The organism is Luteimonas sp. A611 (assembly GCF_054072715.1).
Genome location: NZ_JBSVRP010000003.1, coordinates 57672 through 114382 on the forward strand (window position 1 = coordinate 57672; position 56711 = coordinate 114382).

49 protein-coding genes and 1 pseudogene (2 of these 50 cut by a window edge) are annotated in these 56711 nt (G+C 70.9%); 24 read left to right on the forward strand and 26 right to left on the reverse strand.

Annotated elements, in window-relative coordinates:
- Positions 1 to 2299, reverse strand: partial view of a TonB-dependent receptor gene (locus ACW5EG_RS13510; RefSeq protein WP_457018911.1) — the 5' portion only. Its footprint begins 767 nt before the window's first position; the window shows 2299 of its 3066 coding nt (coding positions 1-2299); the start codon lies at positions 2297 to 2299; its stop codon lies beyond the left edge, outside the window.
- 341 nt (positions 2300 to 2640) lie between these two features.
- Complete coding sequence (locus tag ACW5EG_RS13515) at positions 2641 to 3651, reverse strand: LacI family DNA-binding transcriptional regulator (protein ID WP_457022126.1); 1011 nt, start codon at positions 3649 to 3651, stop codon at positions 2641 to 2643.
- A 277-nt stretch (positions 3652 to 3928) separates the two neighbouring features.
- On the opposite strand from ACW5EG_RS13515, the gene ACW5EG_RS13520 reads away from it, so the two are divergent.
- The 3 genes from ACW5EG_RS13520 to ACW5EG_RS13530 all read left to right on the forward strand — a co-directional run bounded on the left by ACW5EG_RS13520 (position 3929) and on the right by ACW5EG_RS13530 (position 9782).
- Positions 3929 to 6526 (forward strand): glycoside hydrolase family 3 N-terminal domain-containing protein, encoded by a 2598-nt coding sequence (locus tag ACW5EG_RS13520; RefSeq protein WP_457018913.1) that lies wholly within the window; start codon positions 3929 to 3931, stop codon positions 6524 to 6526.
- A 184-nt stretch (positions 6527 to 6710) separates the two neighbouring features.
- Positions 6711 to 7421, forward strand: a complete 711-nt coding sequence (locus ACW5EG_RS13525) for a glutathione binding-like protein (RefSeq protein ID WP_457018914.1) — start codon at positions 6711 to 6713, stop codon at positions 7419 to 7421.
- A 63-nt stretch (positions 7422 to 7484) separates the two neighbouring features.
- Positions 7485 to 9782, forward strand: coding sequence for a S9 family peptidase (locus ACW5EG_RS13530; protein ID WP_457021873.1), 2298 nt, complete (start codon positions 7485 to 7487; stop codon positions 9780 to 9782).
- Between the two features lie 259 nt (positions 9783 to 10041).
- On the opposite strand, the gene ACW5EG_RS13535 is transcribed toward ACW5EG_RS13530, so the two are convergent.
- On the reverse strand, positions 10042 to 10731 hold the full coding sequence (locus ACW5EG_RS13535) for a YdcF family protein (RefSeq protein ID WP_457018916.1): 690 nt from the start codon (positions 10729 to 10731) through the stop codon (positions 10042 to 10044).
- A gap of 111 nt (positions 10732 to 10842) precedes the next feature.
- Here ACW5EG_RS13535 and ACW5EG_RS13540 point away from each other — a divergent pair, with 111 nt between their 5' ends.
- From ACW5EG_RS13540 to ACW5EG_RS13555, 4 genes are all read left to right on the forward strand, one after another.
- The gene (locus ACW5EG_RS13540; RefSeq protein ID WP_457018917.1) at positions 10843 to 12045 is read left to right on the forward strand and encodes a beta-ketoacyl-[acyl-carrier-protein] synthase family protein; all 1203 of its coding nucleotides are present in this window, start codon (positions 10843 to 10845) and stop codon (positions 12043 to 12045) included.
- Complete coding sequence (locus tag ACW5EG_RS13545) at positions 12042 to 12821, forward strand: beta-ketoacyl synthase chain length factor (protein ID WP_457018918.1); 780 nt, start codon at positions 12042 to 12044, stop codon at positions 12819 to 12821. Before ACW5EG_RS13540 ends, ACW5EG_RS13545 begins: the two co-directional genes overlap by 4 nt.
- A complete protein-coding gene (locus ACW5EG_RS13550) occupies positions 12814 to 13617 on the forward strand; it encodes a glycosyltransferase family 2 protein (protein ID WP_457018919.1) in 804 nt (267 codons plus the stop codon). Before ACW5EG_RS13545 ends, ACW5EG_RS13550 begins: the two co-directional genes overlap by 8 nt.
- Before the next feature lie 67 nt (positions 13618 to 13684).
- Positions 13685 to 15361, forward strand: coding sequence for an NAD(P)/FAD-dependent oxidoreductase (locus tag ACW5EG_RS13555; RefSeq protein WP_457021875.1), 1677 nt, complete (start codon positions 13685 to 13687; stop codon positions 15359 to 15361).
- Positions 15362 to 15374: 13 nt separating this feature from the next.
- Here ACW5EG_RS13555 and ACW5EG_RS13560 read toward each other — a convergent pair whose 3' ends face one another.
- The 10 genes and pseudogenes from ACW5EG_RS13560 to ACW5EG_RS13605 form a co-directional block, all read right to left on the reverse strand.
- On the reverse strand, positions 15375 to 15833 hold the full coding sequence (locus ACW5EG_RS13560) for a hypothetical protein (protein ID WP_457021877.1): 459 nt from the start codon (positions 15831 to 15833) through the stop codon (positions 15375 to 15377).
- A 149-nt stretch (positions 15834 to 15982) separates the two neighbouring features.
- Positions 15983 to 16702, reverse strand: a complete 720-nt coding sequence (gene fabG / locus ACW5EG_RS13565) for a 3-oxoacyl-ACP reductase FabG (RefSeq protein ID WP_457018922.1) — start codon at positions 16700 to 16702, stop codon at positions 15983 to 15985.
- Positions 16703 to 16808: 106 nt separating this feature from the next.
- Positions 16809 to 17261 carry a phosphotransferase gene (locus tag ACW5EG_RS13570; protein WP_457021879.1) on the reverse strand — a complete coding sequence of 151 codons (453 nt, stop codon included), beginning with the start codon at positions 17259 to 17261 and terminating at the stop codon, positions 16809 to 16811.
- A gap of 113 nt (positions 17262 to 17374) precedes the next feature.
- Positions 17375 to 19684, reverse strand: a pseudogene (locus ACW5EG_RS13575) (MMPL family transporter); the annotation flags it as partial.
- Positions 19681 to 20343 carry a LolA-related protein gene (locus tag ACW5EG_RS13580; RefSeq protein ID WP_457018924.1) on the reverse strand — a complete coding sequence of 221 codons (663 nt, stop codon included), beginning with the start codon at positions 20341 to 20343 and terminating at the stop codon, positions 19681 to 19683. The pseudogene ACW5EG_RS13575 and the gene ACW5EG_RS13580, both read right to left, overlap by 4 nt.
- Positions 20246 to 21265 carry an LpxL/LpxP family acyltransferase gene (locus ACW5EG_RS13585; RefSeq protein ID WP_457018925.1) on the reverse strand — a complete coding sequence of 340 codons (1020 nt, stop codon included), beginning with the start codon at positions 21263 to 21265 and terminating at the stop codon, positions 20246 to 20248. Before ACW5EG_RS13585 ends, ACW5EG_RS13580 begins: the two co-directional genes overlap by 98 nt.
- A complete protein-coding gene (locus tag ACW5EG_RS13590; RefSeq protein WP_457019260.1) occupies positions 21262 to 21570 on the reverse strand; it encodes a hypothetical protein in 309 nt (102 codons plus the stop codon). The genes ACW5EG_RS13585 and ACW5EG_RS13590 overlap by 4 nt, the downstream gene beginning before the upstream one ends.
- A 6-nt stretch (positions 21571 to 21576) precedes the next feature.
- Entirely contained in the window at positions 21577 to 22413 is an 837-nt protein-coding gene (locus ACW5EG_RS13595) for a lysophospholipid acyltransferase family protein (protein WP_457018926.1), read from the reverse strand.
- A gap of 8 nt (positions 22414 to 22421) precedes the next feature.
- A complete protein-coding gene (locus tag ACW5EG_RS13600; RefSeq protein ID WP_457018927.1) occupies positions 22422 to 23105 on the reverse strand; it encodes a ketosynthase in 684 nt (227 codons plus the stop codon).
- Positions 23102 to 23371, reverse strand: coding sequence for a phosphopantetheine-binding protein (locus tag ACW5EG_RS13605; protein ID WP_457018928.1), 270 nt, complete (start codon positions 23369 to 23371; stop codon positions 23102 to 23104). Before ACW5EG_RS13605 ends, ACW5EG_RS13600 begins: the two co-directional genes overlap by 4 nt.
- 181 nt (positions 23372 to 23552) lie before the next feature.
- Here ACW5EG_RS13605 and ACW5EG_RS13610 point away from each other — a divergent pair, with 181 nt between their 5' ends.
- The 5 genes from ACW5EG_RS13610 (at position 23553) to aroE (ending at position 28822) form a co-directional block, all read left to right on the forward strand.
- Complete coding sequence (locus tag ACW5EG_RS13610) at positions 23553 to 24920, forward strand: NAD(P)/FAD-dependent oxidoreductase (protein ID WP_457021881.1); 1368 nt, start codon at positions 23553 to 23555, stop codon at positions 24918 to 24920.
- Positions 24917 to 25948: a chorismate transformation enzyme, FkbO/Hyg5 family gene (locus ACW5EG_RS13615; RefSeq protein ID WP_457018930.1), complete on the forward strand. Its 1032-nt coding sequence runs from the start codon at positions 24917 to 24919 to the stop codon at positions 25946 to 25948. Before ACW5EG_RS13610 ends, ACW5EG_RS13615 begins: the two co-directional genes overlap by 4 nt.
- 524 nt (positions 25949 to 26472) lie before the next feature.
- Positions 26473 to 26715 (forward strand): hypothetical protein, encoded by a 243-nt coding sequence (locus ACW5EG_RS13620; protein ID WP_457019262.1) that lies wholly within the window; start codon positions 26473 to 26475, stop codon positions 26713 to 26715.
- A 61-nt stretch (positions 26716 to 26776) separates the two neighbouring features.
- Positions 26777 to 27766: a porphobilinogen synthase gene (gene hemB, locus ACW5EG_RS13625; protein ID WP_457018931.1), complete on the forward strand. Its 990-nt coding sequence runs from the start codon at positions 26777 to 26779 to the stop codon at positions 27764 to 27766.
- 216 nt (positions 27767 to 27982) lie between these two features.
- A complete protein-coding gene (gene aroE / locus ACW5EG_RS13630) occupies positions 27983 to 28822 on the forward strand; it encodes a shikimate dehydrogenase (protein ID WP_457018932.1) in 840 nt (279 codons plus the stop codon).
- 308 nt (positions 28823 to 29130) lie between these two features.
- Here aroE and ACW5EG_RS13635 read toward each other — a convergent pair whose 3' ends face one another.
- The 8 genes from ACW5EG_RS13635 to ACW5EG_RS13670 all read right to left on the reverse strand — a co-directional run bounded on the left by ACW5EG_RS13635 (position 29131) and on the right by ACW5EG_RS13670 (position 37100).
- Positions 29131 to 29616, reverse strand: coding sequence for a GIY-YIG nuclease family protein (locus ACW5EG_RS13635; RefSeq protein WP_457021883.1), 486 nt, complete (start codon positions 29614 to 29616; stop codon positions 29131 to 29133).
- 22 nt (positions 29617 to 29638) lie between these two features.
- On the reverse strand, positions 29639 to 31009 hold the full coding sequence (locus ACW5EG_RS13640) for a DUF58 domain-containing protein (RefSeq protein ID WP_457018934.1): 1371 nt from the start codon (positions 31007 to 31009) through the stop codon (positions 29639 to 29641).
- Positions 31006 to 31995 (reverse strand): AAA family ATPase, encoded by a 990-nt coding sequence (locus ACW5EG_RS13645; RefSeq protein ID WP_457018935.1) that lies wholly within the window; start codon positions 31993 to 31995, stop codon positions 31006 to 31008. The genes ACW5EG_RS13640 and ACW5EG_RS13645 overlap by 4 nt, the downstream gene beginning before the upstream one ends.
- Complete coding sequence (locus tag ACW5EG_RS13650; RefSeq protein ID WP_457021885.1) at positions 31992 to 33110, reverse strand: DUF4350 domain-containing protein; 1119 nt, start codon at positions 33108 to 33110, stop codon at positions 31992 to 31994. Before ACW5EG_RS13650 ends, ACW5EG_RS13645 begins: the two co-directional genes overlap by 4 nt.
- Complete coding sequence (locus tag ACW5EG_RS13655) at positions 33107 to 34684, reverse strand: DUF4129 domain-containing protein (protein WP_457021887.1); 1578 nt, start codon at positions 34682 to 34684, stop codon at positions 33107 to 33109. The genes ACW5EG_RS13650 and ACW5EG_RS13655 overlap by 4 nt, the downstream gene beginning before the upstream one ends.
- Positions 34674 to 35750 carry a stage II sporulation protein M gene (locus tag ACW5EG_RS13660; protein ID WP_457021889.1) on the reverse strand — a complete coding sequence of 359 codons (1077 nt, stop codon included), beginning with the start codon at positions 35748 to 35750 and terminating at the stop codon, positions 34674 to 34676. Before ACW5EG_RS13660 ends, ACW5EG_RS13655 begins: the two co-directional genes overlap by 11 nt.
- Positions 35747 to 36430 (reverse strand): RDD family protein, encoded by a 684-nt coding sequence (locus tag ACW5EG_RS13665; RefSeq protein ID WP_457022128.1) that lies wholly within the window; start codon positions 36428 to 36430, stop codon positions 35747 to 35749. The genes ACW5EG_RS13660 and ACW5EG_RS13665 overlap by 4 nt, the downstream gene beginning before the upstream one ends.
- Positions 36431 to 36548: 118 nt before the next feature.
- Positions 36549 to 37100, reverse strand: a complete 552-nt coding sequence (locus tag ACW5EG_RS13670) for a gamma carbonic anhydrase family protein (RefSeq protein ID WP_457018940.1) — start codon at positions 37098 to 37100, stop codon at positions 36549 to 36551.
- Positions 37101 to 37151: 51 nt separating this feature from the next.
- Between ACW5EG_RS13670 and ACW5EG_RS13675 the strand changes: the two genes are divergently transcribed.
- The 4 genes from ACW5EG_RS13675 (at position 37152) to xth (ending at position 42764) form a co-directional block, all read left to right on the forward strand.
- On the forward strand, positions 37152 to 38567 hold the full coding sequence (locus ACW5EG_RS13675; protein WP_457018941.1) for an aldehyde dehydrogenase family protein: 1416 nt from the start codon (positions 37152 to 37154) through the stop codon (positions 38565 to 38567).
- Between the two features lie 3 nt (positions 38568 to 38570).
- Positions 38571 to 39485, forward strand: a complete 915-nt coding sequence (locus ACW5EG_RS13680; protein WP_457021891.1) for a hypothetical protein — start codon at positions 38571 to 38573, stop codon at positions 39483 to 39485.
- 280 nt (positions 39486 to 39765) lie between these two features.
- Entirely contained in the window at positions 39766 to 41940 is a 2175-nt protein-coding gene (locus ACW5EG_RS13685) for a putative bifunctional diguanylate cyclase/phosphodiesterase (RefSeq protein WP_457021893.1), read from the forward strand.
- Positions 41941 to 41990: 50 nt separating this feature from the next.
- Positions 41991 to 42764, forward strand: coding sequence for an exodeoxyribonuclease III (xth, locus tag ACW5EG_RS13690; protein ID WP_457018944.1), 774 nt, complete (start codon positions 41991 to 41993; stop codon positions 42762 to 42764).
- Positions 42765 to 42781: 17 nt separating this feature from the next.
- On the opposite strand, the gene ACW5EG_RS13695 is transcribed toward xth, so the two are convergent.
- The 5 genes from ACW5EG_RS13695 to ACW5EG_RS13715 all read right to left on the reverse strand — a co-directional run bounded on the left by ACW5EG_RS13695 (position 42782) and on the right by ACW5EG_RS13715 (position 46708).
- Positions 42782 to 43228, reverse strand: a complete 447-nt coding sequence (locus ACW5EG_RS13695; RefSeq protein ID WP_457018945.1) for a hypothetical protein — start codon at positions 43226 to 43228, stop codon at positions 42782 to 42784.
- Positions 43225 to 43869 carry a DUF5671 domain-containing protein gene (locus ACW5EG_RS13700; RefSeq protein WP_457018946.1) on the reverse strand — a complete coding sequence of 215 codons (645 nt, stop codon included), beginning with the start codon at positions 43867 to 43869 and terminating at the stop codon, positions 43225 to 43227. The genes ACW5EG_RS13695 and ACW5EG_RS13700 overlap by 4 nt, the downstream gene beginning before the upstream one ends.
- A 191-nt stretch (positions 43870 to 44060) precedes the next feature.
- A complete protein-coding gene (locus ACW5EG_RS13705; protein WP_457018947.1) occupies positions 44061 to 44501 on the reverse strand; it encodes a PepSY domain-containing protein in 441 nt (146 codons plus the stop codon).
- Between the two features lie 228 nt (positions 44502 to 44729).
- The gene (locus ACW5EG_RS13710; RefSeq protein ID WP_457018948.1) at positions 44730 to 44996 is read right to left on the reverse strand and encodes a GlsB/YeaQ/YmgE family stress response membrane protein; all 267 of its coding nucleotides are present in this window, start codon (positions 44994 to 44996) and stop codon (positions 44730 to 44732) included.
- A gap of 332 nt (positions 44997 to 45328) precedes the next feature.
- Positions 45329 to 46708 carry an AMP-binding protein gene (locus tag ACW5EG_RS13715; RefSeq protein ID WP_457021895.1) on the reverse strand — a complete coding sequence of 460 codons (1380 nt, stop codon included), beginning with the start codon at positions 46706 to 46708 and terminating at the stop codon, positions 45329 to 45331.
- 88 nt (positions 46709 to 46796) lie between these two features.
- Here ACW5EG_RS13715 and ACW5EG_RS13720 point away from each other — a divergent pair, with 88 nt between their 5' ends.
- The 8 genes from ACW5EG_RS13720 to ACW5EG_RS13755 form a co-directional block, all read left to right on the forward strand.
- Complete coding sequence (locus ACW5EG_RS13720) at positions 46797 to 47387, forward strand: 4'-phosphopantetheinyl transferase family protein (RefSeq protein WP_457018950.1); 591 nt, start codon at positions 46797 to 46799, stop codon at positions 47385 to 47387.
- A 102-nt stretch (positions 47388 to 47489) separates the two neighbouring features.
- Positions 47490 to 48131, forward strand: coding sequence for a 16S rRNA (guanine(527)-N(7))-methyltransferase RsmG (gene rsmG, locus ACW5EG_RS13725; protein ID WP_457018951.1), 642 nt, complete (start codon positions 47490 to 47492; stop codon positions 48129 to 48131).
- A 179-nt stretch (positions 48132 to 48310) separates the two neighbouring features.
- On the forward strand, positions 48311 to 49135 hold the full coding sequence (locus ACW5EG_RS13730; protein ID WP_457018952.1) for a ParA family protein: 825 nt from the start codon (positions 48311 to 48313) through the stop codon (positions 49133 to 49135).
- Positions 49132 to 50040, forward strand: a complete 909-nt coding sequence (locus ACW5EG_RS13735) for a ParB/RepB/Spo0J family partition protein (RefSeq protein WP_457021897.1) — start codon at positions 49132 to 49134, stop codon at positions 50038 to 50040. Before ACW5EG_RS13730 ends, ACW5EG_RS13735 begins: the two co-directional genes overlap by 4 nt.
- 265 nt (positions 50041 to 50305) lie before the next feature.
- The gene (locus tag ACW5EG_RS13740; protein ID WP_457021899.1) at positions 50306 to 53014 is read left to right on the forward strand and encodes a bifunctional acetate--CoA ligase family protein/GNAT family N-acetyltransferase; all 2709 of its coding nucleotides are present in this window, start codon (positions 50306 to 50308) and stop codon (positions 53012 to 53014) included.
- Between the two features lie 258 nt (positions 53015 to 53272).
- The gene (gene rpmB / locus ACW5EG_RS13745) at positions 53273 to 53509 is read left to right on the forward strand and encodes a 50S ribosomal protein L28 (RefSeq protein WP_149103333.1); all 237 of its coding nucleotides are present in this window, start codon (positions 53273 to 53275) and stop codon (positions 53507 to 53509) included.
- 10 nt (positions 53510 to 53519) lie between these two features.
- Positions 53520 to 53684: a 50S ribosomal protein L33 gene (gene rpmG, locus ACW5EG_RS13750; protein WP_332704704.1), complete on the forward strand. Its 165-nt coding sequence runs from the start codon at positions 53520 to 53522 to the stop codon at positions 53682 to 53684.
- Between the two features lie 358 nt (positions 53685 to 54042).
- Positions 54043 to 56711, forward strand: the 5' portion of a protein-coding gene (locus tag ACW5EG_RS13755; protein ID WP_457021901.1) for a NahK/ErcS family hybrid sensor histidine kinase/response regulator. The gene runs 796 nt beyond the window's last position; only the first 2669 of its 3465 coding nucleotides appear in the window; its start codon is at positions 54043 to 54045; the stop codon falls past the right edge of the window.

Genomic DNA, 56711 nt, shown 5'->3' on the forward strand with positions numbered 1-56711 from the left:
AGCTGCCCTCGCCGTAATACCACTCGAACGAGAGATCGAAGTTCTTCGATTCCAGCGGCTTCAGGCCCGGGTCGCCCTGCGAGCCGGTGCCGCCCTCGTAGCCGGCGAACGAATCGAGCGTCTGCCCGCCCTGGATATGGTTCCACTGCGGCCGGCCGATGCTGTGGCCGTAGCTGCCGCGCAGGACCATGCTGTCGGTGATCTCGAGGCCCAGATCCACGCTGGGCAGCCAGTAGTCGTACTTGCCGCGCAGGGTGGTGAAGTCGGGATCACCGAACTGCACGGAGAACTCGTTGTTGCCCGTCCACAGCAGCCCGGTCGCGATCGGCACCAGCGCGCTCGAGGTCACCTCGGTTTCTTCGTAGCGCACGCCGACGGCCACGTTGAGCGGCATGCTCAGGTCGAAGGTGTTGCTCCATTGCACGAATGCGCTCTGGGACTTTTCCGTGGTGCGGCGGTCGGTCGAGAAGTAGTCCGGCGGCAGGTAGGCCGCCTCGTCCCCGCCACGCGCGGCGATCGCGGCCTCGCGCAGGCGCGCGAAGTCGAACAGGTAGAACTGGCCGAAGGCATCGCCGCTGCCCGGGAACTGGTCGAAATAGCGGCTGATGTCGTCGGCGATCCACAGATCGTCCGCATAGTCGCCCGCGCCGCCGCCGAAGCCGCCCCAGTCGTCGCGCTGGGTGAAGTGGTAGGCGGTGCGGTTCTGCACCTCGGTGTACGCGACGCCAAAGTCCAGGCGCGAGTAGTTGTCGAAATCGAAGCGGCCGCGCACCTGGCCCTGGTCGACTTCCGACTTCATGTGGCTGTTGCGGAAGGACGAGCCGGTCACCATCATCTCGTCGGCGCCCACCGTGGACACGCCGGGCGGCAGCAGCACCGACAGCACCGGGAAGTCGCCGCTGAAATCCACGTTGGTCACGCCGCGCGCGAAGGCCGCGGTGCCGATCACATTGTTGGAGCCGAACGGGCTGTTCGCGCCCGACTCGGCGCTCGAGCGGTGGTAGTCGAACTCGAGGTCGAACGCGTCGGTCACTTCCCAGGCCACGTTGAAGCCGAGCGACTTGTTCTCGTTCTTCGTGGAGTTGAGCGATCCAGCCATCGCCAGGTCGCCCCATCGCGGCTCGAAGCCGGCCGGACAGACGTTGGCCACGTCGCTGGCGGTCCACTGATCGGTGGCCGGGTTGAAGCAGCCGGCGTACTCGGTGTAGCTGGTCGGTGCCGCGATCGGGCCGTCGGTCCACGCGGTTTCGGAGGCCGCCTGGTTGAACCAGGTGGACAGCTCGTGCCGGCGCGCCTGGATCCTGTTCTCGGCGTAGGTGTAGTCAAGCGTGGCGGTGATGCTGTCGGTCGGCGCCCACTGCAGGGTGGCCTGGCCGTTGGTGCGCTGGCGCTGCACGCCGTTGACCGCGTAGATCAGGTTCTGCGGGATCGAGTAGATGTCGCCTGCGCCGGGCGGATTGGCTGCGTTGGCGGCCGGATCCGCGTTCGCCAGCGGGCCCTCACCACCCGGGAAGGCGTACCAGCCGCCGCCCACCGCCGCCTCGTTGTAGCCGAAGTCGCGGTCCTGGTAGCTGCCGCTCAGCGCGATGCCGACGCGACCGTCGGCGAAGGTGTCGCTGAAGATGCCGGACATCTCGCCGGTCCACTTGTCGCCGCGCATCGCGCCGGGCAGGTTGTCGACGGATGAGTCATTCACCGCCTTCAGGCCCACGCTGGCCAGCGGGCCGCTGTCCAGCGGACGTGCTGTCTTGATGTTGATCGTGGCACCGATGCCGCCGGTGGGCGTCGACGCGCGGCTGGTCTTGTACACCTCGACACCGGAGATCGATTCCGAGGCCAGGTTGGCGAAGTCGAAGGCGCGCGAGTTCGATGCGTTGGTGGCCTCGATGCTGGACGCGGGCATCTGGCGCCCGTTGAGCAACACCAGGTTGAAGTCCGGACCCACGCCGCGGACGGTGACGCGCGAGCCTTCACCCATCGACCGGTCGATCGACACGCCGCTGATGCGCTGCAGCGATTCGGCCAGGTTGGTGTCGGGGAACTTGCCGATGTCCTCGGCGACGATGCCGTCGACGATGCCCTGCGCGTCGCGCTTGAGGTTCATCGACGATTCCAGGCTGGCCCGGATGCCGGTGACGACAATGGTGTCGAGTTCCGAGGGTTCGCCGGTCGCCTGTTCGGCGGCCGGCGTCGGCGCGGTGTCCTGCGCCAGGGTTTGCGCCGCGAGCGGCGTGCTCAGCGCGAGCAGCAGCGCCGAGGTCAACAGGCGCCGCCGGGGCGCTGCTTTGTTGGTTGTCATGAACCTTCCTCTCCCAAGGTCGTCACGAATCAGGTTGAGATGCCGCATCCGGCATGCCGGCGGCGGGCTGGATTAGGAAGGTGCCTGACAGCGTTGTCAACCCTTGAATTCAAGGCTCCGCGACTGTTAGCGCTATCTTTTTGCAATGCGCCTTGTCTCGCCGCAGGACAGCCCTGTCCCATGCCAGACACGCGTCATCGGGGACGTCAAATGCTGCGTGACAGGTCAGCAGATGACCTGGCGCTGTCCGTGCCTGCCATGGGCAAGACACGGCGCGACGCGGCGCTGCCACGCCCGGAAAGGGGCGCAGCGGACGCGGCAGACAAAGCGATGGATTGTGCTCAGACCCTTCGCGGGCCGGTCGATCGGCGCAGCTGCAGCGCGTACGGCACGGTCACCATGCCGCCGCTTTCGCGGTCGCGGATTGCCTTGAGCAGTTCCACGCCGGCAAGCCGGCCCATCTCGCGCGTGGGTTGGCGCACGGTGGTGAGCGAGGGATAGATGTGGCGCGCGATCGGCGTGTCGTCGAAGCCGCAGACCGATATGTCGCGCGGCACCGACAGGCCGCGCTCGCAGATCGCGCCGATCGCACCGGCGGCCATGTCGTCGTTGGCGGCGAAGATGGCGGTGGGCGGGTCGACCAGGTCGAGCAGATGGTTGGTCGCGTCAAAACCCGAGTCGTAGGAGAACTCGCCGTCGGCGATCAGCGTTTCGTCGAGCTCGAGGCCGGCGCGCTCCATGCCTGCGCGAAATCCGGCCAGCCGCCACTTGCTCGCGCCGTGCGCGGGGTGGCCCTTGATGTGGGCAATGCGGCGATGGCCGAGCGAGGCGAGGTGGTCGATCATCTCGGCGACTGCGCTGGGTTCGTCCACGACCACGCCGATGCGGCGGTTGCGCTCGGTCGGCGAGATGCTTGCCCAGGGGATGTCGAGTTCGTCCAGGCGCGCCAGCAGCGCGGCGTCGTCGGTGATCGGCGGCGTCAGCACCACACCGTCCAGGCGCGACTGCAGCACCAGCGATTCGACCTTGGAGACGATGTCCTTGGCGTCGTACACCAGCGGCGCCAGCATCAGGTTGTAATGCTGGGCCTGGCAGGCGTCGAGCACGCCCTGCTCGACTTCCATCAGGTAGTTGCTCGACGGGTTGTCGTAGAGCATCGCCACCAGGTAGGACTTGCGCCCGGCCAGCACGCGCGCCGACGGATGCGGCCGGTACTGCAGGCGCTCGACGACCTCGCGAACGCGTTCGCGCGTTTGTTCAGAGACATTGGGTTCTTCGTTGAGCACGCGCGAAACGGTCTTCATCGACACGCCCGCTTCCGCCGCCACATCTTCGATCCGTACGCGCACCATCGGTTTGCAGATCCCCTTCACAAAGCCAGCGGATTCTGCCAGACCCTCGCCGCTGGCGGCGGATTGTGCGCTCGTGTCCGGACGATCCCTGTCGCCAGTGCCCATTGATTTCCCCGGTCGCGCCCGCTTGTGCTGTGCAGCAAGCATCGTTGGTGCAGAGCGGGTATGGTGCGCGATCTGACAACGCTGTCATGTCGCGGCGCAGCATCGCGGGCGTGCAGCGCCGGGACATCAGCCCGGATCAGATCCGCTTACGAAGCCCTGGGGACGTCCGCACATGAGTACACCTTGCACCTCCTTGTCCGTCGCACGTCTGGGCGCCGCCCTGGCCGCCGCGCTGCTGCTTGCCGCCTGCGGCGGCGAGCGCGCAGGCCAAGCCAATGCCGCCAACGCACAGCCGGCCGAAGCCTCCGCGGCGACGTCGGACGCAGGCGCGGTTGACGCGTCCAACTGGCCGCAGCCCGAATGGCCGTTCGCCGATGATCCGGCGCTGGAAAAGAAGGTCGACGACCTGCTGGCGACGATGACGGTCGAGGAAAAGGTCGGCCAGATCGTGCAGGGCGACATCGGCAGCATCACGCCGGACGACGTGCGCAAGTATCGGCTCGGATCGATCCTCGCCGGCGGCGGTTCGGATCCGGGCGGCAAGTACAACGCCAAGCCTAGTGAGTGGCTGGCGTTGGCCGACGCGTTCTGGGAAGCGTCGATGGACACCAGCGACGGCGGCAAGCCGATCCCGGTGATCTGGGGCATCGACGCGATGCACGGCCAGAGCAACATCGTCGGCGCGACGCTGTTCCCGCACAACATCGGCCTGGGCGCGACGCGCAACCCCGAGCTGCTGCGCGAGATCGCGCGCATCACCGCGATCGAGACGCGTACCACCGGCATGGAGTGGACCTTTGCGCCCACCGTGGCGGTGCCGCAGGACGACCGCTGGGGCCGCGCCTACGAAGGTTATTCGGAAGATCCGGCGCTGGTCGCCAGCTACGCCGGCGTGTTCGTCGAAGGCCTGCAGGGCAAGCCCGGCACGCCGGAGTTCCTCGACGACCATCACGTGATGAGTTCGGTCAAGCACTTCCTCGGCGACGGCGGCACCGCCAACGGCAAGGACCAGGGCGACACCGTCATCAGCGAGGCGAAGCTGCGCGACATCCACGCGGCCGGTTACGTGCCATCGATCGCGGCCGGCGCGCAGGCGGTGATGGCCTCGTTCAACAGCTTCCACGGCGAGAAGATGCACGGCCACAAGCCGCTGCTGACCGACGTGCTCAAGGAGCGCATGAACTTCGGCGGCTTCATCGTCGGCGACTGGAACGGCCACGGCCAGGTGCGCGGCTGCACCAACACCGACTGCGCGCAAACCTATATCGCCGGGCTCGACATGGCGATGGCGTCCGACAGCTGGAAGGGCATGTACGAATCCACCCTGCGCCACGTCAAGGACGGCACCCTGCCGATGGCGCGGCTGGACGATGCGGTGCGCCGCATCCTGCGGGTGAAGTTCCGCGCCAACCTGTTCGAGAAGCCGAAGCCTTCCGAGCGCGCGCTTGGCGGGAAGTTCGAACTGCTCGGCGCGCCCGACCACCGCGAGGTCGCACGACGTGCCGTGCGCGAATCGCTGGTGCTGCTCAAGAACCAGAACGGCATCCTGCCGCTGTCGCCCAAGGCCAGCGTGCTGGTCGCCGGCGACGGCGCCGACAACCTCGCCAAGCAGTCGGGCGGCTGGACGCTGACCTGGCAGGGCGACGGCACCACGCGCAAGGACTTCCCCAACTCCGATTCGATCTGGGACGGGCTGAAGGCGCAGATCGACGCGGCCGGCGGCCACGCCGAGTTCGTCGAGGACGGCGCTTACACCCGCAAGCCGGACGTGGCGGTGGTGGTGTTCGGCGAGGAGCCGTATGCCGAATTCCAGGGCGACCTGTCGAACCTGATGTTCAAGTCGGGCACGTCGGGCGACCTGGAGCTGATGCAGAAGCTCAAGGCCGACGGCATCCCGGTGGTCGCGGTGTTCCTGAGCGGCCGCCCGCTGTGGCTCAACCGCGAGATCAATGCCGCCGATGCCTTCGTCGCCGCGTGGCTGCCGGGCTCGGAGGGCGCCGGCATCGCCGACGTCCTGCTGCAGGGCGCCGACGGCAAGCCGCAGCACGACTTCAAGGGCAAGCTCAGCTTCTCGTGGCCGCGCCGCGCCGATCAATACGACAACAACGTCGGCCAGGACGGCTACGACCCGCTGTTCGCCTTCGGCCACGGCCTGACCTACGCCGACAAGGGCGACCTGGCCGCGCTGCCGGAGGATCCGGGCATCGATCCGGACGCGGCATCGGCCAATACCTGGTTCGTGCGGGGCGCACCGACCACCGGACTGACCCTGCGCCTGGTGGGCGCCGACGGCGCCGCGATGGACGTGGTGCACCCGGCGGCGAAGACCGCGGACGGTTCGCTGGACATGACCGCGATCAACACCGAGGTGCAGGAAGGCGCGCGCCTGTTCGCCTGGACCGGCGAGGGCGTGATCCAGCTGCTGTCCTACCAGCCGGTGGACGTGTCGCGCGAGACCAACGGCGACGTGCCGGTGGTGCTGGAACTGCGCGTCGACGCATTGCCGGCCAAGCCCAACGCCACGCTGGCGGCCAGCTGCGGCGAGGGCTGCAGCGGCGAGGTGGCGATCGGCGACGCGCTGGCCAAGCTGCCGCGCGGTGAGTGGACGCGCCTGGCCGTGCCGCTGAAGTGCCTGCGCCAGGGTGGCGCCGATACCGCGAAGCTCGTCGTGCCGTTCGCGCTGCGCGCCGCCGCGGGCACCACGCTCGCGCTGACCGGCGTTTCGGTGAGCACCGAGTTCGACCATATCGTCGAGTGCCCGACGGGCTGAAGCTTCCTCCGCCGGGACGCGCCGATCGGTGATCGGCCGTCCCGGTCTTTTTGGGACAGAGTCCGTCGATGTCGTCAGGGGGCTCATCGGGACGCGGCTGACGCCGATCCCGCAGGAGTCCGGCGTGATCCGGCGCGAACATGACAGCGGATAGACTCGTCGGTCCTCCCGAGCGAGCACGCCGATGATCGACCTCCACTACTGGCCCACGCCGAACGGCCACAAGATCACCTTGCTGCTCGAGGAGCTGGCCGAAGCCGGCGCCGGCCTCGAGTACGCCATCCGCCCGGTCAACATCGGACAGGGCGACCAGTTCAAGCCGGACTTCCTCGAGATCTCGCCGAACAACAAGATGCCGGCGATCGTCGACCACGCGCCGGCAGACGGCGGCGCGCCGCTGAGCGTGTTCGAATCGGGCGCGATCCTGCTGTACCTGGCGGAGAAGACCGGGCGCTTCCTGCCGGCCGACCCGCGCGGACGCACGGCTGCGCTGGAATGGCTGTTCTGGCAGATGGGCGGCCTCGGCCCCATGACCGGGCAGTACGGCCACTTCCACGTCTACGCGCCCGAGTCGATCGACTACGCGAAGCAGCGTTATGCGAGCGAGGTCAAGCGCCTGCTTGGCGTGCTCGACCGGCGGCTCGAAGATTGCAGCTTCATCGCCGGCGACGAGTACAGCATTGCCGACATGGCCACATACCCGTGGATCGGCGTGTACGACAATGCGCCAATCGACCTGGCGCCGTATCCACAGCTGCAGCGCTGGCAGGCGGCGATCGCCGCGCGTCCGGCCACGCAGCGCGCGTATGCACTGGCCCGCGAGGTCAACCCCGATCTCGGCAAGCCGATGAGCGAGGAGCAGAAGAAGGTGCTGTTCGGGCAGTCCCCGCGCTGACCAACGCCAAACGCGCCCGTCGCGGCCTCCTACAATGGGGCCGATGTTCGCCGGATACCGCCCATGCGCCTCGCCGCCCTGCTCGCCATGACCCTGATCGCCGCCACGACCGCGCACGCCGCGGCCGACACCAGCCCGCGCAAGCTCAGCCTCGAGGCCATCACCGGCGACGCGCCGCTGTCCGGCCCGACGCTGATGAAGCCGCAGGTCGCGCCTGACGGCTCGCGCGTGACCTTCCTGCGCGGCACGGACCAGGACCGCAACCGGCTCGACCTGTGGGAATACGTCGTCGCCAGCGGACAGACCCGGATGCTGGTCGATTCGCGGGTGGTGCTACCCGGCGAGGAAACGCTGAGCGACGAGGAGAAGGCCCGACGCGAGCGCCAGCGCATCGCCGAGCTGTCGGGCATCGTCGACTACCAGTGGGCGCCGGATTCGAAGCGGCTGCTGTTCCCGCTTGGCGGCGAGCTGTACCTGTACGACCTGGAGCGCAGCGGCGGCGCCGCGGTGCGCAAGCTGACCGATGGCGAAGGTTTCGCCACCGATCCGCGCATCTCGCCGGCCGGCGGCTACGTCAGTTTCGTGCGCGCACGCGACCTGTGGGTGATCGACCTGCGCAACGGCAAGTCGCTGCGCCTGACGTCTGACGGCAGCGACACCATCGGCAACGGCGTGGCCGAGTTTGTCGCCGACGAGGAGATGGACCGCCACACCGGCTACTGGTGGGCGCCGGACGATTCGGCCATCGCCTTTGCCCGCATCGACGAGTCGCCGGTGCCGCTGGTGCGCCGCTACGAGATGTACGCCGATCGCACCGAGGTGGTCGAACAACGCTATCCGGCCGCCGGCGAGCACAACGTGCTGGTGCAGCTGGGCGTGATCGCGCCGAAGGCCGGTGCGAAGCCGCAGTGGATCGACCTCGGCAAAGAGCGCGACATCTACCTCGCGCGCGTGGACTGGCGTGACCCGCAGCGATTGACCTACCAGCGCCAGTCGCGCGACCAGAAGCGTCTGGACCTGGTCGAGACGGTGCTCGCCACCGGCGCCCAGCGCACGCTGGCCACCGAAACCTCGAAGACCTGGGTGCCGCTGCACAACAGCCTGCGCTTCCTGCCCGACGGCCGCTTCCTGTGGTCGTCCGAGCGCGACGGCCATGAGCACCTGTACCTCGCGTCCGAGGATGGCAGCCAACTTACCCAGCTGACCCGCGGCGACTGGCCGGTCGACGCGCTGCTGGCGGTGGACCAGGCGCGCGGGCTGGTCTACTTCAGTGCAGGCATGCGCACAGCGCGTGCCGGGCTGGCCAGCGATGCAGCGTTGCCCTCGCCAGTCGCTGCGCCGACCGAGCGCCACGTGCACGTGGTGCCGCTGGAAGGCGGGCCGATCGGCACGCTGTCGCGCGAATCGGGCTTGCACAACGCCAGCTTCGCGCGCAATGCCAACGTCTATGTCGACAGCTGGTCGAACACGGCCACGCCGCCGCAGATCGAACTGTTCGGCGCCGACGGCGCGCGCATCGCCACGCTGCTGCCCAACGTACTGGATGATCCCGACCATCCCTACGCGCCCTATCGCGACGCGCATCGCCCCACCCGCTTCGGCACGCTGACCGCGGCCGACGGCAGCACCCCGCTGCACTACAGCCTGATCACCCCGCCCGGTTTCGATCCGGCGAAGAAGTATCCCGTCGTTGCCTACGTCTACGGCGGCCCCGCCGCGCAGACCGTGCTGGACAGCTGGCCCGGGCGCGCCGACGCGTTCTTCAACCAGTACCTGGCGCAGCGGGGTTACGTCGTGTTCTCGCTCGACAACCGCGGCACGCCGCGGCGCGGGCGCGACTTCGGCGGCGCGCTGTACGGGGTGCAGGGCACGGTCGAAGTCGACGACCAGCGCAAGGGCGTGGAGTGGCTGCGCGCCCAGCCCTGGGTCGACGGCGAACGCATCGGCGTGCACGGCTGGTCGAACGGCGGCTACATGACCCTGATGCTGCTCGGGCGGGCGCCGGGCGACTACGCCTGCGGCGTGGCCGGGGCGCCGGTCACCGACTGGGCGCTGTACGACACCCACTACACCGAGCGCTACATGGACCTGCCCGACGCCAACCCAGACGGCTACGCGGCCGCACGCGTGCTTGCGCATTCGGCCGGCATCCGCCCGGGCGCGCTGCTGCTGGTGCACGGCATGGCCGACGACAACGTGCTGTTCGGCAACTCGACCGCGCTGATGAGCGACCTGCAGTCGCGCGGCACGCCGTTCGAACTGATGACCTATCCCGGCGCCAAGCACGGCCTGCGCGGCCAGGATGCGCTGCACCGCTACCGGCTTGCCGAATCCTTCCTCGGCCGCTGCCTGCGACCGTAGGCGAGGCCGGGGATGCAGCCGGGTGCGCATCCAGTGACGCGCAGGCGGATGCGCGGCGATGTGGGACGCCGATCGCGGCTGAAGCCGCTCCTACAGTGTGTTGCATGCGCTGATGCGCGGCTGAGGCCGCTCGTGTAGGAGCGGCTTCAGCCGCGATGGCCGGCAGCCATCCCGATCTTCCAGCGCCAGAGCGCCTCGACCCGGCGCTCCGGGGCAAGCGATGCAACCGAAAAGCCGCGCCCACCCACGCCCGGGCAGCTCAGCTCAACCTCGCCAGCATGCGCTGGTGGCCGATCAGCCGCGCCCAGCGCGTGGCCAGGTCCATCCAGCACACGTAGGCCGCCTCGCCGGCCAGGCGCCACAGCTCCGACGGTCGCCATGTGAACGTGGGCTCGGCCGCACACAGTTCCCAGCGCATGCCCAGTTGCCCGGCCAGCAGCGCACAGCGCGCCAGGTGGTAGCGGCTGCTGAGCAGGGTCACCGTCTCCGCCGCTGCGTCCACCTGCCACAGCGCGCGCGCGTTGCGCAGGTTCTGCAGGGTGTCGCGCGAACGATCTTCCAGCACCAGCGGCGCGTCGGCGGGCACCCCCAGTTCAAGCAGGCGCGCATGCGCCAGCGCGGCTTCGCTGGGCGCGCCGGCCGGCCCCCCGCCCAGCAGCATCATGCTGCGCGGCGGACGCTGCCGCCACAGCGTGGCGGCACGCTGCAGACGCGCCTGGAAGTCCGGGTCGGGGCGGCCGCGTGGCGCATGCTTGCCGAACAGCAGCACGGTCTGGCCGCGCACCGGTTCGCAGGGCGCGCTGCGCGCGATGCGGACCACGTGCACGAGGTAGCCCACGTAGACCACGCCCAGGCTGGCCGCGCATGCGAGCGCAGCCACCGCAAGCGAGTGCAGCGCGTCGCGATCGGTCAGCAGGGCCAGCCTATGGGCAAGGCGAGTGCGGGGCATCCGCAGCGTCCGTGATCGGTGGAAACTGAAGTCTATCCTCACCGCGCGCTGGCTATACTTTGGCGCCTTTCGCTAGGACACGCCGTGCCCGCAACGCTCCTGCCCCGTCCCATGCCGCCCATCGCCATCCGCGCATTCAGCGCGACCACGGCCCTGGGCCGCGGCGTGGCGGCGCAGTCGGCGGCACTGCAGGCGCGTCGCGGCGGGCTGCGTCGCAACGATTTCGGCCCCGATCCGCTGCCCACGTGGATCGGACGCGTGGACGGGATCGAGGATGCGCCGCTTCCGGCATCGCTCGCCGGCTGGGAGTGCCGCAACAATCGCCTGGCGTGGCTGTCGCTGCAGGCCGATGGGCTATTGCCCGCGCTGGAAGGGCTGGTTGCACGCCATGGCGCGGAGCGCGTCGCGCTGGTGGTCGGTACTTCGACCTCGAGCATCGGCGCCAGCGAGGAGGGCTACGCGCGCGCGCAGGTCGACGCGGACGGCAACGCCTGTTTTCCCGAAGACCTGCAGCGCCCGATCGTGCACACGCCGCATTCGCTGGGCGATTTCGTGCAGCACGCCACCGGCCTGCGCGGCCCCTGCGTGACCGTGGCCACGGCCTGTTCGTCCAGCGCCAAGGTGTTCGCGCAGGCCGCGCGCCTGATCCATGCCGGCGTGGTCGACGCGGCCCTGGTCGGCGGCGTCGATACGCTGTGCGGCAGCGTTCTGTTCGGCTTCAACGCGCTCGGGCTGGTGTCGGCGCAGCCATGTCGACCGTTCGACGCGGCGCGCGATGGCCTGTCGCTGGGCGAGGCCGGCGGCTTCGCCCTGCTCGAGCGCGCGGCGCCCGGCGATGGCGGCCTGCAGTTGCGCGGCTATGGCGAATCCAGCGACGCCCACCACATGTCGGCGCCGCATCCCGAAGGCCTCGGCGCCACGCTGGCGATGCGCGATGCACTGGCGCGGGCCGGCATCGAAGCCGGTGAGGTCGGCTACCTCAACCTGCACGGCACATCGACCCCAGCGAACGATGCGATCGAAGCAGGCGCGGTGGCTGCGCTGTTTCCGGAGTCGCTGCACGCCAGCTCCAGCAAGGGCTGGACCGGGCATACGCTGGGCGCGGCGGGCATCGTCGAATCGGTGTTCGCGCTGATCGCCCTGCGCGACGGCCTGCTGCCGGGCACGCTCAACAGCGATACGCCCGATCCGGAGTGCGGTCCGCAGATCCGTTTCGACAATACGCAGCGCGACATCGATTACGCGATGAACAATTCCTTCGGCTTCGGCGGCAACAACTGCTCGCTGGTGTTCGGCCGTGGAACCGCGGCATGAGCGCGCTCACCGCGCGCATCGCCGGGATCGGCTACTGGAGTGAGGGCCTGCCGGACTGGGTCGCCGCACGCGCGTTTGCATCGTCCGGCGCACTGCCCGCCGAGGCGGTTGCGAAACCCGCGCCGCAGCTGCTGGCGCCCAACGAACGCCGCCGCGCGCCGCCCTCGGTGCTGGTCGCGCTCGAGGTTGCGCTCGCCGCCTGCCGCGATGCCGGCATCGCGCCCGACACGATGCCGTCGGTGTTCACCTCGACCCACGGCGACCTGGGCATCACCGACTACATGTGCGCCACGCTGGCGCAGGCGCCCACCGAACTCTCGCCAACAAAGTTCCACAACTCCGTGCACAACGCTGCCGCGGGCTACTGGACCATCGGTGCCGGCTGCATGCACACGGCTACCGCGATCAGCGCGCACCGGGCCAGCTTCGCCCAGGGCCTGGTCGAGGCGATGGTGCAGCTGGCCACCGATGGCGATGCGGTGCTGCTGGTGGGCTACGACACCAGCGCCAGCGGCCTGCTGGGTACGGTGACCCGCAGCGAGGGCCTGCTTGGCGCGGCGCTGGTGCTGGTGCGCGACGGCAGCGGCCCGCGCCTGTCGGCCCGCTTCGATGACGGCGACGCGGCCGGCGGCACCGGGCCGCTGTCCATGCGCATGCCGGGCAACGCGATGGCGCCGATGCTGCCGCTGTTCGACGCGCTGGCCGCGGGTGACACCGCCGTGGCCCTGCACGCCGGCCCGCATCGTCGCCTGCTGCTGGACATCGCGCATGCCTGAGCAGCCGCTTCTGCATCGCGGCAATGTCGCGGTGGTGATCCCGGCGCTCAACGAGGCGCTGCGCATTGCCGACGTCGTCGCTGGTGCGCTGGCGCAGTCCGACCTGGTGATCGTGGTCGACGACGGCTCGGACGACGACACCGCCGCGATCGTGGGCGCCACGCCGGCGGTGCTGCTGCGCCATCCGCAGCGCATGGGCAAGGGTCGTGCGCTGCGCGACGGCTTCGCCGAGGCCCTGCATCGCGGCATGGCCGCGGTGGTGACCATGGATGGCGACGGCCAGCACGACGCACGCGACATCCCGCGCCTGGTCGCGGCGGCCAACGCGCACCCGCGCAACATCGTCAACGGCGCGCGCCTGCGCAAGCGCAGCAGCCAGCCCTGGTACCGCCGCCTCGGCAACGATTTCGGCGACTGGGGCATTGCCTGGGGCTGCGGCTTCCGCCTGCTCGACAGCCAGAGCGGCCAGCGCCTGTATCCCGCGCCCGTGCTTGCATTGCGCGACGTGCCCGGCGAGGGCTTCGTGTTCGAGGCGCAGATCCTGATTTCGGCCGCGCGCGAACTCGGCTTTGGCGTGGTGTCGGTGCCGGTGGAAACGCGCTATGCGGTGGCTGGCGGCAGCGAACAATTCCGCAGCAGCCACTTCCGCCTGTTCCGTGACCTGTCGCGCATCACCACGCATGTCCTCGGCCAGGTCCTTGGCCACGGCCAGCTGCTGCGCGCCTACCGGGGCACGCGCAGCCGCGCGCCGGTGATCTTCGATCCGGACGCCGCCGGCGATACCCGCCAACCGTGAACAGGACGCGCGCCAGCTGCTGCTAGGCTCCGCCTGCCCTCCCCTTTCCCAGAGACGATACGGCCCGATGCCCCAGTCCAGCGCAGCCACAAGCCCCGATACCGACGTCGACATCCTCATCCTCGGCGGCGGCCTGGCCGGCCTGACCCTGGCGATGCAGCTGCGCCTGCAGCAGCCCGAACGCACGGTGACGGTGCTCGAGCGGCGCGCGCATCCGGTGCGCGAAGCCGCGCACAAGGTCGGCGAATCCACGGTCGAGGTCGGCGCGCACTATTTCGCCGAGGTGCTGGGCCTGCGCGAACACATGGAGAGCCAGCAGGTCCGCAAGTACGGGCTGCGCTACTTCTTCAGCGATCGCATGGAGCAGGTGCAGGACTGCAGCGAGATGGGCGTGAGCCAGCTGCTGCCCACGCCCTCGTGGCAGCTCGACCGCGGCCGCTTCGAGAACCACCTGGGCGATCGCGCACGTGAGCTCGGCGCGGACTTCCGCCACGGCGCCGTGGTGCGTGGCATCGAACTGTCCGACGACGGTGGCGTGCATACGGTCAGCTTCGAACACGAAGGCGCCAGCCACGTGCTGCGCGCACGCTGGGTGGTGGATGCCGCCGGCCGCGCCGGCCTGATCAAGCGCAAGCTCGGGTTGGCACAGGCCAACGACCACGACGTCAACGCGGTGTGGTGGCGCGTGGACGGTCATATCGACCTCGATGCGTGGTCAGGCGAGGGCAACTGGCCGACGCGCTTCCTGCCCGCCGAGCGCTGGAAGTCGACCAATCACATGTGCGGTCCCGGCTACTGGTTCTGGCTGATCCCGCTGGCCTCGGATTCGCATTCGCTGGGCATCGTCTGCGACGCGAAGATGCATCCGCTGGACACGATGAATACCCACGACAAGGCGATGGACTGGGTGCGCCGCCACCAGCCGCGCGCGGCGCGCGCGCTGGAGCAGCCGCAGCACCGGCTGCAGGACTTCCTGTTCCTGCGCCACTTCTCATACGGCTGCAAGCAGGTGTATTCCGGCCAGCGCTGGGCGCTGACCGGCGAGGCCGGCGTGTTCCTGGACCCGTTCTACTCGCCGGGCAGCGACTTCATCGCGATCAGCAACACCTATGTCGCCGAACTGGTGCGGCTGGATTTCGCCGGCGAGCCGGTCGGGCCCTATGCCGACATCTTCCAGCAGCTGTACTTCTCGTTCTACGAGAACACGCTGACGCTCTACCAGGACCAGTACCCGATCTTCGGCCATCCGGTGGTGATGCCGATCAAGGTGCTGTGGGACTACGCCTACTACTGGTCGCTGCTGGCGCCGCTGTTCTTCAGCGGCCGCCAGGCGAAGCTGTCGGTGTTGTCGAGGCTGCGGCCGCACTTCGACGCCGGGCGCCAGCTCAACCTCGGCATGCAGGCGCTGATGCGCGACTGGGGGCTGCGCGACGCGGCGCCTGCGCTCGATGGCGCGCGCGCCTACGACCAGCACGCGGTGGACTGGTGCCGACGCATGAACGGCGCGCTCACCGACGCGGTCGACGACGAGGCCTACCTTGCACGCACCCGCGATGACATCGCCGGCATGCGCCAGCTGGCGGCGGAGGTGCTGGCGCTGGCGCGTGCGGCCTTCCCCGATATCGACAGCCACGGGCTCGATGCGCTGCTCGCGAACCATGATGCGGACGCGTGCGAACCCATGCTTCCTGCGCAGTGGTTCGCGCCGGTGACCGCGCAGACGCCCGGGATCGCGATCGCCTGAGCGGCATCCGCCATCAGGGCGTGGCGGGCTCCAACGGCGGCGGATTCGCGACCCAGACCGCGATGCCGCTGGCATAGGTCTGGGTGGGCGAGATGTTCACGCCCACGCCCACGCTCGATGCGCTGCGTCCGCCGAACCTGCCGACGCCGCCACCGACGCTGACCGCAGTGTTGTCCGGGCCCTGGCCGGTGCCCTGCAGCAGCACCCCGTTGGCACCGAGGCGCGCGGCCTCCTTGCGCAGGTTGCGGATGACGGCGTTGGACTTGTTGGTGGAGCCGTAGGTGAACGCACCGCTGCCCACATCGAGGCGCGCGATCTCTTCATAGCCGCCCGGCGGCGGCCCGTAATAGATGCGTACCTGCGACGGGTCGATGGCGGGACGCGGCGTGCCGGTCAGCACGTGCGAGCTGGCGCAGGCGGCGAGCAGCGCGACGGCGGCGCAGAGCAGGACAAGTGCGGCGGGACGGGCCATGGTGGCGATTCCGGAAGGACCGCGGCAAGTGTCCGCCGAGCGGCGTGAACGCAACGCGACCCATGCGCCGACGTACTCAGATCTAGTGGATTCCGGAGACGGCGCCGCGAAGCGCGGCCGCGTCATCAAACCCGCGCCTGCCGGCGGCGTCAACTCATGCCGCCGTCGATGCCGATCACCTGGCCGTTGATGTAGCCGGCCTCGTCCGAACACAGGAAGGCCACCAGCGCAGCGACCTCATCCGGCGTGCCGGCGCGTGCGGCCGGCACCATCTGCCGGATCGTGGCCGGATCGAACGCGGCCTCGCTCATGCGTCCGGCGACCACGCCTGGCGCCACCACGTTGGCGGTGATGCCGCGCGAGCCCATCTCGCGCGCCAGCGATTTGCTCGCACCGTGCAGCGCCGCCTTGGCCGCGGCGTAGTTGGCCTGGCCGCGGTTGCCCAGCACCGCCGCCACGCTCGACATGCTCACGATCCGACCCCAGCGCGTGCGTGCCATCGGCAGCAGCAGCGGCTGGGTGACATGGAAGAAGCCGTGCAGCGACACGTCGATCACGCGCTTCCACTGCAGGTCCGACATCCCCGCCATCGGCGCATCGTCATGGATGCCGGCGTTGTTGACGACGATCTGGATGGGACCGGCCTCGAGCAGCGCCTCGACGGCGGCGCGTGCCGCGTCGCCGTCGGCCACGTCGAATGCAATGGCCTCGGCGCTGCCGCCGGCCGCGATGATGTCGTCGGCCACCGCCTGCGCACGCGTGCGGTTGCTGTTCGCATGCACGATGACATGCATGCCTGCCGCGGCAAGCCGCGCGCAGATCGCACCGCCAAGATCGCCGCTGCCGCCGGTGACGAGTGCCCGTTTCATCGCGTGTCCCGTGGTGTGGATGGTCGATTATGCGGGGTTCGGGCGCGCGGCACGCATCATCGATCCGTACAACACCTCCCGGCCTGCAAAGGCGACAGCCCCGACCTCAGGGTCCGCCACCCTCATCGGGCCCACCCAGCATCACCGTTGCACGTCCTTCCGCAAGCAGCTGTTCCTGGTGCAGGATGCGGAAGGCGTACAGCTGGCTGGCCTCGCTTGCAGCGAGCTGTTGCGCCTCGCATTCCAGCGCGCCGGGAAGCTCGTCGATGCGACCCACGTGCAGGACGACATCACGCAGCGCAACCAGCATTCCGGGCCTGGGCACGGTGCCAGGCGCCTGCGCCAACAGCCCGCCGTGCACCGCCATCGCCTGGGCGCCGTATTCGCACAGGTGCAGCGCGCGCAGCTGGCCTTCGCTGCGCAGCGGGTGTGCCGGATCACGATGACCGCTGGAGCGCAGCACGATGCGCTGCGCATCCCATTCCAGCACTTCGTCCCACAGGCACATGGCGTGCTTGTGCGGGATGAGCGCTTCGATGGCGGCGCGCGACAGCGTCATGCGCGGGTTCCGGGCATGCCTGGAGCCGACTGCGGTACGTTTGCATGCGCGTCGGCAGATATCTCCGTGGACACACCCTGTACTGCCGCGGCACCACCTGCCCCACCACCGCCCGGAGCGCGTGACACCAGCAGCGACAGCACGAAATTGAACAGCACGCCCAGCGCGACCGTGCTGCCGATCGCGCGCAGCACCGGGATGCTCGACAGTGCCAGCAGGCTGAACACCAGCATGGTCATCAGGCTGCACACGATGACCGCGTGCAGGGTGCGCAGCTGGTCTTCGCGCGAATCGCCGGCGTGCTCGAAGAACAGCGCGTAGTCCAGGCCCAGGCCCGCGGCCAGGATCAGCGAGATCAGGTGGAACAGGGTCAGCTCGACGCCGATCGCGCGCAGCAGCGCCAGCACCAGCAGGGTGGTCAGCGCCATCGGCAGCAGCACGCGCAGGGTCCGGCGCGGACTGCGCAGCGCGATCCACACCGTGGCCACCAGCAGCAGCGCCGCCAGCGCCAGCGCGCCGAGGATGCGCGCGCGGTAGTCGGCCACCAGCGACTCCGACGCCTGCTTCATGTCGAGCAGGCGCGCGCCGTTGGCCGCGGCCACGCGCGCAACGGCCTCCACGTCGTGCAGTCCGCTGAGCGAGACCAGTGCGGTCGCGCGGTCCTCGCCTCCCACCAGCAGGCCCTCGACCGTCGAGGCCAGCGGCGTGCCGTCGAGATCGCCCGGCTGCAGTGGCGGCGCGGCGCGCGCGGTGGCGACGTCGGTGAGGAAGTCCTCGAAGGCATCGCTGCGGAACGGCGAGTCCACCAGTGCGGCATCGAGCGAGCCGCGCAGCACCGCGGGCGAGGGCAGCGCCTGCTGGCGCGCGTGCTGTGTCGCGACGCTGGGCAGGTAGCGCGCGGCCATGTCGTATGCATCGAGCGCGCCGGCTTCGACCAGGGCATCGAGCGCCGGCCGCAGCCGCTCGCTGGCCTGCAGCGCGGCCTGCGCGTCGCCTGCCTGCACGGTCAGCACGTAGCGCACGTCCGGCGCGCCGAGCTCATCGCGCAGCTGCGCGTCGCGCTCCAGCAGCGGCGCGGGCACCGGCGTCAGTTTCGCCAGGTCGTTCTGCCAGAACGCGCCCGGCCGCCAGGCGATCACCGCCAGCGCCAGCAGCGCGATCACCAGCAGCGACCAGCGCGGCCGCGGCAGTCGTTCGATTCCGCGCCACAGCGCCTGCAGCCGCGCCGATCCGGCAACGTCGCGCTGCTCGGGATCGATCAGCCCGGGCAGCACGAAGCGCGTGCACAGCGCCGCGGTGGCCATCGCAACGATGGTGAACACCGCCAGCTGGCGCAACCCGTCGACCCCGGAGAACAGGAAGGTGAGATAGGCGATGCAGGTCGCCGCCACACCGGTGGCCAGGGTCGGCCACAGCGCGCGCACGCTGTGCCACGGCGACAGCCCGGCGCGCTGCTGGCTGAAGAAGTGGATCGGGTAGTCCTGCACCACGCCGATCAGGGTGAAGCCGAAGGCGATGGTGATGCCGTGCACGCGGTCGCCGAACAGCAGCACCAGCGAGGCCATTCCGGCGAGCCCGGCGCTGGCCAGCGGCAGCGCCCCGAGCAGCGGGATCTTCCAGCTGCGGTAGGCGATCAACAGCAGCAGCACCAGGCCGATGCTGTCGATGGCGCCGATCCAGCCGGCCTCGCGCGCGGTGCGCGTGCCGATCTCGTCGGCGAACGCGCCGGGGCCACTGAGCTCGACCGTGCCGCCGCCTTCGCCGCGCGCTTCAGCATGGGCGGCGTGGATCGCTTCGACCGCCTCGCGCTGGCCGTCCGGATCGAAGCCGGCCGCGCGCGTTTCCAGCAGCAGCAGCGCCTGCGCGCCGGCGCGGTCGAACCACACCTCGTGCAGGGTCTGCGGCGCGCGCGCCGGCAGCCAGGCCTCGGCCAGGCGCAGCGTTTCCAGGGTGGGATCGGACGGCAGCAGCGGCTCGATCAGCTCGCCCGCGGGCGAGCCCAGGTCCTGCACGCGCTGTTCGATCTCCGCGCGCAGGAAGTCAGCATCCAGCGCCTGCGCATCGAGCGTCGGCGAGAGCAGGTAGCGGTACGGGCGCAAGCCTTCGGGTATGGCGTCGAGGCCGCCGCCGGCGCCGTTGGCGACGAAGCCGAAGCGCGCATCGCCCGCCAGCGTCGCAGCCATGGCCTGCGATTGCGCAGCGAGCTCTTCCGCATCCGCGTTTGCAAGCGCGACCAGCAGCAGGCGCGATCCCGGGCCTTCGCCCAGCTCGTCGATCAGCAGCGTCTGCTCGGGCGTGCGCGGATCGGGCAGGAAGCGGCGCAGGTCGCCGCTGAACGACAGCGTCTGCGACAGCCACGCGCCCACGGCGAGCAGCAGCACCATCCAGCCCAGCGCACAGGCCAGGCGCGCGCGGGCACTCATCCGGCGTCGTGGTCGCCGCGGCACAGGGCCGCGATGTCGGCGTCGTCGCCTGCGCGCAGCGCTGCCTGCGCGGCACCTGCCATCAGCGTGCGCTGCGCCGGCCCCTTGGCCGGCGTGGTCTCGATGCAGCGCAGTTCGTCGTCGCCGCCGTGCAGGACGATATCCTGCAGCCGCTGCGCGAGCTTTGCATCACGCGGCAGCAGGCGCAGCGACCAGCGCGCGGCCGTGCCCTGCACGTCGACCGTGTAGTGCGCGCGCAACGCCTCGACATCGCCCGACAGCAGCGCACCGAAGCTGGTCTGCAGCGCCGCCAGCTCGGGCGCGCGCGACAGCGCGAAGCGGCGCTCGGGCTTGCCGGCGCGCGCGAGGATGGCGTGGCCGTCGCGGATGGTGGTGGTCTCGCTGTAGGGCGCGCGCACTTCGCGCACCAGGGTGGCGGCATCCGGGCGCCGGTATTCGCCCGACAGGCGCAGCGGCGCCTTCAGCATCGGTGATTCGCGCACCTCGACGAAAGCCGTGGCGGCCGGCACCGGGCGCGCAAGTCCGCGCAGGATCGCCGCGCTATCCGGGCCTGCCTGCGCCCACGCCAGCGGCGTGGTCGCCAGCAGGCACAGGCAGGCCGCCAGCCGTCGCGTCCGGCTGGGTGGGGTCCTGCGCAATCCCGCTTGGCGGTTGCTCTTGTTCATCGACATGCCAGAAATCGTAGAAGTTGAACCAGTTGTAGGGCGCTTGCCGGGCGTGATATTCCAGCCTGGCCGCGTAACCTTCGATGAGCGCGGCCAGCGCCTCGTCGCGACGCCCGCGCGGCAGGTCGATGCCGTCACTGCAGGGTTCGAACGCCAGCGTGTAGCGGTTGCCGCCACGATACAGGCCAAAGCCCAGCACCACCGGCAGCCGCAGCACCGCCGCCATCTGCCACGGCGCCAGCGGGAACCGCGCCGGCGCACCGAAGAACGGCACCTGCACCGCGCGCTGCCCCGGCAAGGTGCGATCGACCAGTAGCGCCACCAGCGCGCCCTCGCTCGCCGCCTGCTGGATCTGCAGCATCAGCGCCGGGCCGGGCTGGCCGGCGTCGATCACGCCGGCGGCGATTTCCGGCGCCAGCGCGTCGAGCATCTGGGTGATGGCCTGGCTGTGCGCCTTGTCCAGCACCACCCGCAGCTTCAGACCGGGGCGCTGGCGCGAGAGCGCGCGCATGACCTCGAAGCTGCCCAGGTGCGAACCGAACAGCAGCACGCCGCGGCCCTCGTCGACCTTGCTCGACAGCGCCTCCAGCCCGGTCACGTTGATGCGGAACCGGCTTTCCTTGCCGTCGAGCAGGAACAATCGGTCGAGCGTGGCCGATGCGAAGCTGTGCACGTGGCGGGCGCAGTCGCGCAGCCGCGCCGGCCGGCCCAGGGCGCGGTCGAGGAAGGCGATCGAAGCGCGCCGCTCCGGCCCGCGCCGCAGCAGGAAGTACAGGCTCACCGGGTACAGCAGCAGGCGCGCCAGCGGACGTCCGCCGTGGCGGCCCACCGCGCGCATCACCCACACCGCCAGGCGTCCACCGCCTTCGGGCCGTTGCTTCCAGTCCACGCTCATGGCTGCGGTCGCGCGCCCCCTGCGCCGACGTCTCCACTGGCGATTGTCGCCTGCGCGCGCAGCACGCGGAACCGCCAGCGCGCATCCGGCAATGGCGCCAGCTGCTCGAGTTCGATCCGCGCGCGCTCGCCGGGCAACAGCGGCTGCAGGAACTTCACCCGCGGCAGCCGCAGCGACGGCAGCGGGCCATGCATGGCTTCGATCGCGGCCACGACCCGGTCCAGCACCACCACGCCCGGCACCACCGGCCGGCCGGGAAAGTGGCCCGGCAGGCACGGATGCACGGGCTCGATCACGAACTCCAGCACCGCCTACTCCCAGCCGTCGAGGATCGCCTGGACCCGCGCCTGGGCGCGCTCGGCCAGTTCCTGGCGCGCGACCGGGCGTCCGTCCACGCGCGTGGGCAGTGGTGCGCCGAAGCCGACCCGGATGGTGCCGGGACGTGCCCGGAACAGGCCCTCCACCGGCAGCACCTGGCCGGTGCCGTACAGGGCCACCGGCACCACGTCCACGCCGGCGTCGATCGCCGGCTGCAGCGAGCCGGCCTTGAACGGCGCCATCTCCCCGCTGCGGCTGCGCGTGCCCTCGGGAAACAGGCACAGGCTCTGGCCGTCGGCCAGCAGGGCCGCGGCCTGGCGCCGGAACAGGGCGCCGGCACGCACGCTGTCGCGCACGATGAACAGCATGCCCGTGGCGCAGGCGTACCAGCCCACGAACGGCGCCCGCCGCATTTCCTCCTTCAGCAGGAAGCGCAGCGGCACCGGGATCGCGCTGAACAGCGCGCAGATATCGATGATCGATTGATGATTGGCCACGAACAGGCAGGGGCGCGAAAAGTCGATCCGCTCCCGGCCCTCGATCTGCAGCCGGACAGGCCCGGCCAACAGCAGTCCCGGCGCCCAGCAGCGGGCGGCCATGCGCAGCGGCAGCCGCGCGCGCGGACCCGACCAGGGCCGCACCAGCAGCGCCAGCATGATCCAGCCCGCCGTCCAGACCAGGGCGTAGACGAACTGAAGCGCGTTGCAGATCCGCCAGGCCACGGCCGCGATTCCCGCGTGCCACGCCTGCGCGGCCGGCAGCTCACGCCCGATCGCGGGCGCGGACAGGGTCGCGTCGTGCGCGTCGGTGCGGAGCCCGGGGCCGCCCATGCCGTCCATCAGCGCAGGAAATCACGCCAGAAGGCGGGGCCAAGCCCGCCCAGGCGACGCAGGAAACCGACGAAACCCTGCTCGCGGTCGGGGAAGCGGCGCCGCCGCCACTGGAACTCCAGCGCAAAGAAGCCGCCGACCAGGCCGTAGTTGAGCAGGTTGGCAAACCACGACCACTGCTCGTGCGTGATCGGATATGGCGATGCCAGCCCCGCCTGCGCCAGCAGGCCGGCCGGCTCGGCCAGCAGCGCCAACACCAGGTTGGCCAGGCCCAGCAGCAGCAGCACGCCGGTCCACATCCCGGTCAGGGTGCGCGCATAGGCGGCGACGTCAGGCGGCAGGCGCTCCGGCGGCACCCCGTCCAGGCCCGACACGATGCGGGTGATCAGCGGCACCCGGCCGGCCATCAGGCTGCGCCCGAACACCCAGGCCACCAGCGCCACGAAGGCCACCGGCGCCACCAGCAGCGGCAGCGTCACCAGCCCGGCCCGGTACAGCCACCAGCTCCCGGCCAGCAGCAGGGCCGTGACCGGGAACGCCCACGCCCGCAGCCGCAGCAGCGGCAGGGCCATCATCAGCGCGACCAGGACCAGCACCGCGGCCAGGGCCAGGCGCTCGTCGCCGCCGGCGCTGGCGCCATGCGCCAGCAGCGCGTAAGCCACCGCCAGGACGATCTGGAATACAAGAATCAAGTCGTTCGATGCTGCTGGACGTGTTCGGACAGGGCGCGCAGGGACGCGAAGATGCGCCGGTTCTCGTCCGCATCCGTGCGCAGCTGGAAGCCGTAGCGCTTGCTGATCGCCAGCGCCAGCTCCAGCGCGTCGATCGAATCCAGGCCCAGCCCGGCATTGAACAGCGGCGCTTCCGGGTCGATTTCGGCCGCCACCACGCCGTCCAGGTTCAGGCTGTCGACCAGCAGGTCGGCGAGTTCGCGTTCGGCATCGGTTTGCACAGGCATGGCACGGAAGTTGTGTGACAGGGCCGCAACGATCCTGCATCGGGCCGCCCGGCGCAAGCGCGAACGCGCCCGCAGCAGGCTCCGGCCGGCGGTCGCTGCAGGCTCCGCGCCTTCAGGAAGCGTCCGGGGCGTCCGCTATCATGCGCACCCGTTCAGCCAACATGCGCCCGCCCAATCCCGGATGGCCATCCCCGAAACGCCCGCCGCCCCTGCAGTTCCCGTGGACTGCGATGTCCTGGTGATCGGCGGCGGTCCCGCCGGCAGCACCGCGGCCACCCTGCTGGCCCGCCGCGGCTGGCGCGTGGTCATGCTGGAGAAGGATGCGCATCCGCGCTTCCACATCGGCGAATCGTTGCTGCCGATGAACCTGCCAATCCTCGAGCGCCTGGGGGTGCTGGACCAGGTCCGCGCCATCGGCGTGTACAAGGCCGGCGCCGATTTCCCGGTGCACATGCCCGGCCAGCCCTGGGACGGGACCACGCACGTGTTCCGCTTCGACCGGGCGCTCTCGCCGAAATTCGGCCACGCCTACCAGATCCGCCGCTCCGAGTTCGACCAACTGCTATTCGAACACGCCCGCGCCAACGGCGTCGACGCGCGCGAGCGCACCCGGGTGCAGCGCGTGGACACCGGCGACGACGGGCGTCCGGCGCAGGTCCATGCGACCGGCGCGGACGGGCAGGCGCTGGCGTTCCACCCGCGCTACCTGGTCGACGCCAGCGGCCGCGACACCTTCCTGGGCGGCAGGTTCAAGCTCAAGCAGAAGAGCGCCAGGCACCAGTCGGCGGCGATCTTCAGCCACTTCCGCGGCGTGCGCCGGCGCGAAGGCGAGGACACCGGCAACATCACCATCGACCGCTTCGAGTACGGCTGGTACTGGCTTATCCCGCTGCGCGAGGACGTGATGAGCGTCGGCGCGGTGTGCTTCCCCGAATACCTCAAGCAGCGCCGCGGCGACAACGAGGCGTTCTTGCTGCAGACCCTGCAGCGCACGTCCAGCGTGTGGGAGCGCATGCAGGACGCCGAACGCGTGGCGCCGGTGCACGCCACCGGCAACTACTCGTATCAATGCAGCCGCATGCACGGTCCGGGATGGGTAATGGCGGGCGATGCCTTCGCCTTCATCGACCCGGTGTTTTCCTCGGGCGTCTACCTGGCCATGAACAGCGCCGAGCACGCGGTCGACGTGGTCGATGGCGCGCTGCGCGAACCTTCGCGCGAGGCGGCGCTGCAGCAGGCGATGGACCGGCGCCTGCGCCGCGGGCTGAAGCATTTTTCCTGGTTCATCCACCGCTTCACCACGCCGGTCATGCAGCGCCTGTTCTCGGCACCGCGCAACGACTGGAAGCTGGAGCAGGCGGTGGTCTCGATGCTGGCCGGCGACGTGTTCGACAACCGCGAGGTGCGCTGGCGCCTGTACCTGTTCCGCATGATCTACATGCTCAATGCCGTGGCGATCGCGCCGCAGGCGCTGCGCGGCTGGCTCACCCGCCGCCGCCAGGTCGGCGCCAGCTTCAGCGGCGACACGCTGCACGAGGGCAACCCGTGAGCCGGCCCGCGCCCGTGCCGCCGCCCGCGCCACGCCTGCGCGTGGAATACGTTGACGACGCAGGCCCCGCCGAACTGCTGACGCGCAGCGACGTGCTGGCCGTGCTCGGCTTTGGCGATGGCGCGCCGCGGCTGGACGATCCGCGCTACCTGCGCGTGCCGCTGCAGCCATACGGGCCCGCGCCGCTGGAGGTCTGGCACGCACAGGCGCCGGTGCGCAGCGGGCACGAGGGCGAGATCGCCTGGTCCTGCGACGGCCAGCTGCTGTTTGGCGCGATCGAGGTCGATGAACCCGCCGGGCACACCGGCGATGGCGACAACAGCGGCATCCTGCTGGCCGCCGACCACGCCTACCGCCAGCTCACGCGCTTCATCGGCGGCAGCGAGTACCCGCATCTGCTGCGGATCTGGAACTACCTGGACGCGATCACCCTGGGCGAGGGCGACGCAGAGCGCTACCGGCAGTTCTGCGTCGGGCGCGCGCGCGGGCTCGGCGATTTCGACGCCACGTCGCTGCCGGCCGCCACCGCCATCGGCCGCTGCGACGACGCACGCACGGTGCAGGTCTACTGGCTGGCCGCGCGTGCGCCGGGCGCGCCGGTGGAAAATCCGCGCCAGGTCAGCGCCTACCGCTACCCGCGCCAGTACGGCCCGCAGCCGCCGAGCTTCGCGCGCGCGATGCTGCCGCCGCCCGGCGGCACGATGCCGCTGCTGCTGTCGGGCACCGCGGCGGTGGTCGGGCACGCCTCGTGCCATGCCGCCGACGAGCTGCTGGCCCAGCTGGACGAAACCTTCGCCAACTTCGACGCGCTGCTGGGCGCCGCCCGCGAGCGCCAGCCGGGGCTGCCCGACCGCTTCGGCGCCGGTACCCGGCTCAAGGTCTATGTGCGCGATCGCGCCGACCTGGCCGTGGTCGAACGCGCCCTCGACGCGCGCTTCGGCGACCGCGTGCCGCGGATCCTGCTGCACGCGGCGATCTGCCGCCGCGAACTGGCGGTGGAGATCGACGGGGTGCACGACGCGGGTTGAGCGCCCGTTCCCGCGCCCGCCACGCGACATTGTCATCTCGACCGCAGGGAGAGATCTCCACCGCGGGTCCGCCAGTAAGCCTCCGGACGGGCCGCAGCGCCCCGGGCGGGGATGGCGCCATCACTTCGGTTTGTGGAGTCCAGCGCTTCTGCGACACGGTAAGCAAAGCGCACTCGAGGAGGTCAGGACGCCCACCCCGCCTGCGCTAGCTCGAAGCCGCTACCGAAGCATCGCAACAGCAGGAGCGGTGAGCCGCGTCCTGGCGGCCGGGGGGCGCGACAAGCAAAACATGGATGTTTTGCGCACGAGTCAGGGCACGATGCCCTGACCGAGTGAAAAGCGATTCCCGGCCGACAGGGCGCGGCGTCGACCAGAAGGCCCGCGCATCCCGTCCAATCGCATCGGGTCTCGCCATGCGAAGCAGCGGCTGCAGGCCCGCCGCCGCCCGTTGGGTCACAATCGTCTCGCACCCGCCGTCCCGTCACCGGGCATCACGCCTGCACTCTTGGAGAACACACATGGGAATGATCAGCCTGGTCTGGGGCATCCTTGCGATGGTCTGGATGGTCTTCGCCCTGATTCCGCTGGTTGGCATCACCAACTGGCTGCTGATTCCGTTCGCAGCGGTCGGCGCGATCATCGCCGCGGCCGGGCTGTTGTTCACCCGCAGCGGACGACGCGGCCGCGCCAAGGCCGGACTGGTGCTCAACGGCATCGTGATCTTCGTGGCGATCTGGCGCCTGGGGTTGGGCGGCGGCCTGATCTGACGGCGCTGGCGGGACATTCCGTCGCCGCCCTGGGCATGGGGCGGCGCGTAGAATGTCCGTCATGGCCTATCCCGACACACGACTGCGGCGGATGCGCCGCGACGAGTTCTCGCGCCGGCTGATGCGCGAGACCGTGCTCACCGCCAACGACCTGATCTACCCGGTGTTCGTGCACGAATCGGCCGGCCGCGCGCCGGTGTCCTCGATGCCGGGCGTGGAGCGCCTGTCGATCGATGAGCTGCTGCGCGTGGCCGAAACCGCCAGCGAACTGCGGATTCCCGCGCTGGCGCTGTTCCCGGTGACCGCGCCGGAGGCCAAATCGCTCGACGCCGCCGCGGCCTGGGACGACGACGGCCTGTGCCAGCGCGCCGTGCGCGCACTGAAGGCGCGCTTCCCGCAGCTGGGCGTGATCACCGACGTCGCGCTCGACCCCTACACCGCGCACGGCCAGGACGGCCTGCTCGATGACGGCGGCTACGTGATGAACGACGCCACGGTCGACGCGCTGGTGCAACAGGCGCTGTCGCACGCGCGCGCCGGCGCCGACGTGGTCGCGCCCAGCGACATGATGGACGGGCGCATCGGCGCGATCCGCGTCGCGCTGGAGGAAGCCGGATTCGTCGACACCCGCATCCTGGCCTACGCCGCCAAGTACGCCTCGGCCTTCTACGGCCCGTTCCGCGATGCGGTCGGGTCGGCCTCCGCACTTGGCAAGGCCGACAAGACCACCTACCAGATGGACCCGGCCAACAGCGACGAGGCCCTGCGCGAGGTCGCGCTCGACCTCGAAGAGGGCGCCGACATGGTGATGGTCAAGCCGGCCCTGCCCTATCTGGACATCGTGCGCCGGGTGAAGGACGAGTTCGGCGTGCCGACCTTCGCCTACCAGGTCAGCGGCGAGTACGCGATGCTCAAGGCCGCCGCAGCCAATGGCTGGCTGGACGAGCGCGCCTGCGCGCTGGAGGCGCTGCTGTCGATCCGCCGCGCCGGCGCCGACGGTGTGCTGACCTACTACGCGCTGGACGCGGCGCGCTGGCTGCGCGAGGGCTGAGCTGGCGAGCCACGTCCGCAAGCTTGCAGCGATAGGGCCGTCCGGGGCGCGGTGCGGGGACGCCGCAGATCCCGACTGCCGCCGGCGGCAGTGACCCTTCGCGAGGCGCCGGCTGCCGCGCTGCGCCGTGCAAAGGCCCGCACCGACGTTCTATGCTGCGTCTGGCCAGCGCGCTGCGCCCCGGCCCATGCCGGGCCGACACCTCGAGGAGACTGCATGAGCAAGTTCGCCGTGTTCGGCCATCCGGTCTCGCATTCGCTTTCGCCGCAGATCCATGCCGCGTTCGGCCGCCAGGTCGGCATCGCGCTGCAGTACCAGGCGATCGATGCCACGCCCGAACGCTTCTTCGAGATGCTGGAGACCTTCGCCGCGGCCGGCGGCGCAGGCGCCAACGTCACCCTGCCGCTGAAGGAATCGGCCTTCGCACTCAGCGCGACGACAACCGCGCGCGCGCGCCGGGCCGGCGCGGTCAACACCCTGGCCCGGCTCGACGGCCAGTGGCACGGCGACAACACCGATGGGGCGGGCCTGGTGCGCGACCTCACCGGCCGCCACCAGCTGGACCTGCGCGGGCGGCGGACCCTGCTGATCGGTGCGGGCGGCGCGGCCCGCGGCATCGCGCCGTCGCTGCTGGACGCGGGCATCGCCAGCCTGTTCCTGGTCAACCGCACCCCGCAGCGCGCCGACGCGCTGGCCGACGCCCTGGGCGATCCGGCGCGGGTGCATCCGCGGCACATGGCCGACCTGCGCGAGCTGGGCGAATTCGATCTGGTGGTCCACGCCACCTCGGCCGGGCGCGGCAGCGAACTGCCGCACCTGCCCCGGTCGCTGCTGGGCATGCGCAGCGTGGCCGTGGACCTGAGCTACGGCGAGGCCGCCATCCCCTTCCTGGCCTGGGCCCGCGCCCACGGCGCCCACCGCGCCATCGACGGCCTGGGCATGCTGGTCGAACAGGCCGCCGAGAGCTTCGCCCTCTGGCACGGCGTGCGCCCGCACACCGACGAGGTCTTTGCCGAGCTGCATGCGCGGCATGCGGCGCTGGTGACGGCGGATTGAGGCTACGGCGTCGACCGTGATGGTGGCAGGAAGCGCTGGTTGCGGCGGATTGATTGCGCCTTCGAGGGTCAGGAAGTAGCGTGCGGCGCGGGCTTCGGAGAGCAGATTTCTCCCTTCGGTCGAAATGACAGCGCAGAGGTTGTGGACAGCGCAGAGGTTGGGGACAGCGCAGGTGTTGGGGACAGCGCAGGTGTTGGGGACAGCGCAGGTGTTGGGGACAGCGCAGGTGTTGGGGGCAGCGCAGAGGTTGGGGGCAGCGCAGAGGTTGGGGGCAGCGCAGGTGTTCCACTTCGACAACGCCGGTGTTGTCATTTCGACCGAAGGGAGAAATCCACTCCAAGGTCGCGCCACTGCGGGTTCATCGACGCCACCAGCGCGTTCTTCTTCTCCCGCCGCCATTTCTTGAGTTGCTTCTCGCGCTCCAGCGCGGCAAGCACGTCGAAGGTTTCCTCGAAGGAGACCAGCGTCTCCACGCGATATTTCGCGGTGAATCCGGCGACCGCATGCGTGCGGTGCTCATGCAGCCGCCGGCCGAGATCGTTGGTCATGCCGATGTACATGACCTTGCGACTGCGATTGGTCAGGATGTAGACGAAGTAGCGGTGTTCTTTCGGCACGGGTTCTTCCTTGAACCTTGCATCGATCCGGACGATCGCGGGCTGCTGTGGAGATTTCTCCCTGCGGTCGAAATGACAGGATTTGGCTTTCCCTCGCCTGTTTGCCATTTCGACCGCAGCCCCTCTTGTCATTTCGACCGCAGGGAGAAGCGTTCTTTCAACGGCGAAGCCGGTCAATCTTGCTTGCGCCCTGCCCGCCCTACAACAACCCCTCCCGCTTGATCGCCAGGTAGCGCTCCACCAGCGCCGCCGGCAGCTGTTCGGCGGTGACGTCGAGGACCTGCACGCGGTGGCGGCGCAGGGCGTCGTGGGCGGCGGCGCGCTGGGCCAGGTAGCGAGCGGTGGCGCCTGCGCGCACCGCGGCCTGCAGGTCGTGCACGTCTTGGTCAAGCACCTCGTCGAGCGCGCGTTCGCGCAGCGAGGCCACCACCACGAGATGCCGCTTCTGCAGCATGCGCACCGCGGCCAGCACGTCCTCGATGTCCTCGTCGCGCAGGTTGGTCACCAGCATCAGCAGGGCGCGGCGGCGCTGGCGCAGCGAGAGTTCGGTGGCGGCGGCGAGGTAGTCGGTGGCGACCGGCTCGGGCTCGAGGTCGTAGCTGGCGCGCAGCAGGGTGTCGATGGCGGCCATGCCGCGCCGCGGCGGCACCCAGCGGCGCTCACCGCCGATGGCCAGCAGGCCGACCGCATCGCCCTGGCGCAGCGCCAGGTAGGCGACCAGCAGCGAGGCGTCGAGCGCGTGATCGAAGTGCGCCAGCGCGCCGCCAGCCTTCTCGAGGGCAGGATCGCGCGCCAGCATGCGGCGGCCGGTGTCGAGCACGACCACCAGCTGCTGGTTCTTCTCGTCCTGGTACTCGCGCGAGATGAGCTTGCGCGCGCGCGAGGTGGCCTTCCAGTCGATCTGGCGCAGGCTGTCGCCGACGCGGTACTCGCGCATCTGGTGGAAGTCGGTGCCTTCGCCGCGGCGACGCTTGACGTGCGCGCCCATCAGCCTCGAGGCCTGCTCGGCGCTGACCAGGGCGAACTTGGTGAGCGGCGCGAAGTTGGGGAATACGCGCACCCGCTGCGACGCGCCGGCCAGGCACAGCTGGCGCCACAGCCGCAGCGGCGAATGCATCAGCACGTGCACGCCGTCGAAGGCGAAGCTGCCGCGCGCATCGGGGCGCAGCCGGTAGTCGAAACCCGACACGCTGCCCGGCGACAGCTTCAGCCGGCGCGGCAGTCCTTCGACCTGCCAACCACCCGGATGCAGGTCGTGCACGTCCACGCGCACGCCGCGCGCACCGGGTTCGAGCTCCAGACGGACCTCGCGCTCCACGCCCAGCGCCAGCGCCTCGGGGACCTGTCGCGCCACGTCCGGCAGCGGCGTGCGCAACAGCGCGATGAGGTCGAGCGCAACCAACAGCGCCAGCGTGGCGCCGGCCAGCGTCCAGGCGGCGGCGGCCAACCAGCCAATGCTGGCGGCCACGCCCAGCAGCCCCCAGGCCACGGCGGCCACGACCAGGGGCGACGCGGGCCGCGGCAGGAAACGGCGGCGGACGGGCCCCGCGTTGGCAGGTACGGAGCTCACTTGCGCGGCGCATCCACCCTGGCCAGCAGCGCGCGCAGCACCTGGTCAGCGTCCTGGCCCTCGATCTGCAGCTCCGGCGCCAGCGCGATGCGGTGGCGCAGCGCCGGCAGCGCGATCTCGCGCACGTCGTCGGGGGTGACGAAATCGCGGCCCGACAGCACCGCCTGCGCGCGCGCAGTGCGCACCAGCGCCAGGCTGCCGCGCGGGCCGGCGCCGAGCGCGATGCCCGGCCAGTTGCGCGTGGCTGCGGCGATGCGCACCGCGTAGTCGATCACCGCCGGATCGAGCGTGGTCGCAGCGGTGCCCTGCTGCAGCGCGACGATGCCATCGGCGTCGAGCACCTGCGCCACCTGATCGAGGTCGAAACCTGCGGCGACGCGGTCGTGGCTGATCGCGGTCACCATCGCCACCTCGTCGGCGTGCGCGGGATAGTCGATCAGCACCTTGAGCAGGAAGCGGTCGAGCTGCGCCTCGGGCAGCGGATAGGTGCCCTCCTGCTCGACCGGGTTCTGCGTGGCGAGCGTCATGAACGGCGGCGGCAGCGCGAAGCTCTGGCCCTCGATCGTGACCTGCTGCTCCTGCATCGCCTCCAGCAGCGCCGACTGGGTCTTGGCCGGCGCGCGGTTGATCTCGTCGGCCAGCAGCAGGTTGGTGAAGATCGGGCCGCGGCGCATGCTGAAGGTCTCGCTGCGCGCGTCCCACACCGCGTGCCCGCTGACGTCGCTGGGCATCAGGTCGGGGGTGAACTGGACGCGCGCATGGCCGCAGCCGAGCGCGCGCGCCAGCGCCCGCACCAGCAGCGTCTTGCCCAGGCCGGGCACGCCCTCGATCAGCACGTGGCCACCGGCCAGCAGCGCGACCAGGATCTGGTCGAGCACCTCGGCCTGGCCGATGAAGGCTTTCGATACCTCGTCGCGCACGCGCGCGACGCGCTCGACCAGGGCATCGCCGGTGATCGGCGCGGGCGGGAAGTGGGTTTCGGTCATAGTCGTTTTCTCATTTCGACGAGTCGGGCCACGCGCAGGCGGAAGTCGCCGGCATCGCGCGGACGCGGGGAACGCAGGGCGTGTTCGATGTCCGGCGCGGGCAGGCCGGTGCGCGCGGCGATGGCCTCGGCCTGGGCCACGCCTTCGAGCGCGGCGGCGAGCGGGTCGCGGCGCCGCAGCCGCGCCAGGAAGGCGTCGCGCATGGCGCCATGCAGCAGCGAGGACAGGCCGTGGCGACGCAGGTGCTCGCCGCTGGCCTGCACGTGTTCGAGCAGCGAACGCCGTTCCGCCGGTGGCGGCGGCAGCGCCGGGCCAACGCGCTGCACGCGCATCCACAGCCAGGCCAGCAGCGCCAGCAGCAGCGGCAGCCACGCCATCCACGCGCGTTCCAGCAACAGCCGCCACAGCGGCGGCACGTCGGCCGCATACACCAGGTGGATGCGGCCATGGCCGTAGTTGGGCGCCAGCAGCTGCCGGGTCAGGGCCAGGTGCGGCACTTCGCGCAGGCCCTGGTTTTCCATGAAGTCGGCCTGCGCGAGCACGTCGACCAGCCCTTCGCCGCGTGCCAGCCGCGCATGCACGAAGCCGGCCTCGAAATCGCCCCAGGAAGCTTGCGGATCCACGCGCGGGATGAAGCGGGTGCCATTGCAGAACTCGATGTGCCGCTCCTGCCCAGGCACGTGCAGCGCCTCGCAGCGGCTGCGTCCGGCCTTCAGCTCCAGCCCGAGCCGCTCCAGCAGCTCGGGCGCGCGCACTGCGGAGCCGCGCGCGGCGCGCGGCGTGGTGACCAGCAGGTGGCCGCCGGCGTCCACCCAGTCGAGCAATGCGTCGATGTCGCGCGCAGCCAGCGTGCGTGGATCGCCCAGCAGGACCACGGTGTCACGTCGGCCGGGGCGATGGTTGGCCAGGTCCAGCCGCTGCCGCGACTGCGCATCGACACCGTCCGCGCGCAGCGCCAGCTTCAGCGCGTACAGCGGGTTGTACGCGGCCTCGCCCGCGGGCGGCAGCGCGCGCGTTTCCGGCACCCGGTGGTAGCTGTGGTTCCACCACGCCGCCAGCAGTGCCATCGCCGCAACGGCGAGCGCCAGCAGCGCGAGCGGGCGCAGCCGGCTCATGGCGCCCACCCGAAGCGCAGCGACAGCTCGCCCAGCAGCGACTCGAACTCTTCATCGCGCGGCAGCCGCTGCGCGTAGGCCGCCAGCTGCCAGACCCGCACGATGCGCGCAAAGGCCTCGCGATCGGCCGGCTCGGGCATGCCGCGCGAGGCGCGCAGGCACTGGGCCTCGGTCGCGCCCGGCACCAGCGCGCTGCCGATGCGCACCGCCATCGCCTCGACGCTGCCGCGGTAGAGCAGCGCCAGCGCACGCCGCGGCCGGCCTTCGCGCCACAGCCGGCGGGCCTGCCCGGCGAGGTCGTCGGGCAGCAGATCGGGTTCGGGCGCGGCGCTGACGGTGACTTCGCTGTCCGGCGTCCGCATCGCGCCGAAGCCACGCATCCACGGCAGCCAGCGCCGCGCGGTCAGCGCCAGGGTGAGCACCACCAGGCCCAGCACGATCCACAGGCCGAACTCGGCGGCCACGGCGAGCAGCTGCCCCGCCTTGCGCAGCCAGGGCGGCATCGGACGCTGTGGTGGGGGCGTGTCCTCGTGCCGCTTCTGCCAGACCAGCCGGGTGCGGCTGCGGTCCAGCAGTGGATCCTCATAGGCGCGCTTGACCGCCTGCCGGAACGGCGCATGGTCGACCACCGCGTCCTCGCCAAACACGCGCGCCAGCGTCGCCGCGGGCGTGCGCTGTTCCTCATCCGCGTCCGCCCTGGCGCTGGCGCGCTGCCTGGCCAGCTCGCGCTGCTCCTGCAGGCCGTGCCCGACCTGCGCCTGCGCCTGCGGCGCCAGCAGCGGCAGCGCCGCCACCGCCAGCAGCACCAGCGCGGCCTGGGCCAGGCGCGCGCGCATCCGGCGCAGCACGATCTCGATGTCCCAGGCCTCGATCCGCACCCGGCGGTTGAGGTACAGGCCGAAGCCAGCGCCGATGTGGAAGGGCTCCACCGCCGAGATCGCGATCCACAGCGCGGCGTTGAACGCCAGCTGCGCGGCGCGCGGCGGATCCCGGGTAACCAGCGTCCACATGGCGCGCGCAGATTCGGACAGCAGTTGTTCGGGCACGAACATCAGCACCAGCGACAGCAGCGAGAACACCAGCACGGCGACGAACAGCAGGCAGGCGCCGGCCAGCAGCAATCCATGGCCCTGGATGCCGTCGACGATCACCGCGCGCCGGCCTGCCAGCACCTGTCCGGGGCCGCCCTCCAGCAGTTCCACCGGCATCGCGATCGAGCGCCACGGGCTGGGCCGGCGCCAGCCCAGGCGCGCGCCGATGCCGCGCCAGCTGCCGCTGCGCTGCGCGGCCAGGGTCTGGCGCGTCGTGGGCGCATCGCCAAACACCGCGCGCGACAGCACGAACAGCACGATGCGGTCGAACAGCGGCAGCAGCCACCACATCGCCAGCGCCGCCAGCCACAGCACATCCATCGTCCAGGCTGCCGCGTTGAGCAGGGCGAACACCGGCAGGGTCGCGATCGCCCACGGCCGCCAGATCGCCCGTGCGTGGCGTCGCACCAGCGCATTGCCCAGCTCCATCGCCTCCCAGGGCGAGCGCGGGCGCAGTTCGACGCGGACCTGGTCAAGGCGCACGGTGTGGTTCCTTGCCGTCCCGCCGCTGCAATCCATGGCGGGACACCGGCATCCCCTGATCGCTCGGCATGACGGCGCGGCCGTGTCGCGCCAGCGCGTCATTGCCGCGCCCACCCAGCGCCAGCCAGCCCAGCACCAGCGCCCACAGCAGCGCGCCCACGCCAAACTTCAGCGGCGCCGGGATCGATCCGGTCGACGACCAGAACGCCTCGACGAAGGCCGCGAACACCAGCATCGCCAGGATCCCCAGGCACAGCCGCGCGCCGACCCGCCCCGCCTCGGCCAGCGCGTCGACGCGGCGCAGCCGTCCCGGCGCCAGCAGGGCCAGGCCCAGGCGCAGGCCGCCTGCGCCCGCGATCACGATCGCGCTCAGCTCCGGCGCCGAATGCCCGGCCACGAAGCGCCAGAACGGATCGCCGTGCCCGATCGCCTGCAGGTGGCCGGCGACCACGCCCAGCACCACGCCGTTGAACACCAGCACGAACGCGGTGCCCACGCCCGCCAGCAGGCCCGTGGCGAAGGTGCGGAAGCCGATGCTGACGTTGTTGTAGATGTAGTAGCCGAACATGGCCATGTCGCTGCCGCTCTCGCGGCCAATCCGGTGGCGGCTGTCGGCCGGGTCGTACATCGCCTCGAACCTGGCCAGCTGCTGCGGATCGAACACGCTGTGGGCCAGCTCCGGCCACTGCTGTACCGCGAGGAACAGCGCCACGCCCGGCACCACGAACAGCACCGCCGCCAGCCACAGGCAGCCGCGCTGGGCGCGGACCAGGCGCGGAAAGTCTGCGACCAGGAAGCGCAGCGCGCGCCGCCAGGCCGGTGGCGGTGCGCGGTAGAGCACGTCGTGGCCGCGCTGCATCAGCGCCTGCAGGTGCTCGGTCACCTGCGGGCTGTAGCCGCGCCTGCGCGCCAGCGCCAGCTGCTGGCACAGGCGCCGGTAGCGCGTGGGCACTTCCTCGTCGCGCGGCACGCCGTCCACGCGCCGCGCCGCGCCGCGCGTCTCCAGCCAGCGTTCGAATCCGCGCCACTCCTGCTCGTGGCGGGCGACGAAGGCTTCCTGCCTCATGCGCGCCGCCCCAGCAGCCACTGCGCGATGGCCGACAGTCGCCACACGCCGGCCTCGCCAGCCATGCCCGTGAGCGGCGCGGCGATGCCCGCAAGCTCTTCCTGCCGCTGCGGGGTGAGCGTATGCGCACGCTCGGCGAACGCGATCAGCGCGGCCTGCTCGTCGGGCAGCAGCGGCACGGCGGGGGCAACAGCATTTGCGGGCGGCAGGGCGGCGCTGGCACCGCGGCGCGGCGCATGCACCACCATCGTGCGCGCCACGATGTCGCCCAGGCGCCGGCTCCAGGGATCGACCAGGCTGGAGGCCAGGCCGAACGCATAGCCCAGCGGCAGCATGTCGACGGTGCGCATCAGGTTGCGCACGAACGAGGCCATCCAGCCCACCGGCGCGCCATCGGCCGACACCACGCGCAGGCCCATCGCGCGCTTGCCCGGCGTCTGCCCGTGCCACATCGCCTCGAACACGACCGGGTAGGCCCAGACCACCAGGAACAGCAGCACCAGGTAGACGCCGGTACCGAAGCGCCCGAGCATCACGAACACCGTCGCGGACAGCAGCACCAGGCCGAAGCGGATCACCAGGTCGATCAGCCAGGCGAATGCGCGCGGCACCGGTCCGGCGGCAGGCAGGCGCAGCGCGACGCCCTCGGGCGTGTGGATTTCGCGGACCGTATCGAGCATCAGCCGGTCGACACCGCGCACGCGGCCGGGTCCGGCACGCGCTTCCCTGCGTCCAGCCCCATGGGCCCCTGTTTGCGCTGCTCCCCGTGCACGGGGCTACTGTACGCGAGCGCCCCCCTCAGAGGGAGGCGGCGTCGAGCAGGTAGTCATCCTTGAGCCGCACGTAGTGCTGCGCGCTGTAGTACAGGCCTTCGATCTGCGCGTCGTCGAGCTTGCGCACCAGCCGCGCCGGATTGCCCAGCCACAGCTCGCCCTCGCCGACCACCTTGCCCGGCGAGACCAGGGCATTGGCACCGACGAAACCGTGCTTCTTCACGACCGCCCCGTCCATCACCACCGCGCCCATGCCGATCAGGCAGGCGTCCTCGATGCGGCAGGCGTGGATGATCGCCCGGTGGCCGATGGTGACGTCCTCGCCGATCACGGTGGCGAAGCCGCCGTCCTTCAGGTGCGGGCCGTCGTGGCTGACGTGCACCACCACCCCGTCCTGCAGGTTGCTGCGCGCGCCGATGCGGATGAAGTTGACGTCGCCGCGGACCACGGCCATCGGCCAGATCGAGACGTCGTCGCCCAGCACCACGTCGCCGATGACCTGGGCGGAGGGGTCGACGAAAACGCGCTCGCCCAACTGGGGCAGGCGGCCGCGGTAGGGGCGCAGGCGGGATGTCATGGGCGCATTGTAGGGCAGGGCGCGCGCGCCGCCGCGACTACACTGCCGCGCATGGAAGCCGACACCGACACGCCGCTCGCCGAGCTGGCCCCGACCCTCGCGCGACTGCGCAGCGCCTGGCAGGACGCGAAGCCGGACCTGGACCAGCGTCGCGGCGACCTCTCGCGCCTGCGCGCCGCGCTGCGGGCGCGGCTGCCGGAAATGGCCGATGCGATCGCCGCCGACTTCGGCCACCGCTCGCGGCATGAGTCGCTGGTGGCCGACGGCGCGACCGTGCTGGCCGGGATCGACCACCTGCGCCGCCACCTGCGTGGCTGGATGCGCCCGCGCCGGGTGGCCGTGGGCTGGCGCTTCTGGCCGGCGCGCGCGCAGCTGCGCAGCGAGCCGGTGGGCGTGGTCGGCGTGATCTCGCCCTGGAACTACCCGGTCAACCTGGCCCTGATCCCGCTCGCCACCGCGATCGCCGCCGGCAACCACGTCTTCCTCAAGCCCTCCGAACACACCCCGCGCAGCGCGGCCTTCCTGCGTTCGCTGCTGGCCGACGTGTTCCCGGCCGACCGCGTCGCCGTGGCCACCGGCAATGCCGACCTCGCCGCCGCCTTCGCCGCGCTGCCGCTGGACCACCTGGTGTTCACCGGCTCGACCGCGGTCGGGCGCAAGGTGATGGCGGCCGCCGCGCCCAACCTGACGCCGCTGACGCTGGAACTGGGCGGCAAGTCGCCGGCGATCGTGTGCGCCGACATCTCCATCGAGCGCGTGGCCGCGCGGCTGGCCACCGGCAAGTGGTTCAACGCCGGCCAGACCTGCATCGCGCCCGACTACGTGCTGCTGGTGGGCAATGCCGCGCGCCGCGACACGCTGGTGCAGGCGCTGCGCGTGGAAGTGGCTGCGCGCTACGGCGACTTCCGTGACACCGACGACTACAGCCGCATCATCAACGACGCCCAGTTCGCGCGCCTGCAGGCCTACCTCGACGACGCCCGCGCGCGGGGCCTGCAGGTGCTGGCGCTGGCCGATGCACACGACGCTTCGCAGCGCCTGTTCGCGCCGACCCTGGTGCTGGATCCGGATGCGGACGCGCCGCTGATGCGCGAGGAGATCTTCGGCCCGATCCTGCCGATCGTGCGCGTGGATTCGCTCGATGCCGCCATCGCCTTCGTCAACGCGCGCGAACGGCCACTGGCGCTGTATCTCTTCAGCGAAGAGCGCACCAGCGTCGAGAAGATCCTGCGCGCCACCCTGGCCGGCGGCGTCACCGTCAACGACACCCTGGTCCATTTCGGCATCGACGCCCTGCCCTTTGGCGGCATCGGCGCCAGCGGCATGGGCGCCTACCACGGCCGCGCCGGTTTCGACGCGATGGGCAAGCAGCTGCCGGTGCTGTGGCAGCCGCGCCGCGCCGGCAGCGACCTGCTCAGGCCGCCGTATGCAAGGGTGGCCCGGCTCATCGATTTCCTGGTGCGTTGAGCCATGGACGCGCCGCTCCCGCGTGAGCTGGACGATGCAGAGATCGAACTGCGCGACAGCCTGCCGCGGCCGCCGCCGCTGCAGCCGCTCGCAACGACCGGGGTCTGGATCGTCGAGTGGCGCAGCGACGACGGGCCCAGGCCCGGGACGGCGCTGCGGCAGTGGCTGCAGGCGCGCTATCCGGGCTGGTCACGCCTGGTCGCGTGTCGCGGCAGGAACGACCTGGTCGCCGCGATCAAGGCCGCCACCTGGTTCGCGCGCGACGCCAGGGCCAGCCCGATCCTGCACCTGGACGCCCGCTGCGACGCGGACGGCGTGGAAGGTCCGAGCCACGACGGCCAGACCGAGCGGATCACCTGGCGTGAGCTGGCCCCGCACCTGGCCGCCCTCAACATCGCCACGCGCTGCAACCTGATGCTGGTCTGCGGGGCGGGCGAGGGCGTCGCCGCGCAGCTGGCCATGACCGGACAGCGCCTGCCCTGCATCGCGGTCGTGGCGCCAACGGCTGCGGTCGCGCCCGCGCCCTGGCTGATCGGCATGCGAAGGCTGTACCGGTGCTGGCACGACGGCCTGCCGGGCGTGGAGGATGCGTCGGCGGCGCTGGCGCCAGCCAGCCTCGAGGCCACCTCGGTGCCGGGACTGGCCTATGAAGGCCTGGTGGCGCGCCTGCTGCACGCCACGCGCCCCGAACAGCGGGCAGCGGGTGGCGATGCGGCTGCGGTCGTAGCGTGGCTGCGCGGCATCACGCCCGACGCCGTCGCGCCGGCAGAGGCACGCTGGCCGGCGCTGCCACGACAGGTACAGCGCTACTGGCGCTCGCTGCTGCTGACCGACCTGCACCCGCTCAACCTGCCCCGGTTCGACTTCGACGCCAGGACCGCGGTGTGGCGGATCCTGCAGGCGCGCGGGCTCGCCTGAGCCGTCAGGGCGCGGCAGGACCGGGACTGCAAACGTCCGCCGGCAGCGCGCGCCCTTCAGGAACAACGCACACCGCCGTTACAGAAGCGAGACACCCCGCCCGCCAACATCGCGATTCCATGAGCATGGCCATGCGCCGCCAGTCCCGGATGCCTGCAGTCCACGGATACCCGCCGCCGGACCAGTTGCGGTATGCGTTCGCCAAGTCGCGGCCGTGCGCTCCTGGCCGGCGGGCGGGGCGACTGGTCCCCGCGGGGCACCCACAACGGCAGCCGGGACGATGAGCCCGCACGACCTCCCCGGCCCGCCACCGCCGTTTCCACCTGCGCCCGATGGGCAGCCGATGGACCAGGTCTGGATCAGCAACCTGCTCGATGCAGGTGACGAGGTCATCTATTTCAAGGACCTGCAGAGCCGCTTCATCCGGGTCAGCCTGGGCATGGCCGAACTGCACGGCTACACGCAGGCACAGATATACCTGCTCACCGACTTCGACCTGTTCGACGAAGTGCACGCCGCCGCCGCGCTTGCCGACGAGCAGCGCATCATCCGCACCGGCGTGCCGATGGTGAACCAGGAAGAGCGCGAGAGCTTCGTCGACAGGCCCACGCGCTGGGTGGCTACCAGCAAGTTCCCGCTGCGCGACCTCGACGGCACGATCATCGGCACCTTCGGCATCTCGCGCGACATCACCCGGCGGGTCGTCGCCGAACAGGCGATGGAGCGGCTGGCCGAGCGGTCGGCTGCCGCCAATGCCGGGCTCGCACGCGTCGAGGCGCAGCTGCGTTCGGTGCTCAATGGATCCTCCGACGCGATCGCCCAGTACGCACCGGACCTTCGCTACCGGTATATCAACCCCGCCGGCGAGCGCCTGCGCGGCAGGCCGCTGGCGGAACTGGTCGGCCGAACCGACCGCGAAATCGGGCCCGACACGGAGGCGACCGCGGGCTGGGAAGCGGCACTGCGCCAGGTGCTGAACACGGGAACGCCAGGCGAATTCGAGTTTTCGATGATCATGCCCGACGGCGGGGAGGGCTGGTTCCACAGCACCCTGTCGCCCGAGACGGACCTGTCCGGCGCCGTCATCGGCGTGCTCAGCTCCACCCGCGACGTCACCGTGGGCAAGCTGGCCGAGCGGGCGCTCGCCCACCAGGCCCTGCACGACCCGGTGACGGGCCTGGCCAACCGCTACCTGCTGATGGACCGGCTGGGCCAGTCGCTGCTGCGCATCTCCCGGGTGCCGGGGCATGTTGCCCTCATCTTCGTCGACATCGACCACTTCAAGGCGGTCAACGATTCCTACGGGCACGAGGTGGGCGACGAGGTCCTGGTCGAACTGGGGCGGCGGCTGTGCAAGCTGGCGCGCCGCGAGGACACCGTGGCCCGGCTGGGCGGCGACGAGTTCGTGGTGCTGTGCGAGAACGTGAACACCGACCGCAACGTGCGCGAGATCGCAGGCCGGATGGTGCGCGCCCTGGCGGAACCGTTTGACCTGGCCTCGGGACTGCAGGTGCGCCTGTCGGCCAGCGTTGGCGTAGCCGCCACCCGTGACGCGACGACGCGGGCGAGCGACCTGCTGCGTGACGCCGATACCGCCATGTACCGGGTCAAGCAGCAAGGTCGCAACGGCTTCTACATGTTCGACCCCAGCGCCGACGGCGAGGTCGGCGACCAGCTGCGCTTCGAGACCAACCTGCAGCACGCGCTCGGCCGCGGCCAGCTCGCCCTCGCCTACCAGCCGCTGCTCTCGCTCGCGGACCAGCGCGTGCTCGGCTTCGAGGCGCTGCTGCGCTGGCGGCACCCGACCCGCGGCACCCTGCTGCCGGGCGACTTCCTCGCCACCGCCGAGCGCATGGGGCTGATGGGGCTGATCGGCGCCTGGGTGCTCGACACCGCATGCAGCCGCCTGGCGGCCTGGTCGCAGGGTCTTGGCCTGCGCGCCGATGCGGCGCCGCTGAAGATGGCGGTCAATGTCTCCGGCAGCCAGCTGCGGGCGGCGGGGTTCGCCAATCAGGTCCGCGCCGCGCTGAAGGCGCATGGCGTCGCGCCGTCATCGCTGCGCCTGGAGATCAGCGAGCGCGAGCTGATCCACGACGACGCCCGGGTCGCGGCAGCGCTGGACGAGCTCGGTCGCGTCGGCGTCGAACTGGCGGTGGACGATTTCGGCGCCTCGGTGACCTCGCTGGCGCGGCTGCCCAGGATCCCGGTCAGCGTGGTCAAGCTCGGGCGCTTCACCGACCTGCGCCAGCGTGAAGTCGTGGCCGCCGTGATCGCCACCGCCCACGGCCTGGGCATGAGCGTGGTCGGCGCCGGGATCGAAGACGCCGGGCAGCTCGCCGAACTGAGCGCGCTGGCCTGCGACGACGGCCAGGGCTTCCTGCTGGGCCCGCCGCTGGAGGAATCCGATGTCGAGCAACTGCTGCGCGACGGGGCAGCGGTCGCGGGAATCCAGTAGCCAGCGCGCGAACCGGCATAATCAGCGGTGGTCGGACGGATATCGTCGAAATGCGCATCGCCAGCTGGAACGTCAATTCGCTCAACGTGCGCCTGCCGCACCTCACGCAGTGGCTGAAGTCGTTCGCGCCGGACGTGGTGGGCCTGCAGGAAACCAAGATCGACGATGCGCGCTTTCCCGATGATGCGCTGGCCGCGCTGGGCTACCGCAGCGTGTTCTGCGGGCAGAAGACCTACAACGGCGTGGCGATCCTGGCCCGCGAGCGCACGCTCGGCGAGGTGCAGTACGGTATCCCCGGCTTCGAGGACGAGCAGCAGCGGGTGATCGCGGCAACCGTGGGCGACGTGCGCATCGTCAACCTGTACGTGGTCAACGGCCAGGACGTGGGCACGGACAAGTACGCCTACAAGCTGCGCTGGCTGGACGCGGTGCACGGATGGCTGGCCGACGAGCTGCAGCGACATCCGCGGATGGTGGTGCTGGGCGATTTCAACATCGCGCCGGATGCGCGCGACGTGCATGACCCCGCCGTCTGGAACGAGCACCACATCCTGACTTCGACCGCCGAGCGCGCGGCGCTGGCGCGGCTGCAGGCGCTGGGGCTGCACGATGCCTTCCGCCTGCACAGCGACGAGGCCGGCATCTTCAGCTGGTGGGACTACCGGCAGGCGGCGTTCCGCCGCAACCTCGGCCTGCGCATCGACCTGACCCTGGTCTCGGACGCGCTGCGTGCGCAAGCGGTGGAGTCGGGCGTCGACCGCGAGCCGCGCACCTGGGAACGGCCCAGCGACCACGCGCCGGCGTGGGTCACGCTCGCCGGCTGAGTGCGGCGCAAGTTCGCTCAGCGCGCGTCGGCAGCTGGCGACCGTGCGGCCAGACGCCGCTGGAAGCAGTGCGGGCCCGCGGGGTGTTGCCAGCCTTCGGCAACCTGATCGCCACGTCCGTGGCGCCCGCCGCGGCTGTCGGTGATGAACACCGCGCAGAGGCGGTAGCGTTCGGCCCCTTCGATTCCATAGCCGTAACCGGTTCCCGTGTCCGGCTCGACCAGCGACAGGCTGTGGTCGGTCGCCTGATCGAGTCCATCCAAGGCGTCGGGCAACGCGTCGTGCTGGCGCGCGTAGGCCTGCACTGCCGCCTCGATGCGCTGCAGGTCCTGCACGCGCCGCGCGTCCATCCGCGCATCGCGCTGCTGCGCGGGCGATCCGCCCACCATCAGCGCAGCCGCCACGGTGGCGACGATCACCACCGCGGCAACGGCGACCAGGGCACGTCCATCGGCCCGGATCATGCGTCGCGCTCCTCACGACGCAGGTCGCCCAGATACCACGCGAAGATCGCGCCGGCGATCAGCGCGGCGACCAGCACCTTGAGTCCGAAGCGCAGGCTCAGCTCTCCGCCAAGCACGTTGTAGACCAGGGTGATCAGGTCGCCGATCAGCACCGCGGCGGCGATGAACAAGGTCAGATACGTCAGCCAGCGGCGCACCGCCGACAGGCGCCTGGACGCGTCGCGCCCGAGCTCTCGGCCAATGCGATGCGCGGTGAATGCGAACACCGGGAACGCCACCACGAGCGTGGCCACCGACCAGCGCATCGAGCGTTGCAGACCCTGCACGCGGTAGGCAGGGTCGGCAGAATCGGGCAGCAGGATCTCGATCAGGTCGAACAGCAGGCTGCCCAGGTGCCAGGCCGACAGGTACAGCGTGGTGAACAGCACCAGGTACTGGAAGGCATCGCGCGCGGACAGGTACGGGCGCGGCCTGGGCACGGGCACGGCAAAAGGGACATCGGCCCAAGCCGCAAGCGGGGCACGGATCTGCTCGGCCGGCCAGCCGGCAGAGATGAGCGTGGCTTCGACCTCCTGGCGCGAGGCGCCTGCGGCCAGCGCGTCATGGACGAAGCGTTCGAGTTCCTGCGTGGCCGATGCCATGGGTTCTGCCGTTGCGCGTTGGGGTGTCGACGCTGCACCGGCCGGGCGCGCCGGTCAAGGCCGGCAACGCGGGTAGAGGATCCGTCGACCTCGCGGTGCATGGAACCACCCGGCCGCGCGCGAGGTGCAACTGGCCGGTTCGATAACGCCAACGGCACGCCCGCGGGCGTGCCGTCGCCATTGCATCAGGCTCAGTCGCGCACCTTGCCGATCACCTTGCCCGTGTCCGGGTCGAGGCGCAGCTCCACATCCTTGCCCTGCGCATCCTCGGCCTCGGCCTTCCAGACGCCGTCGTCGAACTTGATGTCATGCACATTGGCGTAGCCGGCGGCCGTGAGCTTGGCCTCGATGTCGGCCTCACCCTGGGTTGCCACCTGCTCGTCGGGATAGACCTCGCCGGTCTTCGGATCGATCGACAGGTCGACGCGGTTGCCGTCGGCGCTGCGCGCGTCGGCGGTCCAGACACCGTCCTCGAACTCCACGTCATTGACATTGGTATAGCCCTGCACCTCGAGCTTGGCGCGCACTTCGGCGGCCGTCAGCGCGTCCTGCGCCATCGCCGGCAGGCCCGCAACAAGCATCGTGGCCGCCATGGCAAGGGCGGTGGGACGGAAAACGGCTCGCTTGGACATGTTGGATTCCTGACATTTGCGTAGGAGTGCGCATGCTGGATGGTCGGACTGCAAACCCCGGTGAAGGCGGCCGGGACGGGTCGGCGGCAGTTCAGCGATGCGGTCGTGACGCGAAGACGAGTGCGGCCAGGGAGCGGCGACACGGGCCGGGTTGGAACCGGAACGCGGACAAAAAGAAGGCCCGGCGATAGCCGGGCCTTCAGTGCGTCCGTGCGTGACGTGGTCGCGTCAGCGGACGCTACCTCGGCGGAACAGGTTGATGATCGCGAGCAGGATCACCGCGCCGATCAGCGAGACGACGAAGCTCATAACCGTGATGCCGGCGTTGATCGAACCGGCGCCGAGCCACGGGCCGATCAACCAGCCACCGATCAGGGCGCCGACGATGCCGACGACGATGTTGAGCAGGATGCCCTGCTGGCCATCGCGCTTCATGATGATGCTCGCCAGCCAGCCGACGATGCCGCCGACGATCAGCCAGATGATGATGTTCATACCTGTCTCCCGGTAAAGGTGTGGGACTCCTGTTCGGAGTGCGAGCCATGCTGGCAGCGGGATCGTGAGGGCCATGTCAGTGGATGCGCGCCGCGCGGGCGGCGATATCTCGCGGATGCCGCCGCCCCCAGCGGCATGACGCACGAATCCAGCGGCGGATGATCGCGGTGCATTCCGCGCAGCGCGACCGTGCTGCGCGAGCAAGGCCGCAGTCAATGCATGTCAACGCGGTGAATACGCCCTGCACCGGGACAGCGGGATCAACCAGTCCCGCTGCTGCGGGATTTCCCGCCGCACGCGAGTGGCGCGCGGCTTGCCGGCCTTTCGCCGGACTAGGCTTCGCCGCAGTGCAGCAACGCCAGCAGCGCCGCGCGCGGCAGCTTGCCGGTCTCGTTGCGCGGCAGGGTGGCGACGCGGCGCAGTGGCCGCGGCAGGAAGACCGGATCGATGCCGTGCCGCAGCGCCTCGCGCACCGCGGCCTCGTCAAGCGTCTCGCTGACGAAGACCGCAGCGATGCGGCGCACGCCGCCGGCACCGGCCTCGAGCTGGAACATCGCGCCATCCCGCACGCCCGGCACGGCCAGCAGGCGCCGGGTGAGGTCGGCCAGCGACGCACGCTTGCCGGCGATCTCGAGCAGGTCGGCCTGGCGGCCACGCAGCACGAAGCCGCCGTCCGCCTGCAGTTCGACCAGGTCGGCCAACAGTACCGGCTGCGCAAGATGCGCCGCCGACACCAGGGTGCCGTCCGGGCACGGCTGCAGCCGCACGCCGGGATACGGCGTCCAGGCCACGTCGCGGGCCGTGCGGCGGAAGGCGAAGATGCAGGTCTCGGTGGAACCGAAGGTCTCGCGCACCTCGCAGCCGAAGCGCGCCTCGGCCTCGGCCGCCAGTTCCTGGCCCAGCGGCGCAGTCGCGGTGACGATGCCGGCCAGCGGCGGCAGCGACACGCCGGACTCGAGCAGCGCACGCAGGTGCACCGGCGTGCTCACCAGCAGGCGCGGCGCCTCCGCCTCGGCCAGCGCACGGGCGATGTCGTCGGGGAAGAACGGACGGCCGCGATGCACGGCGGCAGCGCTGAGCAGCGGCAGCATCACCGACAGCTCCACGCCGTACATGTGCTGCGGCGGCACGGTCGCCACCACGCTGGGCGCTGCGCCCGCCGGCCACAGGCTGGCCAGCGCGGCGAGGTTCTGCGCGGTGCTGGTGCGAAACGAGCCCATCGTCTTGGCGTTGGGCGTGGGCCGGCCGGTGCTGCCGGAAGTGAAGCCGATCGCGACGACGGCCGCGTCATCGACCTGCAGCGGCGCGCCGTCGAGCGCGGGCAGTTCGAGCGGCAAGGTCACGAAGTGCGCGTCCGGCTGCAGCCCCACCACGCAGCCGCAGGCATCGCCGTCGCCGATGCAGTAGCTGTCGGGATACTGCGCGCGCACCTCGTCGATCGCCGCAGGTGTGCGGCTGGATGGCAGCAGGTTGACCTGGCCGCGCACGGCGACCGCGCAGAATGCGACCAGGAAACGGTAGCGGTCCTCGCACAGGTTCACCGCATGCCCGGCATCGGGCAGGCGCGCGGCCAGCGCGCGCACATGGGCTGCGAACCGCGCCCGCGTGGTGGCGCCAGCCGCATCGAAGGCAAAGCACTGCGCGTCCGCGCCTGCCGGCAGCGGAGCGCCCGTCGAAACCGGCTGTGTGCTGTGCTGGATGACTGCCGCCATGCGCCTGGACCGGCGGTTCCGTTCACGCCGCCACGCCGCCTAGCTTACGCTGGCGCGTCGTTTCGACGAAGAACCCGCGCCTTTCCGCATGTCCAGCATCGAACACAGCCTCGCCATCGGCCCGGTCCGCTGCGCCTGGTTCCCCTATCGCCGCGGCACGCCGGCCGAGCCGCAGGCGCGGCGCTGGCTGGCGCAGGCGCTTGCGACGCCCGAAGCCACGCTGGGCCTGCACCGCGACGCGCACGGCCGGCCGCAGCTGGCGCCGTCGGCGCTCGACCATGACGCCAACTGGAGCCACAGCGGCGAGCGCCTGCTGGTGGCGCTGGCCCAGGGCGCGCGCGTGGGCGCCGACATCGAATGGCTGCGACCGCGCCCGAACGCGATGACCCTGGCGCGGCGTTTCTTCACCGCCGGCGAGGCCGACGCGCTGGCCGCCCTGCCGCACGACCAGGCCGAGCGCTGGTTCGTGCGCCTGTGGTGCGCCAAGGAGGCGGTGCTCAAGGCCCATGGCCGCGGCATCGCCTTCGGTCTGGAGCGGCTGGAGTTCAGCCGCGACGGCGAGGGCTGGCGGTTGAGCGCCTGCGATCCGGCCCTGGGCGCGCCGGACGACTGGCGCCTGCACGCGTTCAGCCCCGTCCCCGACTACCTGGCCACCCTGGCCTGGCGCCCACAATTGTAGGAGCGGCTTCAGCCGCGAAAGCCTTGGCTGTGGATCCGGAATCGGGAATCGGGAATCGGGAGGCAAGGGCATCGCGACTGAAGCCGCTCCTACAATGGCGGCATGACCGATCCCAACGCCCCGGCGCTGCGCGCCGAACTCGAAGCCGGGCTCGCCACGCTCGGCCTGGACCAGGCGCTGGCCGCGCCGCTGCTCGACTACCTGACCCTGCTGCAGCGCTGGAACGCGACCTACAACCTCACCGCGATCCGCGAGCCGCGGCAGATGGTCACCCTGCACCTGCTCGATTCGCTGGCGATGCACCAGCACGTGGCCGGCATCGACACCCTGGCCGACCTCGGCACGGGGCCCGGCCTGCCCGGCATCCCGCTGGCGCTCGCGTTTCCGGCCCTGCAGGTGACCCTGGTCGAGTCCAGCGGCAAGAAGGCGCGCTTCCTGCGCGAAGCGGTGCGGACGCTGCGACTGGGCAATGCGCGGGTGGCCGAGAGCCGCGCCGAGGCGCTGGACGAAGCCGGCGGGTATGCCGCGATCACTGCGCGCGCGCTGGCCACGCTGGCCGACATCCTCGCCGTGGGCGGCCACCTGCTGGCCCCCGGCGGCCGCCTGCTGGCGATGAAGGGCGTACGCCCGGACGCGGAGATCGCCGCCCTGCCCGCCGGCTGGCGGGCGCAGGCGGTCCATCCGCTGCAGGTGCCGGGGCTGGCGGCCGAACGCCACCTGGTGGTGGTCGAACGGCAGGACTGAGGCCGGCGGCTGCCCGTGGCGCCTGTCGGAACGGAAAAGCGCGCGGTACGTCCGGGAACGGCGCCCGCGGCGGCGGGTTTGGCATCGACGCGCCGCATTGGGCCGCGGCGCGGCATAATCCCCCGTCCGGGCCGCGCCCTGCGGCCAACTCCCCGCCGCAACCAAAGGCACCCGGACCCATGGCCCGCATCATCGCCATCGCCAACCAGAAGGGCGGCGTCGGCAAGACCACCACCGCGGTCAACCTGGCGGCCGCACTCGCGGCCACGCCCAGGCGGGTGCTGCTGATCGACCTCGACGCCCAGGGCAACGCGACCATGGGCAGCGGCATCGACAAGCGCGACCTGCACGCGTCCACCTGCGACGTGCTGCTCGAGGAGTTGCACGCCGAGGATGCGATCGTCGAGACCGCCGAAGGCTACGACCTGCTGCCGGGCAACAGCGACCTGACCGCGGCCGAGATCGAGCTGATGGACGAGGACGGCCGCGAGCAGCGCCTCAAGCGCGCGCTCGAACCGCTGCGCCCGCGCTACGACTACATCATCGTCGACTGCCCGCCGGCGCTGTCGCTGCTCACCCTCAACGCGCTGACCGCGGCCGACTCGGTGCTGGTGCCGATGCAGTGCGAGTACTACGCGCTGGAAGGATTGAGCGCGCTGCTGGAGACGATCGACGCGCTCAAGGCGCGGCTCAACCCGCAGCTCGAGATCGAAGGCGTGCTGCGCACCATGTTCGACGTGCGCAACAACCTGGCCAACGCGGTGTCGGCCGAACTGGTCCAGCATTTCGGCGACAAGGTGTTCCGCACCATCGTGCCGCGCAACGTGCGCCTGGCCGAAGCGCCGAGCCACGGCCAGAGCATCATCGGCTACGACCGCAGCTCGCGCGGCGGTATCGCCTACCTTGGCCTGGCCGGCGAGGTGGAGCGTCGCCGGCGCGAACGCGAGCAGGCCGCCCGCCAGACCCCGCAGAAGGAACCGGATGTGACGGAGACCCCGGCATGAGCACCGCCAAGCCAGCGCCCGCCAAGAAACGCGGCCTCGGCCGGGGCCTGGAAGCCCTGCTCGGCCCCAAGGGCGCGGCCGAGGCGCCGAAGCTCGAGGCCACCGAGAACGACACGCTGCGCACGCTGCCGGTCGACGCGCTGCGTGCCGGCAAGTACCAGCCACGCCGACAGTGGGATGCGGGCAAGCTCACCGAGCTGGCCGAGTCGATCAAGGCCCAGGGCGTGATCCAGCCGATCGTGGTGCGCGCCCTGCCCGATCGCACCTACGAGATCATCGCCGGCGAACGCCGCTGGCGCGCCGCCAAGGAAGCGGGCCTGGCCGAGATCCCGGCGGTGGTGCGCGAGGTCGACGACCGCACCGTCATCGCGATGGCGCTGATCGAGAACATCCAGCGCGAGGACCTCAACCCGCTGGAAGAGGCGCAGGCACTGCAGCGGCTGATCGACGAATTCGACCTCACCCACGCCGCCGCCGCCGGCGCCGTCGGCCGCTCGCGCGCGGCGGTGTCCAACCTGCTGCGCCTGCTGGAACTGCCGGCCGCGATCCGGGTCCTGCTGGAGGCGCGGCGGCTGGAGATGGGCCATGCGCGCGCGCTGCTGACGCTGGCGCCGGAGCTGGCGGTGAAGCTGGCCAACGAGGCCGCCGAACACGGCTGGTCGGTGCGCGAGGTGGAGCACCGCGCGGCGCAGTTCGCCGCCGGCAAGCTGCCCGGTTCGTCGAAGAAGAAGTCCACCGGCAAGGCCACCGCCCCCGACATCTCCACCCTGGAGAACGAACTGTCCGAGGCGCTCGGCGCCAAGGTCAGCATCCACAACGGCCGCACCAACAAGGGCAAGCTGGTGATCCACTACGCCAACCTGGACGCGCTGGACGGCGTGCTGGAGCGGTTGCGCAGCCGGTAGTGCGTGGGCGCGCATGCGACCCCGTTCGCCGCGGCCAGGCGGATGCGCGAGGCCGGCTTGTCATTTCGACCGAAGGGAGAAATCCGGCGGCGGGGGACAGCAGATTTCTCCCTCCGGTCGAAATGACAGGTGCTTGTCGCCATTTCCTTGCTGGCGGCCGGCGTCCGACCGACGTGCGCCGGGATGGCGTGCGAGAGGTCCAGCGCTTCGGCTGTCCCGACGCGCCGTCATGCCCGGGCAATGGGCTGCGCGATACTGTCGATCCATGAGTACCTGGCGCCTGGATTCGGTGTTTGCCCCGGCCTCGGTCGCGGTCGTCGGCGGCAGTCCGCGCGATCGCTCGGCCGGGCGCGCGGTGATGCGCAACCTCGCCGCATCCGGCTATGCGGGCAGGATCGGCTGGGTCACCCCGCGCCACCGCGAGATCGACGGCATCGCCACCGTGCGCCGCCTGCGCGACCTGGGCTGGGTGCCCGACCTGGCCATCATCACCGCGCCGCCCGCGGTGGTGCCGGAGCTGGTCGAGGAGGCCGCAGCGCTCGGCGTCGGCGCGGCCGTGCTGCTCACCGCCGAACTCGGCCCCGGCCGCGAGGCCTTCCACGCGCGCATCGATCGCGCCGCGCGCCCGCGCGGCATGCGCATCCTCGGGCCGCACTGCCTGGGCATCGTCTCCACCCACGCCGGACTCAACGCCAGCATCGCCGCCAGCACGCCGCAGCCGGGCGAACTGGCGCTGGTGTCCGAGTCCAGCGCGATCGCTGCGGCGCTGATCGAATGGGGCACGGCGCGCTCGGTGGGTTTTTCGAAAGTGGTGTCGCTCGGCGACGCGCTGGACGTGGACTTCGCCGACCTGCTCGACTACCTCGCCACCGATCCGCACACGCGCTCGATCCTGCTCTACGTCGAGCACGTTGGCGATGCCCGCAAGTTCATGTCGGCCGCGCGCGCGGCGGCACGCGCCAAGCCGGTCGTGGTGGTGAAGTCGGCGCGGCCGCAGCCGCCGCAGAGCATTGCCGAGATCGGGATGCGCGCGCTGGCGCCGTCGGCGGCGGTGCACGCGGCCGCGTTCCGCCGTGCCGGCCTGCTCCAGGTCGACGCGCTCGACGACCTGTTCGCCGCCGCCGAGACGCTCGGCACGCTGCGCACCTTCCCCGGCCGGCGCCTCGCGATCCTGGGCAACGGCGGCGGCGTGGGCGTGCTGGCCGCGCAGCAGCTGCAGCAGATGGGCGGCACCCTGGCGACGCTGGCCGACGATACGGTGCAGACCCTGGAGGGTCTGCTGCCGGGCGGCTGGTCGGGGAAGAACCCGGTCGACATCGTGGTCGACGCCGACGGCGCGCGCTATGCAGCCGCGGTCGAAGCGCTGCTGGCTGACCCCGGCAACGACGCGCTGCTGGTGGTGAACGTGCCGACCGCGTTTTCCGCGCCCACCGAATCGGCGCAGGCACTGGCTGGCGTGCTGGCGCAGCGCCGTGGCGCGGCCGCGCGCAAGCCGGTGTTCGCGGTATGGCTGTCCAACGATCCGGCCGCGCGCGCGGTATTGCACGCCGCGCACGTGCCCAGCTACGCCACCGAAACCGAGGCCGTGCACGGCTTCATGCACCTGGTGCACTACCGCGAGGCGCAGCAGGCGCTGATGGAAACCCCGCCCAGCCTGCCGGCCGGTTTCACCGTCGATGCGACGACCGCACGCGCACTGGTGCAGGCCGCGGTGGCGCGCGGGGAGGTCCAGCTCGATCCCCAGGCGACCGCGCACATCCTCGCCGCCTACGGCCTGTCATACGAGGCGCCGCTGGCCGCCTCCGATCCCGAAGGCGCGGTCGAGGCCGCCATGCCGCTGCTCGCAGCCGGCCGCGCGGTCGCGGTGAAGATCGATTCGCCCGACATCCCCCACAAGACCGTGGTCGATGGCGTGCGCCTGAACCGGGGCAGCGCCCAGTCCGTGCGCGACGCCGCCGCCGACGTGCTGCGGCTGGCGCGCGAACGCCGGCCCGATGCGCGCATCCGCGGCGTCACCGTGCAGGCGATGGTGGATCGGCCGCAGGCGCGCGAACTCATCGCCGCGATCGCGGACGACCCGGTGTTCGGCCCGGTGATCGTGTTCGGCCGCGGCGGCACCGCGGTGCGCGTGGTCGACGACCTGGCGCTGGCGCTGCCGCCGCTGGACCTGCGCCTGGCCCACGAGCTGATCGGGCGCACCCGCGTGGCGCGACGGCTCAAGGCGCACCGCAACCAGCCCGCCGCCGACGAGCGCGCGGTCGCGCTGGCGCTGGTGAAGCTGGCGCAGCTGGCCGCCGACGTGCCGGAGATCCGGCAGATGAGCCTGAACCCGCTGCTGGCCGATGCCGACGGCGCGGTCGCAGTCGATGCGCGGATCCTGGTCGGCCCGGTGCAGGCGCTGCACCGGGGCCGCGGCCATCCGCGCTTCGCGATCTTCCCCTACCCCAGCGAGTGGGAGCGCACGATCACCCTGGACAGCGGCCAGCCCGCCTTCGTGCGCCCGGTGCGGCCCGAGGACGATGAGCTGTTCCGCGAGTTCTTCACCCACGTCACCGACGAGGACCTGCGGCTGCGCTTCTTCCAGTCGGTGAAGCATTTCAGCCACGAGTTCATCGCCCGGCTCACCCAGATGGACTACGCGCGTTCGATCGCGCTGCTGGCGCTGGACCAGTCCGGCGCGATGCTGGGCGCGGTGCGCCTGCACGCCGACGCCAACTACCGGGCCGGCGAGTACGGGATCCTGGTGCGCTCCGACCTCAAGGGCCAGGGCCTGGGCCGCCAGCTGATGACGATCATGATCGAGGTCGCCGGCTGGCTGGGGCTGGAGGAGGTCGAAGGCCAGGTGCTGCGGCAGAACCGCGGCATGCTGGCGATGTGCACGCAGCTGGGCTTCGCCATGCAGTCCGATCCGGACGATCCGGGGCTGGTCGTCGTGCGCCTGCCGGTCGCGGCCGGCGCCGCGCCGGGCCCCTGAGCCAGCCAGTCCAGCCCGGTCCGCGAGCGGGCGCCACGCACGCCTTGTCCACAGCCCCGGCAGCGGGCATAATGCCCGGCTCGCTGCGCCCGGACCCTACGTGTTCCGGGCCCGGAGCGGCCGGACACGCGACCTTCCGCCCGCCTCCGCACCAGCGAGCCTGACCCGCAACGCGTGGCAGGCATGGCCTTGCGCCGTGCCCGCCGGGGCCGCCGCCTTCCTGGCCAAGGGGGGCACCATGACAATCCGAGGTGTGCAATGTCCCGAGTCTGCCAAGTCACTGGCAAGCGTACGACGACCGGCAACAACGTGTCGCACGCGATGAACAAAACCCGCCGCCGCTTCATGCCCAACCTGCACGAACGCCGGTTCTGGGTCGCCAGCGAAAACCGCTGGGTGAAGCTGCGCGTTTCCGCGGCTGCCTTGCGCACCATCGACAAGAACGGCATCGACGCCGTGCTCGCCGACCTGCGCAAGCGCGGCGAGAAGGTCTAAGGAGTAGAACATGGCAAGCAAGCGCGACAAGATCCGTCTGATTTCGTCGGCCAACACCGGCCACTTCTACACCACGGACAAGAACAAGAAGAACACCCCCGCCAAGATGGAGATCAAGAAGTACGATCCCGTCGTCCGAAAGCACGTGATCTACAAGGAAGGCAAGATCAAGTGACTGACGGCCCACGCGCGCAGCGCGTGGCTGCCGTAAGTCACCCCCGCGAACGCGGGGGTCCAGGGAAACCCGCCGCAAGGCGGGTTTCTGCTTTCCAGACCCGGAGAGGCCCGCCGCAAGGCGGGCTTTTTCGTTGCCGGCGCAGTACATCGTCGGGATTTCGCGCGGGGACCGCAGCGGCATGCCTTGGGCTCCTTCCCCCGCTTGCGGGGGAAGGTCGGGATGGGGGCCGGGTCCGCCGTGACGTGCTCCGGGCTCCCCCACCCCAACCCTCCCCCGCAGGCGGGGAAGGGAGCGGGAGCGGTGCCCCAACCAGCCCGCGCTACACTCCCCGCGCGCATCAATCGGGGGAGGGTGGATGCTGCCAGGCTGGGTTCTGCTGCTGGTATCGGTGGGCTACGCGGCACTGCTGTTCGCGGTGGCGTGGATCGGTGACCGCTATCCGCTGTATCCGCAGCGCCCCTGGCTGCGCCCGCTGGTCTACAGCCTGGCGCTGGCGGTGTACTGCTCGTCCTGGACCTTCTACGGCGCGGTCGGCACCGCGGTGCGCTCGGGCATCGGCTACGTGCCGATCTACCTGGGCCCGCTGCTGCTGCTGCTGTTCGGCTGGCGCATCCTCGAGCGCATGGCCAAGGTGGCACAGAGCCAGAACACGGTCTCGATCGCCGACTTCATCGCCTCGCGCTTCGGCCGCTCGCAGCCGCTGGCCGCGCTGGTGGCGACCATCGCGCTGATCGCCGCGGTGCCCTACCTGGCACTGCAGTACAAGGCGGTGGCGATCAGCGTCGTCGTGCTGGCCGGACAGGACCCCAACGGCCCGGCGCTGGGCGACCCTGGGCTGTACGTGGCGGCGCTGATGGCGCTGTTCGCGATCCTGTTCGGCACCCGCCAGGTCGATGCCACCGAACACCGGCCGGGCATGATGCTCGCGGTCGCGCTCGAATCGCTGGTCAAGCTGGTGGCGCTGGTCGCGGTCGGCCTCTTCGCGACCAACTGGCTGGGCGCGCGCGACATCAACTACGTGGCCGCCACCCGCGCCCTGATCGACGTGGCCCCGCCGGTCGGCTTCGCCGCGCAAAGCCTGCTCGCGTTTGCCGCGATCTTCTGCCTGCCGCGGCAGTTCCACGTGGCCATCGTCGAATGTGGCAACGTGGCCGACATCCGTCTCGCGCGCTGGATGTTCGGCGCCTACCTGGTGATCGTCACGCTGATGGTGGTGCCGATCGCCAGCGCCGGCATGGTGCTGTTCGGCAACGCCGGCGACGTCGCACCGGACAGCTTCGTGCTCGCCCTGCCGCTGGCGGAAAAGCGCGACACGCTGGCGCTGCTGGCTTACGTGGGCGGCTTCTCGGCCGCCACCGGCATGGTGATCGTGGCCAGCGTGGCGCTGGCGACCATGGTCAGCAACGACCTGGTGATGCCGCTGCTGCTGCGCCGCGGCTGGGCCGAACGCCACGGCGGCGACGTCGCCGCGACCGTGCTGTGGATCCGCCGCATCGCCATCATCTGCATCGCCGGCATGGCATGGGGCTACTACCGCGCGAGCGGCAGCGACGCGTCGCTGGCCTCGTTCGGGCTGATGTCCTTCGCCGCGGTTGCCCAGTTCGCGCCGGCATTGATCGGTGGGCTGTACTGGCACGGCGCCAGCCGCCGCGGCGCCGAGGTCGGGCTGCTGCTCGGATTCGCGGTGTGGCTGTACACGCTGCTGCTGCCGACGCTCACCGATGCCGGCTGGTTTGATCCGACCTGGGTGCGCGACGGGCCGTTCGGCATCCACTGGCTGCGGCCGCGCCAGCTGTTCGGGCTGTGGGGCTGGGACCCGCTGACCCACGGCACCTTCTGGTCGTTGCTGTGCAACATCGGCGCGCTGCTGCTGGTGTCGGCGCGCTGGCGCCCCAACCTCGACGAGCGCCTGCGCGCCGCGCCCTTCCTCGACCCCTATGCCGAACGCAGTGCGCTGTCGGGCGGCGAATGGAAGGGCAACGTCACCCTCGGCGACCTGCTGGTGCTGGCCAGCCGCATCGTCGGCGAGCGCACCGCGCAGCGCGCGTTCGAGCAGCACGCGCACGAACTGGCGCAGGAACTGCAGCCGCAGTCACGCGCCGACCGCAACTGGGTGCAGTTCACCGAACGCCTGCTGGCGGCGGCCGTGGGCGCGGCCTCGGCGCGGCTGGTGGTGACCAGCGTGCTCAAGGGCTCGGGCATGGAGGTCGGCGAGGTCGTGGCCGTGCTCGACGAAGCCGGGCAGGAGCTGCGCTTCAACCGGGAGATCCTGTCCAACACCCTGGAAAACATCGACCAGGGCGTGAGCGTGGTCGACAGCAACATGTGCCTGGTGGCCTGGAACCGCCGCTACCAGCAGCTGTTCGGCTATCCCGACGGCATGCTCTACATCGGCCGCCCGGTCGCCGACCTGATCCGCTACAACGCCGAGCGCGGCGAACTCGGCGCGCTCGGCCCGCCCGAGATCGAGGCCGAGGTGGACAAGCGCATCGGCTACATGCGCGCCGGCTCGGCGCACGTGAGCGAGCGCGTGCGCGGCAGCGGCCAGGTGCTGGAGCTGCGCGGTCAGCCGTTGCCCGGCGGCGGCTATGCCACCAGCTACAGCGACGTCACCGACTACAAGCGCGTGGAGCGCGAGCTGCGCGAGATCAACGAGCACCTCGAGCAGCGCGTGGCCGAACGCACCCGCGAGGCCGAGATCGCACAGGAGTCGCGCTCGCGCTTCCTCACCGCGGTCAGCCACGACGTGCTGCAGCCACTCAATGCCGCGCGCCTGTTCACCTCGGCGCTGCGCGAGAGCACGCGGCCACAGGAGCAGGCGCACCTGGCCGAGCGCGTGGACACCGCGCTGCGGGCGGCCGAAGACCTGCTCGACGGCCTGCTCGACGTCTCGCGCCTGGACGCCGGCAAGCTCAAGCCCGAGATCGTCGATTTCGACGCAGGCGCGCTGCTGCGCGAGCTGGCCGCCCAGTACGCGCCGATGGCGGCGGCGCGCTCGATCAGCATGCGCGTGCATGCGCCGCT

Excerpts from the sequence above, each read along its gene's own strand:
- ACW5EG_RS13515 (WP_457022126.1), bottom strand. The coding sequence starts at position 3,651 with ATGGTGCGCGTACGGATCGAAGATGTGGCGGCGGAAGCGGGCGTGTCG.
- ACW5EG_RS13520 (WP_457018913.1), top strand. The coding sequence starts at position 3,929 with ATGAGTACACCTTGCACCTCCTTGTCCGTCGCACGTCTGGGCGCCGCC.
- ACW5EG_RS13525 (WP_457018914.1), top strand. The coding sequence starts at position 6,711 with ATGATCGACCTCCACTACTGGCCCACGCCGAACGGCCACAAGATCACC.
- ACW5EG_RS13530 (WP_457021873.1), top strand. The coding sequence starts at position 7,485 with ATGCGCCTCGCCGCCCTGCTCGCCATGACCCTGATCGCCGCCACGACC.
- ACW5EG_RS13535 (WP_457018916.1), bottom strand. The coding sequence starts at position 10,731 with ATGCCCCGCACTCGCCTTGCCCATAGGCTGGCCCTGCTGACCGATCGC.
- ACW5EG_RS13540 (WP_457018917.1), top strand. The coding sequence starts at position 10,843 with ATGCCGCCCATCGCCATCCGCGCATTCAGCGCGACCACGGCCCTGGGC.
- ACW5EG_RS13545 (WP_457018918.1), top strand. The coding sequence starts at position 12,042 with ATGAGCGCGCTCACCGCGCGCATCGCCGGGATCGGCTACTGGAGTGAG.
- ACW5EG_RS13550 (WP_457018919.1), top strand. The coding sequence starts at position 12,814 with ATGCCTGAGCAGCCGCTTCTGCATCGCGGCAATGTCGCGGTGGTGATC.
- ACW5EG_RS13555 (WP_457021875.1), top strand. The coding sequence starts at position 13,685 with ATGCCCCAGTCCAGCGCAGCCACAAGCCCCGATACCGACGTCGACATC.
- ACW5EG_RS13560 (WP_457021877.1), bottom strand. The coding sequence starts at position 15,833 with ATGGCCCGTCCCGCCGCACTTGTCCTGCTCTGCGCCGCCGTCGCGCTG.
- fabG (WP_457018922.1), bottom strand. The coding sequence starts at position 16,702 with ATGAAACGGGCACTCGTCACCGGCGGCAGCGGCGATCTTGGCGGTGCG.
- ACW5EG_RS13570 (WP_457021879.1), bottom strand. The coding sequence starts at position 17,261 with ATGACGCTGTCGCGCGCCGCCATCGAAGCGCTCATCCCGCACAAGCAC.
- ACW5EG_RS13585 (WP_457018925.1), bottom strand. The coding sequence starts at position 21,265 with ATGAGCGTGGACTGGAAGCAACGGCCCGAAGGCGGTGGACGCCTGGCG.
- ACW5EG_RS13595 (WP_457018926.1), bottom strand. The coding sequence starts at position 22,413 with ATGGGCGGCCCCGGGCTCCGCACCGACGCGCACGACGCGACCCTGTCC.
- ACW5EG_RS13605 (WP_457018928.1), bottom strand. The coding sequence starts at position 23,371 with ATGCCTGTGCAAACCGATGCCGAACGCGAACTCGCCGACCTGCTGGTC.
- ACW5EG_RS13610 (WP_457021881.1), top strand. The coding sequence starts at position 23,553 with ATGGCCATCCCCGAAACGCCCGCCGCCCCTGCAGTTCCCGTGGACTGC.
- ACW5EG_RS13620 (WP_457019262.1), top strand. The coding sequence starts at position 26,473 with ATGATCAGCCTGGTCTGGGGCATCCTTGCGATGGTCTGGATGGTCTTC.
- hemB (WP_457018931.1), top strand. The coding sequence starts at position 26,777 with ATGGCCTATCCCGACACACGACTGCGGCGGATGCGCCGCGACGAGTTC.
- aroE (WP_457018932.1), top strand. The coding sequence starts at position 27,983 with ATGAGCAAGTTCGCCGTGTTCGGCCATCCGGTCTCGCATTCGCTTTCG.
- ACW5EG_RS13645 (WP_457018935.1), bottom strand. The coding sequence starts at position 31,995 with ATGACCGAAACCCACTTCCCGCCCGCGCCGATCACCGGCGATGCCCTG.
- ACW5EG_RS13650 (WP_457021885.1), bottom strand. The coding sequence starts at position 33,110 with ATGAGCCGGCTGCGCCCGCTCGCGCTGCTGGCGCTCGCCGTTGCGGCG.
- ACW5EG_RS13660 (WP_457021889.1), bottom strand. The coding sequence starts at position 35,750 with ATGAGGCAGGAAGCCTTCGTCGCCCGCCACGAGCAGGAGTGGCGCGGA.
- ACW5EG_RS13665 (WP_457022128.1), bottom strand. The coding sequence starts at position 36,430 with ATGCTCGATACGGTCCGCGAAATCCACACGCCCGAGGGCGTCGCGCTG.
- ACW5EG_RS13670 (WP_457018940.1), bottom strand. The coding sequence starts at position 37,100 with ATGACATCCCGCCTGCGCCCCTACCGCGGCCGCCTGCCCCAGTTGGGC.
- ACW5EG_RS13675 (WP_457018941.1), top strand. The coding sequence starts at position 37,152 with ATGGAAGCCGACACCGACACGCCGCTCGCCGAGCTGGCCCCGACCCTC.
- ACW5EG_RS13680 (WP_457021891.1), top strand. The coding sequence starts at position 38,571 with ATGGACGCGCCGCTCCCGCGTGAGCTGGACGATGCAGAGATCGAACTG.
- ACW5EG_RS13685 (WP_457021893.1), top strand. The coding sequence starts at position 39,766 with ATGAGCCCGCACGACCTCCCCGGCCCGCCACCGCCGTTTCCACCTGCG.
- xth (WP_457018944.1), top strand. The coding sequence starts at position 41,991 with ATGCGCATCGCCAGCTGGAACGTCAATTCGCTCAACGTGCGCCTGCCG.
- ACW5EG_RS13695 (WP_457018945.1), bottom strand. The coding sequence starts at position 43,228 with ATGATCCGGGCCGATGGACGTGCCCTGGTCGCCGTTGCCGCGGTGGTG.
- ACW5EG_RS13700 (WP_457018946.1), bottom strand. The coding sequence starts at position 43,869 with ATGGCATCGGCCACGCAGGAACTCGAACGCTTCGTCCATGACGCGCTG.
- ACW5EG_RS13705 (WP_457018947.1), bottom strand. The coding sequence starts at position 44,501 with ATGTCCAAGCGAGCCGTTTTCCGTCCCACCGCCCTTGCCATGGCGGCC.
- ACW5EG_RS13710 (WP_457018948.1), bottom strand. The coding sequence starts at position 44,996 with ATGAACATCATCATCTGGCTGATCGTCGGCGGCATCGTCGGCTGGCTG.
- ACW5EG_RS13715 (WP_457021895.1), bottom strand. The coding sequence starts at position 46,708 with ATGGCGGCAGTCATCCAGCACAGCACACAGCCGGTTTCGACGGGCGCT.
- ACW5EG_RS13720 (WP_457018950.1), top strand. The coding sequence starts at position 46,797 with ATGTCCAGCATCGAACACAGCCTCGCCATCGGCCCGGTCCGCTGCGCC.
- rsmG (WP_457018951.1), top strand. The coding sequence starts at position 47,490 with ATGACCGATCCCAACGCCCCGGCGCTGCGCGCCGAACTCGAAGCCGGG.
- ACW5EG_RS13730 (WP_457018952.1), top strand. The coding sequence starts at position 48,311 with ATGGCCCGCATCATCGCCATCGCCAACCAGAAGGGCGGCGTCGGCAAG.
- ACW5EG_RS13735 (WP_457021897.1), top strand. The coding sequence starts at position 49,132 with ATGAGCACCGCCAAGCCAGCGCCCGCCAAGAAACGCGGCCTCGGCCGG.
- ACW5EG_RS13740 (WP_457021899.1), top strand. The coding sequence starts at position 50,306 with ATGAGTACCTGGCGCCTGGATTCGGTGTTTGCCCCGGCCTCGGTCGCG.
- rpmB (WP_149103333.1), top strand. The coding sequence starts at position 53,273 with ATGTCCCGAGTCTGCCAAGTCACTGGCAAGCGTACGACGACCGGCAAC.
- rpmG (WP_332704704.1), top strand. The coding sequence starts at position 53,520 with ATGGCAAGCAAGCGCGACAAGATCCGTCTGATTTCGTCGGCCAACACC.